We start from the raw sequence: 56,552 nt of genomic DNA on the forward strand, positions 1-56,552 counted from the left end.
CATGAAAGCGTTGAAACCAATGCCGGCCTGCTGATCATCCTCACCCTGGCGGTGATCAGCGTCGGCGGCCTGGTCGAGATCGTGCCGCTGTTCTACATCGACGACACGATCGAGGAAGTGGACGGCGTGCGTCCGTATACGCCTCTGGAACAGCGCGGGCGTGACATCTACGTCCGCGAGGGCTGCTACACCTGCCACTCGCAGATGGTGCGTCCGTTCCGTGACGAGATGCTGCGCTACGGTCACTACTCGCTGGCGGCCGAATCGCAGTACGACCATCCGTTCCAGTGGGGCTCGAAGCGCACCGGTCCGGACCTGGCGCGCGTGGGGGGCAAGTACTCCAACGAGTGGCAGGTCCAGCATCTGATCGACCCGCAGTCGCTGGTGCCGGAGTCGATCATGCCGGGCTACCCCTGGCTGGCGACCACGCCGCTCGATTACTCCGATATCGATCGTCGCATGATCGCGCTGAAGCGCGTGGGCGTGCCGTACTCGCTCACCGACGAGGAATACCAGGCCAACGTCGAGAAGTTCGGGGAGCAACACGCCCGGATGTTCGACATCCGCGACGCCGAGGACAATCTGGTGGCGCAGGCGCAGGCCGAGAACTTCGACGGCAACCCCGGGACGATCACCGAGATGGATGCCCTCGTGGCCTATCTCCAGGTCCTCGGGACCATGGTCGACTTCAGCGAATACGACGACGGGCACTTTGCCGAATTCCGGTAAGGGAGGACGGGCGCCACGATGACGGGACTTTGGGAATGGATCACGGATATGGGCAACAGCAAGATCGTTGCCCTCATCCTCTTCATGAGCACCTTTATCGGGGTCGTGATCTTCCTGTTTTCCAATCGTCGGCGTGCCCGGAAGTTCGAGACGTATCGCTACATTCCTCTGGACGACGATGATTCACATCGGGAGCCCGTGGCCCGGCGTGACAAAACCAAGAGTGACGAGCAATGAGCACACAGGACAACCGTGATAAGGACCCGAACCAGGTCGAGACCACTGGGCACGTCTGGGACGGCAACCTTCAGGAATACAACAATCCGCTCCCGCGTTGGTGGCTGTGGGGCTTCTACGCCACGATCGTGTTCGCGCTGGTGTACTGGCTGATCTACCCGGCCTGGCCGATTGGCGACAGCTTCACCAAGGGCTTCAACACCATCACCTTCGAGCAGGGCGGCGAAGAGCGCACCATGCACTGGAACACCCGTGCGTTGCTCGCGAAGGACATGCAGACCGGCACCTACGCGGTGCGCCAGCGCGAGATGCTGGAACAGGTGGCCGCCCAGGATTACGAAACGATCCTGCAGGACGCTGAAAGCATGAGCTTCGTCAACGCGTACGCCCAGGGCTCCTTCGGTACCTGGTGTGCGGCGTGTCACCAGGTCGGTGGCGCGGGCGTGGTCGGGCAGTACCCGAACCTGCGCAATGACCACTGGAAGTGGGGCGGAACGGTCGAACAGATCGAGGAAACCCTGCACCAGGGCCGCCTGGGCTACATGCCCGGGTACCGCGACACCCTGAGCAGCGACCAGCTGAATCAGGTCGCCGCCTACGTGCTGTCGCTGAACGACTACAGCGTGGATCAGGACGACGCCGATGCCGGCGCCCGGATCTTTACCGGGACCGACGGTGGCTGCTTCCAGTGCCACGGCATGGACGCCCAGGGGCTGACCTCGCAGGGCGCGCCCAACCTGACCAACGATCTGTGGGGTCTGGTCGACGTGCGCGGCGCGGAAAGCGATAGCGAGCGTCAGCGCCTGGTCGCCAATTTCATTCGCGATGGTATCCAGCGTGAGATGCCGGCATTCGGTGATCGACTGTCGGATGCGGAGATCAAGATGCTGACTGCCTACGTGCATTCCCTGGGCGGGGGGCAATAGGCCGGCTCCGTCGACCTGGCGAGCCCCGGGGGTGCGGAGGCCTGCCAGGATGCACGCGTTGACAGGGGTGCCCGCCGGGTGGATTGACGCCCGAGGGTGCCCCTTTTTGTTTTGAACTGTTGCCGCGGCCCGCGTATTGCCGCCGGGCCGCACTGCCGGATACGCTCCGGGAGGATCCGATGTCCCAGTCCCAGCCGCTGTACGAGGCGCGAATCCCGATCCACCCGCGGTCGGTCAAGGGGCGGTTTCGCAACCTGAAGACCGGGATTCTCCTCCTGGCCTACGGGGTGTTCTTCGGTCTGCCGTGGATCCGCTGGGAACGTGAATACGGGCCGGACCAGGCGGTGCTGTTCGACATCCCCGGGCGCCAGTTCCATATCTTCGACCTGGTCGTCTATCCGCAGGATATCTTCTGGCTGGCAGGCTTTCTGGTCCTCGCCGCATTGCTGCTGTTTTTTGTGACCGGTGTGGCCGGGCGCGTGTTCTGCGGCTACTTCTGCTTCCAGACCCTGTGGACCGATGTTTTCATGTGGCTGGAGCGCAAGATTCAGGGGGAGCGGCCCGCGCGCCTCCGGCTCGCCAAACAGCCCTGGAACGCCGAAAAGCTGGCGAAATACGGCCTCACCCATGCGTCCTGGCTGCTGGTGGCGTTCGCCACCGGGCTCGGGTTCGTCCTGTACTGGGGCGATGCGCCTTCCATCGTGGCGGACTTCTTTACCGGCCAGGCAGTGTACGCCGCCTATGTGACCGCGGGGATCCTGACCGCCACCACCTACACGTTTGCCGGGCTGGCCCGCGAGCAGGTCTGCACGTTCATGTGCCCCTACGCGCGTTTCCAGAGCGTGATGTTCGACCGCGACACCATGATCGTGTCGTACGACGAATCACGCGGCGAGGGCACCGCCGGCCGCGCCAAGGTCCAGGCCGGCCTGAAGACCCGCGAGGAGCGCCAGGCCGCCGGCGTCGGGGACTGCATTGACTGCGGCTACTGCGTGCAGGTGTGCCCGACCGGCATCGATATCCGCGATGGGCTGCAGTTCCAGTGCATTCACTGTGCGCTGTGTATCGATGCCTGCGACACGATCATGGACAAGCAGGGCTGGCCGCGCGGGCTGATCGGATATACCTCGGAGCGCGAGCAGGAGGGCGGCAAGACGCGATTCCTGAAGGGCAAGACGCTGGGGTATGGTACGGCGGTGGTCGTCGTCATCGTCGCCCTGGTCGCCAGCATCGTGGGCCGCCCGCCCGTGGACGCCAACGTTAACCAGGTGCGCCAGCCGCTGTATGTGCAGATGTCCGACGGGCGCATCCAGAACGGCTACGAGATTCGCCTGAACAATACTGCGGACCGGGAGCTGGACTTCCAGATCGGACTCGCCGGGCTCGACGGCGCCGAGCTCGACCTCGGGCAGGTGGAGCGGATCCGCCTGGAGCCCGGGGAGCGACTCACCGTGGTCGCGCGCGTGCGCCACGAGGTGCCCGAGGGCGCCCCCTCGCCGCAGCCGTTCCGTTTTGTGATTACGGATCGCGAGGGTCATATTGAACCGCTCGAAGTGACGTCCCAGTTCAGTCATCGCTAACGGTGTTCCGTTGCGCACTGCGCCCGGGCGAGAAACAGTAATCGTGCTGCCGGAAATCGCGCGGCACCCCGCGAGCCCCTAGCTTGCGATCACGCAGGAAACGAAGAAGACATCATGAGCAATCTCGTCATTACCCTCGGCGTCGGTACCGCGGCCCTGGCCATCCTGTTCGCGCTGATCTACCGCTTCACGCGGCTCAAGGCCTACAGCACATCGGCGGTGGTCGTCGCCCTCATGCTGTTTGTGTTCATTCCCTACTCGATCCTGACCTGGCAGGGCGCGGATGTCTTCGCCATCCATCTCGCGCTGTACATCATCGTGCCCTACGGGCTGGGGATCGTCTTCACGCAGAAAGAGGCGGAGGCCGAGAGTGGCGGCAAGGCCAAGATTGGCCGGCTGCACTGGGCTCCGCTGGTTCTCGTGGGGTTTTTCACGATCGTCGCGTCCGTCCAGGCCGTCCTGATCACGCTGGCCCATAACGGGATGCCGCAGCAGTTTATCGGTTCCATCCTGCCGGAGCCGGAGAACCGGGCGGAGCAGGTAACCTCGGCATTCCCGGGCACCGTGGCCGGCATGAAGAGCCGCAAGCAGGCGCTCGCCGTCCATCGCGTCTCGGAGCTGCAGGCCCAGCGCGAGAAGGGCTGGCAGGTTCGTCAGGGCTGGGTCGAGCGCCCCACCGAGGGCGAGGCCGCCACGCTCCAGGTAGAGGTCCGGGATGCCGATGGCGTCCCGATCAACGACGCCAGCATCCGCGGCATCTTCATGTGGCTCGCCGACGAGCGCCGCGACCAGGGCTTCGAGATGCAGCACATGGGCGAAGGCCTGTACCAGGTCGAGGTCGCGCTGCCGGCCCCGGGGCGCTGGGATCTGCGCTTCCAGGTCCAGCGCGATGACCAGCTCCTGGAACAGCAGGCGCGGACCCGCGTGCGCAGCGCCCAGTCCGGCTGACCCCCCGCGCTCCCGCCGTGGCGCTCGCGCCCGACTCGCAGGCCCCGGCAGCGTCCGCGGCCCCGACCCGGTGTTTCCACTGCGGGCTCGCTGTGCCCGCGGGCGCGTACTATCCCGTCACCTTCGAGGGGCGGGAAGAGCCTACCTGCTGCCCCGGCTGCCAGGCCGTGGCCGGGGCGATTATCGAGCGCGGCCTGGGGGCCTATTACCATCACCGCGATGCCCCGCCGGCGGAAAGCGGCAGTCCCCTGATCCCTGACGAGCTGCGCGAGCTGGAACTGTTCGATCATCCCGGCGTGCAGCAGCAGTTCGTCACGCCGGCGGGTGCGGCCGGCGAGCGCCGCGAAGCGGCCCTGATGCTGGAAGGCATCACCTGCGCGGCCTGTGTCTGGCTCAACGAGCGCCATGTCCAGGCCCTCCCGGGTGTGGAGAGCTTTCGCGTCAACTATTCCACCCATCGCGCCCAGGTCGTCTGGGACCCCGAACGGATCGCCCTGTCGGATATCCTCAAGGCGATCCGCGACATCGGCTATCACGCCCACCCCTACGACCCCGGCACCCGCGAGCAGGCCATCGCCCGCGAACGCGGGCTGGCCCTGCGCCGAATCGCGGTGGCCGCCCTTGGCATGATGCAGGTGATGATGCTGGCCGTGGCCCTCTGGCTGGGCGCCGAGGACACCGAGCACGAGGACTTGCTGCAGTTCATGCGCTGGGTCGCCGCCGCGCTCACCACGCCGGTGGTGCTCTACTCCGCGATCCCGTTCTACCAGAGCGCCTGGCGCGACCTGCGCCATCGCCAGCTCGGCATGGACGTACCGGTGAGCCTGGCGATCATCGTCACCTACCTCGCCAGCCTCTACGCGGTGATCCTCGGCACCGGTGAACACGTCTACTTCGAATCCGTGGTCATGTTCGTGTTCTTCCTGCTGACCAGTCGCTACCTGGAGCTGATCGCGCGCCAGCGCGCCAGCCATGCCATCGACCGCCTCGACCGACTGGTGCCGGCGATTGCCAACCGCGAGGGCCCCGACGGGCAGATCGAGGCGGTCCCGGTCGGCGAACTGGCCCCCGGCGACCGGGTGCGGGTCCGCCCCGGCGAGACCATCCCGACCGACGGTGTCGTGCGCGCGGGCGAATCCACGGTCAACCGCGCCCTGCTGACCGGCGAGCCGGAGCCCCACCCGGCGCGCCCCGGCGATGCCGTGACCGGGGGCACCGTCAACGTCGACGGCCCTCTGTCCGTCGAGGTCCAGCGCGTCGGCGCGGAGACCACCCTGGCCGCGATCCAGCGCCTGCTCGACCGCGCGCAGACCGAGAAGCCCCGTATGGCTCGGATCGCCGAGGCCGGTACCGGCTGGTTCGTGGGCGCGGTACTGGTGCTTACGGCACTGGCCGGCCTGGTCTGGTACGCCTGGATCGACCCGGCCCGCGCCCTCTGGGTGATGGTCGCGATGCTGGTCGCGACCTGCCCCTGCGCCCTGGCGCTGGCGACCCCGGTCGCGTTGACGGCCACCACCGGCGCACTGTCGCGCATGGGTCTGCTGGTGACCCGCGGCAGTGCCCTGGAGGCCTTGCCGCGGGTCGACATGGTCTGCCTCGACAAGACCGGCACCCTGACCGTCGGCATGCCGCGCCTGGTCGCCCGCGAGGACCTGCAGCCCGCCCCCGAGGGCGACGACTGGCTGGCGTGGGCGGCGGCGCTGGAGGTCCATTCCGAGCACCCCCTGGCCCGGGCCCTGGCCGGGTCGGCGGGGGCCTCCCGCATCCACGCCACCGGGGTCCGGAACCTGCCGGGCCAGGGCCTCGAGGGCCGCATCGAGGGGCGCCGGGTGTCGATTGGCGGGGCCTCCATGCTGCCCTCCGGCGTCGACGCACCGAGTCCGGCCGCACCCGCGGACTATCCGCTGGCCACGCCGGTTTGGCTGGTCGTCGATGATCAGCCCGTCGCGCTGTTCTGGCTGGCCGACACCCCGCGTCCGGAGGTGCGGGATGTGCTCGGTGACCTGCGGGCGCGCGGCCTGCGGGTGGTCCTGCTGACCGGAGACCGCCCCGAGGCCGCCAAGGCGTTTGCCACGCAGATGGACATCGCCGAGGCCGAGGGGGGGCTGACGCCGGAGGACAAGCTCGCGTACGTGCGGGCGCGCCAGGCCGAGGGCCGGGTGGTGCTCATGGCCGGCGAGGGCATCAACGATGCCCCGGTGCTGGCCGGCGCCGACGTGTCGATGGCGATGGGCGGCGGCACCCAGCTGGCCCAGACCCAGGCCGACCTGGTCCTGCTGTCGGATCGCCTGGACCACCTGCCGCAGGCCCTGGATCAGGCGCGCCACACCCGGCGCGTGATCCGTCAGAACATTGCCTGGGCGATCGGCTATAACGTGGTCGCCCTGCCGGTCGCGGCCGCCGGCGTGCTGACCCCCTGGCTGGCGGCCCTTGGCATGTCGCTCAGCTCTCTGCTGGTGGTCGGGAACGCGCTGCGGCTTCGGCCCACGCGTGACGACGGCGAGCGCGTGGCCGAACCCGGCGGCGAGGCCGCCACGCACCGGCGGCCGTCGGGGGCGCCGCCGGTTTAAGCCAGCCGCGGGGCTGGGTACACTGGGGCCATGACCATCCTCTACCTGCTGATTCCGCTGGCGATGCTGTTTGCCCTGGTTGTGGGGCTGGTGCTCTTCTGGGCGATCCGTTCCGGCCAGTACGACGATCTCCAGGGCCCGGCGCACCGCATCCTGATGGATGACGACGACCCGCGGATCCCCACCCGTTCGGGAGACGACCCGCCCGGGCGGGACCGCGAGGGCCGTCCGGGCCAAAAGTCCGAGCGCTGACGTCGGTCGAACTTGCGCCGAGCCGCGGTGCCGCTTACCCTTCGCCTATTCTGGTTGGAAAATTCCGAGGATTGCGAGATGCGCGACTGGTTTACCTTTGAGAACTTCCCGCTGACCTTTACGGCAGCCCTGATCATCTGGTCCTGGATCAGCTTCTTCTCGGTGATCCTGTTCGGCTGATCCGGCGCGGAAACGGCCGGCGGGGCCATGTCGCCCCGTCCGGTAACCAAAAAGGCCCCGGCTTGTGCCGGGGCCTTTTTGCGTTCGGGGTCGGGATCGCCGGGCCGCAGGCCCGGGTCAGTCGTCGAAGGCGGCGCGGATACGCTTGATCGCGTTGTTCTCGATCTGGCGGATGCGCTCCGCCGAGACGCCATATTCCGCAGCCAGTTCGTGCAGCGTCGCCTTCTGGTCCGCCATGTAGCGGCGCATCAGGATATCGCGGGCGCGCTCGTCCAGTTCGCCCAGGGTCTGGCTCAGTCGCTCCTGGTAGTGACGGTCCCAGTCTTCGTCTTCCGTGACGTGCGCCGGGTCGTCGCTCAGGTCCTCCAGGCTCAGGCGTTCGGACGGGGCCTGATAGCCCTGTTCGTCGTCCGCCTCGGGGCCCGGGTCGAAGCTCGCGTCCTGGCTCGACAGGCGGCGCTCCATCTCCCAGACGTCCTTCTCCGACACGCCCAGATCCTGCGCCACGGCGGAGACCTCGGCGTTCGACAGCCAGCCGAGGCGCTGCTTGGCGCTGCGCAGGTTGAAGAACAGCTTGCGCTGCGCCTTGGTCGTCGCCACCTTCACGATCCGCCAGTTGCGCAAGATGAACTCGTGGATCTCGGCGCGGATCCAGTGCACGGCAAAGGACACCAGGCGCACGCCCTGGTTGGGGTCGAAGCGGCGCACGGCCTTCATCAGGCCCACGTTGCCTTCCTGGATCAGGTCACCCAGCGGCAGGCCGTAGCCCTGGTAGCCGCGCGCGACGTGGATCACGAAGCGCAGGTTGTGCAGGATCAGCTGGCGCGCGGCATCCAGATCCTGGCGCTCGTGCAGCGCCACGGCCAGTTCGCGCTCCTGTTCGGTGTCCAGCACCTCGATGCGGCCAACGGCCTGCATGTAGTGATCGAGGTCGCCCACCGGTACGGGCATGTCGACACGCGGGGTGGTCAGGGCCTGGGTCATGCGTGGTGATTCCTCCCAATTCATGGGTCTAGATTAGCAGTCTGCTGGTAAGAGTGCTAAACCCTGTAAAAGTTCCGGCCACTTTCTGCCAATGGGCGCACCCTATGGGGCATCGCGCAGCGCATGACCGCTGCCCAGTCGGGCCCCCAGCCAGCCCAGGAGCAGCCCGGCCAGCAGCAGGGTGAGCAGATGGCTGCCTCCGGGGAGCGCGAGCTGGAACGGAAGGTCGAATGCCGCGGCCGCCTGTTCCAGGGGTGCCCGGCTGAGGCCGATCCCGACCAGCAGCAGGAGGCCTGCGAAGATCCCGCCCCCCAGCCCGGTGATCAGACCACCGTACAGCGACGGCCGCCGCAGGAAGCGGTGGGTGGCCCCGCTGATGCGCGAGATGGCGATCTCCTCGCGGCGTTCGCGCAGTTCGGAGGCGGTGGCCAGGGCCAGGATCAGCAGGGCCCCCAGACCCAGCAGTGCCCCGACGACCGCCAGGATGCGCAGCCCCAGCTGATGCAGGCTGTTGAGTTGCCGGACCCACTCGTCGTCGCTGACCACGGTGGCGCCCGGTGCCGTGTCGGCGAGCGCCTGGCGCAGGGCCGCGACGGTTTCCGGCTCGGCGGTGGCCGGGAGCACGTCCACGACATCCGGCAGGGGGTTGTCATCCAGCCAGTCCAGCAGGCCCGGGTCGCTCAGGCCCTCGCGGTAGCGTGCCAGGGCCTCGTCGGCGTCGATCCAGGTCCAGCGCTCGATCCGAGCATCGGTCTCCAGGTGGCGCTCGAGCGCCGCCACCGTGTCCGGCTCCACGGCATCGAGATAGAGGGCGATGCGCGGCTCGTGGTCGACGTGGGCGGACAATGCGCGCGCATTGTCCAGCAGGACCCAGAGGTAGGCGGGCAGGGCGAGGATGAACCCCAGCACGGCGATACTGATCAGGCTCAGGACGGGTGCCTGCAGGCGGCGCTGGAGGCTGCGCCGGGCGGCATCCCGGTGCGCCTCCAGCCAGGCCGGGACGGTGTCCAGGAGGCGGCGTCCGGGTTTCACGGCGCGGACTCCGCAGCGCCGCGCGCCTCGATGCGGCCGTCCTCCAGGTGCAGGACCGGCTTGCCCATGCGTTCCACCAGCCCCAGGTCGTGGCTGGCGATCAACGCGGTCATGCCGACCCGGTTGAAGTCGTCGAACAGCTGCAGGATCTCGCGCGACAGCGCCGGGTCAAGGTTCCCGGTGGGCTCGTCCGCCAGCAGCAGGACCGGGCGGTGGACGATGGCCCGGGCAATCCCGACCCGCTGCTGTTCCCCTGCGGACAGGGTGCGCGGGTTCACCGCCTCCTTGTGCAGCAGACCGACCTTGTCGAGGGCCGCGCGTACGCGCTTGCGCATCTCCGGGCGGCGATAGGCGAGGATCTCCAGCGGCAGGGCGACGTTGTCGAACACCGGGCGGTCGAACAGCAGGCGGTGATCCTGGAACACCAGTCCGATACTGCGGCGAAAGCCGGGGATGGCGCGGCTGGAGAGGCGGTCGAGGTCGTGGCCGTTGACGCGGATGCGGCCGCGGGTGGGCCGCTCGAGCCCGGCGATCAGTCGCAGCAGCGTGCTCTTGCCGGCACCGGAGGGCCCGGTGATGAAGGCCATCGCGCCCGCATCCACGCGCAGGCTGACATTGCTGAGCGCCTCTGCCGCGCTGCCGAACCGCTTGGTGACGCGTTGCAGCTGGATCATCCGGAGCGGGTCAGTCGCTGTCGCGGCCGAGCAGGGCGCGGACGAAGGCGTGCGCATCGAAGACCTGCAGGTCCTCGGCCTTCTCCCCGACCCCGATGAAGCGCACCGGCACCCCCAGCTGTTCGGCCAGCGCGAACAGCACGCCGCCCTTGGCGGTCCCGTCCAGCTTGGTCACCACGATCCCGGTCAGGCCCAGCGCCTCGTGGAACTGGCGCGCCTGATTCAGCGCGTTCTGCCCGGTGCCGCCATCCACCACCAGCAGGACCTCGTCCGGGGCGTGTTCGTCCAGTCGCCCCATCACGCGCTTTACCTTGCGCACCTCGTCCATCAGGTTGGTCTGGGTATGCAGGCGCCCGGCGGTGTCCGCGATCATCACATCGATGCCGCGCGCCTGCGCCGCCTGCAGCCCGTCGTAGACCACCGATGCGGAATCGGCCCCGGTGCCCTGGGCGATCACCGGGGCGTTGTTGCGCTCGCCCCAGGTCTGCAGCTGTTCCACCGCCGCGGCGCGGAAGGTGTCGCCGGCCGCCAGCAGCACCGAGCGGCCGTTGGCCTGGAGGTGGTGCGCCAGCTTGCCGATGGTGGTGGTCTTGCCGGCGCCGTTGATGCCGACCACGAGGATCGAGAACGGGCGTTCGGCCTCCGGGATCTCCAGCGGCTGCGAGACCGGCTCGAGGATCTCGATCATGGCCGCCTCGAGGGCGTCCATCAGCGCCTCGGCATCATCCAGCTGGCCGCGTTTTACCTCGCGGGTGATACGATCCATGATCCGCTGGGTCGCATCCAGGCCCACGTCCGCGAGGAGCAGGCGTTCTTCCAGCTCCTCGAACAATTCGTCGTCGATCTTGCGCCGGAACAGCGACCCCAGATCGCCGCCCAGGGCCTGCCCGGTCTTGGCCAGGCCCTGGCGCAGGCGCTGGAACCAGCCCCCGCGGGCAGGCTTTTCCGGCTCGGCGTTCGCCGTCTCCGGCGGGGCGGCCGTGGAGTCTTCGGACTTCTTCTTGCGGAAACCGAACATGCTCGATGTGGTCAAGTAGAGAGTTCGCCAATGCTAGCACGAGGATTCATGAATCATGCGCGGTAAAAAACTGGTCACAGTGCTCATTACAGCGCTGGTGTGCGCCTGGCCGGCGGTCGGGTCGGCCGCGCCGCCGGAGATCGAATCGGACGTGGTCGAGGCCACGCTGGACAACGGGCTGACGGTGCTGGTGCTGGAGGACCGGCGGGCCCCGGTCGTGGCCAATATGGTCTGGTACCGGGTCGGCTCGGCCGACGAGCACAGCGGTGTGACGGGGATCTCGCACATGCTGGAGCACATGATGTTCCGCGGCTCCGAACGCTACGAGCCGGGCGAATTCTCGCGCATCATCTCGCGCCTGGGCGGACGCGAGAACGCCTTTACCGGTCGTGACTACACCGGCTACTTCCAGGTGATCGGGCGCGATCACTGGGAGACGGTGATGGCGATGGAGGCGGAACGCATGCAGAACCTCAAGCTGCAGGAAGACGAGTTCCGCCCGGAACTGAGCGTGGTCCAGGAGGAGCGCCGCCTGCGGGTGGAGGATCAGCCGAACGCCCTGCTGCGCGAGCAGCTGATGGCCACCGCCTTCTTCAACCACCCCTACGGCAACCCGGTGATCGGCTGGATGAGCGACATCGAGGCCTACACCCTGGAGGATAACCAGGCGTGGTACGACCGCTACTACCACCCCAACAACGCGGTCGTCGTAGTGGTGGGCGATGTCGACGCTGAGCGGGTGATCGACGCCGCCCGCGAGCACTTCGGCGACATCCCCGCCGGGGAGCTGCCGGAGGCGAAGCCGCGCAGCGAGACCCCGCAGAAGGGCGAGCGCCGTATCACGGTGGAGGCCCCGGCCGAACTCCCCTATCTGATGATGGGCTGGAAGACTCCGGTGCTGAACACCGTCGAGGATCCGGTGGATGCCTATGCCCTGATGGTGGCGGCCGGGATCCTCGATTCCGGCGAGGCCTCGCGCTTTGCCCGCGAGATCGTGCGCGGCGAGGAGCTGGCCGGCGCGACGTCGGCCCGCTACAGCCCCTTCAGCCGGCTGGATGACCTGTTCCTGATCGCGGCCGTGCCCACGGCGGATACCGACGTCGACACGCTGGAGGCCGCCCTGCTGGAACAGGTGGAGCGCCTGAAGGACGAGCCGGTCAGCGACAGCGAGCTCGAGCGGGTGCAGGCACGGGTGATCGCCTCCGAGGTGTACCAGCGCGATTCGGTGCGCTCGCAGGCCTTCCAGCTGGGCATGCTGCAGACCATCGGGGTCGGCTGGCAGGAAGGCGATCGCTTCGTCGAGCGCGTGCGGGCGGTCACCGCCGAGGATGTACAGCGCGTGGCCCGCGAATACCTGGTGCCGCAGCGCCGCACGGTCGGAATCCTCGACCCGCAGCCCCTGGATGGCGAAGACCCGCCTGATCCGGGTGCGGCGCAACCCTATGGCGAAACCGCGGGGGGCATGTGATGACGGGAGGCAAGATGATGCGTGCGGGATGGCTGACGGCCTTCGTGTGGCTGCTGGCGCTGGCGCTGCCGGCCCAGGCGGTGGAGATCGAGCAGTGGGAGACCGACGAGGGCCTGCGCGTGCTCTATGTGGCCGCGCCGGACCTGCCGATGGTCGACCTGCGTCTTACGTTCGACGGCGGCGCCTCGCGCGACGGTGACCACCACGGCCTGGCCTCGCTGACCAGCAGCGCCCTGCGCCACGGCACGGAGGAGATGGATTCGGACGAACTGGCCGAGCGCTTCGAGTCGGTGGGCGCGCAATTCAGCACCGATTCGCTGCGCGACATGGCCATCGTCAGCCTGCGCAGCCTGACCGAGCCGGACTGGATGAATACCGCGGTGGAGACCCTGACCGCCGTGCTGGCCGCGCCGGCCTTCCCCGAGGCCGACTTCGAGCGGGCCCGGCGCCAGGCCCTGCAGGGGCTGCAGCGCGAGCGCCAGGACCCGGGCAGCGTCGCCAGCCGGCGCTTCTACGAACTGATGTATGGCGACCACCCCTACGCCAACTGGCCGGGCGGCAAGCGCGAGACCCTGGAGGCCCTGGCGCCGGCGGATGCCCGTGCGTTCTATGAGCGCTTCTACACCACCGGCAACGGGGCCCTGGCGATCACTGGTGGCCTGACGCGCGAGGAGGCTGAGGCGGTGGCCGACCGGATCTCCGCGGCGCTGCCGCAGGGCGCGGCGGTGGAGCCGCTGCCGGCCGTGGAGCCGCGCGACGAGCCGGTGGAGGAGCGTATCGAGTTTCCCTCCGAGCAGGCCCATATCCTGATGGGCGCCCCGGCGCTGCGACGTGGCGACGAGGATCATTACGCCCTGACGCTTGCAAATCACGCCTTCGGGGGCGGCGGCTTTACCTCGCGGCTGTTTCGGGAGATCCGCAGCCAGCGTGGTCTGGCCTATTCCGTGAGCAGTCGCCTGCAGCCGATGGCGGCCGAGGGCCCCTTCCGTATCGGTATGCAGACCGGCGTGGACCAGGCGGACGAGGCGGTGACCGCCCTGCGCGAGGCGCTCGTGCGCTGGCACGCCGACGGGGTCGATGCCGAAGAACTCGAGGCCTCGCGCGAGAATGTGGTCAACAGCTTCCCGCTGTCGCTGGCCTCGAACAGCGATATCGTCGGACTGCTGGGGATGATGGCCTTCTACGACCTGCCGCTGGACTACCTGGAGCGCTACATCGAGCGCATGGAGGCGGTGGAGCTGGATGAACTGAATGCCCGGCTGCGCGAGCGCATCAACCCGGATGCGATGGTCACGGTGATCGTGGGTGGGCAGGAGTAGGCGGGCCCCCGCCGGGCGCCCGGCGCGCATCCGCATCATCGGCGGCGCCTGGCGGCGACGCTGGCTGCCGGTCCCTGCGGTGGGCGGCCTGCGGCCGACTGCCGATGCCCTGCGCGAGACGGTGTTCAACTGGCTGCAGCCCCGGTTGCCGGGCGCACGGGTGCTGGACCTGTTCGCCGGAACCGGGGCGCTGGGGCTGGAGGCGGCCTCGCGCGGGGCCGATGCGGTGCTGCTGGTCGAGCGCGATGCGCGCGCCGCGGCCCAGCTCCAGGCCAACTGCGAGACCCTGGGCGCCGGGCAGGTCAGCGTGCGTCGGGATGACGCCCGGCGCCTGCTGGCCGGCCCACCCCCCGAGGGCCTTGCCTACGATCTCGTGCTGGTGGACCCGCCGTTCGGGCAGGGGCATGTCCCACCGGTGCTGGAGGCCCTGCTCGCGCAGGGCTGGCTGCACGCCGACAGCCGGGTTTATGTGGAGATCGAGTCCGAGGCGGATCTCGCCTTTCTCGCTGCGGGGGGCTGGCAGGTCGAGCGCGAGCGCCAGGGCGGGCAGGCTCGGGCCCTGCTGCTGGCCCGGAACTCGACCCGCGCCGAGGCGTGAGGCCGCGCGGGCCGTGACGCCTGTCGCGGTTTTGCAGTGCGGCGAGTCTTTCGCTACGGTGATGCTGTCCCACCTACCGCGACAACGCCCATCGGGCGCCTCCCCGCGCGGCTTCCGGAAAACTCCGGAACCGGACCGCTCGGTCTTGCGCTTGCCACAGGAACAAAAGGGGAAACCGAATGGATGAGCAGTCCACCCCCGGTCTGACGCAAACCCGCCTCGGCGGCTTTGGCGTGATCTGCAGCCCGGTCTTCTATACCGCCAGCCTGATAATCGCAGCCTTCGTGGCTTTCGGGGCCATCTTCCCGGATCGCGCCGAGGCGATCTTCGAGCAGCTCCAAAGTGGCATCGGGGAGTATCTCGGCTGGTATTACATGCTGGTCGTGACGGTATTCCTGGTCTTTTCCCTGTATCTGATGTTCAGCCGCTACGGCGGCGTGCGCCTGGGCGACCAGTTCGAGACCCCGCGTTTCAGCTACGCCGCGTGGTTCGCGATGCTGTTCTCCGCGGGCATGGGGATCGGGCTGCTGTTCTGGAGCATCGCCGAGCCGATGTTCCACTACCTCAGCCCGCCACATGCGGAGGGCGAGAGTGCCGAGGCGGCCACCGAGGCCATGCGCTACACCTTCTTCCACTGGGGCCTGCACGCCTGGGCGATCTACATCGTCGTTGGCCTGTCGCTGGCGTACTACGCCTACCGCCACAACCTCCCGCTGCTGATCCGCTCGTCGCTTTACCCGTTCATCGGTGATCGGATCTATGGTCCGTGGGGACATCTCGTCGACGTAGTGGCGCTGTTCGGCACCATGTTCGGGGTGGCCACCTCGCTGGGCCTTGGCGTCATGCAGATCAACTCGGGCCTGAACTTCGTGTTCGGGATCGAGGAATCCACCTTCATGCAGATCGTCCTGGTCGCGATCATCACCCTGATTGCCGTCGTCTCGGTGGCGCTGGGTGTGGACAAGGGCATCAAGCGCCTGTCCAACTTCAATATTGGCCTGGCGGCGATCCTGATCGCCCTGCTGCTGGTGATGGGGCCGACCCTGTTCATCCTGCGTCTGCTGGTGGAAAGCACCGGCGTCTATGTGCAGTCCCTGCCCGAGATGAGCCTGTGGGCCGACACCATCGAGGACTCCGGCTGGGCCACCTCTTGGACCATCTTCTACTGGGGCTGGTGGATCTCCTGGGCCCCGTACGTCGGTATGTTCATCGCGCGGGTCTCGCGCGGGCGCACCATTCGCGAGTTCGTCGCCGGGGTGCTGCTGGCCCCGACCGCCGCTGCCTTCGTCTGGCTGGCCGTGTTCGGGGGTACCGCGATGAGCTACGAGCTCGACGGCGTTGCGGACCTGGCCGGCGCCGTTTCGGAAAACGTGTCCACGGCGCTGTTCGTCACCCTCCAGGCCCTGCCGCTCTTCGATTGGCTGGCCGTGGCGGTGATGGCGGCGGCGACGCTGCTGATCGTGACGTTCTTCGTGACCTCCTCGGACTCCGGTTCGCTGGTCATCGACACCCTGGCCTCCGGCGACGTGCGTAACCCGACCGTCACCCAGCGCGTGTACTGGGCCATCCTCGAAGGGGTGGTCGCCTCCATCCTGCTGCTGGCGGGGGGGCTGGCCGCGCTGCAGGCGGCCGCGATCAGTGTCGGCCTGCCGTTCTCGGTCATCATGCTGATCATGGTGATCGGCCTGTGGCGAAGCTTGCACCAGACCGAGGCGGTCACGCCGAGCAAGTACCAGAAGGAGGCCCCGCCGCCGCATACCCTGCTCGGGTATACGGACGATCTGGACGACAAGATCAAGTAGGGGGTCAGCATGACTGCGTCCCGAGTGGCGCTGCTGGGATGCGGGCTCATGGGGCAACCCATGGGCCTGCGTCTTTTGCAGGCCGGATTTCCCGTGGTGGCCTACAACCGCACGGTCGCTCGCGCGAGCGATCTGGCGGCCGAGGGGGTCACCGTCCACAACGCCCCCGCCGCGGCCGTCGCGGAGGCCGATGTGCTGGTGCTGATGCTCAGCGATGCCGGCGCCATTGGCGCGGTGCTCGACGAGCTGCCGGACGGGGCGCTGGACGGGCGCTGCGTGATCCAGATGGCGACCATCCTGCCGGCCGAAAGTCGCGCCCTGGCACAGCGGGTGCGGGCCGCCGGGGCATGCTATCTCGAGGCGCCGGTACTGGGCTCCATACCGGAGGCGCGCGACGGCCGGCTGCTGATCATGGCGGGAGCCGACAGCGACACGGACTTTGCTCGGGCGCAGCCGGTGCTGGCGGCTCTGGGCGAGACCCCGCGACATGTCGGCCCAGTGGGCCAGGGCGCGGCCCTGAAGCTCGCCTTCAACCAGCTGATCGCCAGCCTGACCGCCGCGTTTTCCCTGAGTCTGGGGCTGGTGCGCCGCGAGGGCGTGGAGGTGGATACCTTCATGGACATCCTGCGTGACAGCGCCCTGTACGCCCCGACCTTCGACAAGAAGCTGGGCAAGATGGTCTCCGGCGACTTCGGCACGGCCAATTTTCCGGTCAAGCACTTGCTGAAGGATGTGCGCCTGACCGAGCAGGCGGTCGAGGATGCCCATCTGGTGGGTCCATGGTTGCCGTTGCTGGCGGATCTGCTGGATCGGGCGCAGGCCCAGGGCCTGGCGGACGCGGATTACTCTGCCATCTACACGGCGATTGTCCCGGACTCGCCAGGGCGATGAGGGCGGACCGCGGCTTTATGCACAGCCGTCTCCGCAGTCCGAGCGGGTACGCCTGTCTCCGTCACGGACGCCGGGTCGTGGTGGTTTTCGGAGGGTAAAACAATTGAGATCAAGGTGTTGCGTGGGTTTCTTGTCTCATCGGTGGCGGCGCCCCTTGACGTCCCGCGAGCGTCTCGTTCCGGGGGCGACAATTCGCCCACAAAGTTATCCACAGGTTGTTCGGTGGGCAAAACCACGTGGCCATTCAGGGGTTTGCCGCCTGGATTTCAAATGCCCTGCCCAAATGGCACCGTAAACCGGTCTTGCGCTGAAGGCCCGGGGCCGGCTATCCTATTGGACTTTTCGCCAGAACCTGCGTGAGCCGACCATGAAAGCCGACATCCATCCGAACTACCACAACGTCAAGGTTATCTGCAGCTGCGGTACGCAGTTCGAGACCCGCTCCACTCTCGCCTCCGGCGACGAGATGCATGTGGACGTGTGCTCGCAGTGCCACCCGTTCTACACCGGCAAGCAGAAGATCGTTGATACCGCCGGCCAGGTCGACAAGTTCAACCGCCGCTTCGCATTCTGAAGCCGCGGCGCGCCGTCAGGCGCGCAACGCGACCGGGTGCGTGACCGCGATGGCGGGCCGTGTCCGAACCGACGAGGGCGTCCTGCGGGGCGCCCTCGTCTGCGTTGTGGGGGCCGTGCTCCTGCTGCTGGCCGGAATGGCTGCGGCGGAGTGCCGGCTGGCGGATCAGGACCCGCGCGGGTTGCAGGAGGTCGAGGTCGAGCGTGTCGTGGGGTTCGACCGGTTGCACCTGGCCGATGGGCGGACGATCCGCCTGATCGGTCTGGCCCCGGCCGCCCCGTTGCCGGAGGCCTTGACTCCGCTGCGCGATCTGCGCCTGCATGAGGGAATACGTGAAGCCCTTGAAACCCGCCTGGCTGCAGCGGGGCAGCGCCTGAAGCTGCGCCCCGCGGACCCCGCGCGGGACCCGGGAGGTACCCCGCGCATGCATGCCTGGAGTGAAGATGGCGCCTTGCTGGCGGCGGATCTGATCGCGGCGGGCGCGGCGATGCCGCGGCCGGGGCCGCGACCGGTGCCGCTGGATGCCTGCCTGTACGCGGCCGAGGCCGAGGCGCGAGCCGCAGAACGGGGGCTGTGGCTGGAGCGCCCGGCGGCCATGCCCGCCCGGGTGCTGGACCCGCTGGATGGCGCGCTGCGTCAGGGCCGGCTGCGGGTGATGGCCGAGGTGACCGCGGTGCGCGCGACCGGGCGCCACTGGGTGCTGGTGCTGGAGGGCCCCCTGGATTTGCTGATCCGCGGGGATGACCGCGATCATTGGCCCGAGCTGGATCCCGAATCCTTGATCGGTGAGGCGGTGGTCGCGCGCGGTCAGGTGTATCCTTGGAGAGACCGACTCCGGATGCGCATTCGGCATCCGCTCGATCTCGAGGTAGAGGACTAGCGAGGTGCTGGAATAATGCGTGCGTTTCCCAAGTCGTGGCGGCCGGTCCGCGGTCGCCTGGGCTCTCTGCTCCTGGCGGTGCTGGTTGCCGGTGGCCTTGCGGTGGCGATCCCCGGGTGCACCACCAACCCGGTGACCGGTCGCTCGCAGCTGATGCTGGTCTCCGAGAGCCAGGCCATCAGTGCCTCGCGTACCGCCTACGTGGAGATGCTGGCACCGGCACGGGAGGAAGGCCGGATCAATGCCGACCCCGAGATGACCGCGCGAGTGCATGGCATTACCGAAAAGGTCGTCGCCCAGGCCGTGAAGTACCGCTCCGAGACCGCGGACTGGGACTGGGAGATCGTGGTCATCGAGGCCCCCGACACCATCAACGCGTTCGCCATGGCGGGCGGCAAGATGGCGATCTACTCGGGCATCATCGAGCAGCTGGAGCTGACCGACGACGAACTGGCCCAGATCATCGGGCACGAGATCGCCCATGCGCTGTCGGCCCACACCGCGGAGAAGATGTCGGTGGCGCTGGCCAGCAACATGGCGGTTGCCGGCTACGCCATGACGGGGGATCGTTCGCAGATTGCCCTGACCGGGGCGGCGCTGGGCGCGGCACTGGCGGTCCAGCTGCCGCACAGTCGCGCGATGGAGGCCGAGGCCGACGAGATCGGTATGGAGCTGGCGGCCCGCGCGGGTTATAACCCCGACGCCGCGGCGAGCCTGTGGCGCAAGATGGCGGCCCAGTCCAACGGGCGCCACCCGGTCTTCCTCAGTACCCACCCGGCGCCGGAGTCGCGCCAGCGTGACCTCACCCGGATGGCCGATCGCTTCCGGCCACTGTACGAAGAGGCGCGCAACAGCCGCGTCCCCACGCACCCGGTCAACTGAAGGATCTCTCCCGTCGCCCGGACTCGCGCCGGGCGGCACGCCGTTTATTTGTTCCCGATCGAAAAAAGGCCCCGCTACACCATGTCCAAGGATTTCAATCAGCGTGCGCTGGAGTACCACGAGCAGCAGCCGGCCGGAAAACTGGCCATCCAGGTCACCAAGCCCACGGCGACCCAGGACGACCTCTCCCTGGCCTACTCGCCGGGTGTCGCCGCGCCGGTGCGCGCGATCGCCGAGGATCCGGAGCTGGCCTATCGCTATACCGGCAAGGGCAATCTGGTCGCGGTGATCACCGACGGGACCGCCGTGCTGGGGCTGGGTAACGTCGGTGCCCTGGCCTCCAAGCCGGTGATGGAGGGCAAGGGCGTGCTGTTCAAGACCTTCGCCAATATCGACGTCTTCGATATCGAGGTGGACGCCCCGCAGCCGGAGGACTTCATCAACACCGTCGCGCGCATCGCCGGCGGGTTCGGCGGCATCAACCTCGAGGATATCGCGGCGCCGCACTGCTTCGAGATCGAGCGTCGCCTGTCCGAGCGCCTGGACATCCCGGTCTTCCACGATGATCAGCACGGCACTGCGATCATCACCGCGGCCGGCCTGGTCAACGCGCTGGAGATCCAGGGCAAGAAGCTCAGTGAGGCGAAGATCGTCTGCGTCGGCGCGGGCGCCGCCGGGATCGCCTCCATGCAGTTGCTGGTCCGCCTGGGCGCGGCCAAGAAGAACCTGTACATGGTGGATCGCAAGGGCGTGATCCACAGCCAGCGCGACGACCTGAACGAGTACAAGCAGATCTTCGCGGTGGACACCGAGGCGCGCAGTCTGGCGGATGCCTGCCGTGACGCCGATGTCTTCATCGGCCTGTCCGGTCCGGACCTGCTGACCCCGGAGATGCTGCGGTCCATGGCGCCGAAGCCGGTGGTCTTCGCGCTGTCCAACCCGGACCCGGAGATCCGCCCGGAGCTTGCGCACGAGACCCGCGATGACCTGATCATGGCCACCGGGCGTTCGGACTACCCGAATCAGGTGAACAACGTGCTCGGCTTCCCGTTCATCTTCCGCGGCGCGCTGGATGTGCGCGCGCGGACCATCAACGACGAGATGCTGGTCGCGGCGGTCCACGCGCTCGCCGGGCTGGCCCGCGAGCCGGTACCGCAGTCCGTGCTGGATGCCTACGGGCGGGATGCGCTCGAGTTCGGCCCGCACTACATCCTGCCGACCCCGTTCGATCCGCGCCTGATCGATACCGTGCCACAGGCGATCAGTCAGGCTGCCCGCGACAGCGGGGTCGCCCGCTTGTAGCCCGCCCCAACCGCAGAGGAGGAGCAGCGCATGCAGAAGATCGCCATCGTCGGCGCCGGGCGCGTCGGTGAATCCACCGCCCAGTTCCTTGCGCGGCGTGATGTCGCCCGCGAGATCGCGTTGCTGGATGTGCGCGAGGGCGCGGCGGCCGGTGCTGCCCTGGATATCCAGGAGACCGCCCCGCTGCTGCGCTTCGACACCCGGCTGAGCGGCAGCCACGAGCCCTCGGTGATCGCCGGTGCCGAACTGGTGATCATCACGGCCGGGTTGCCGCGCAAGCCCGGCATGTCGCGCTCCGACGTGCTGGACAAGAACGTCGAGATCCTCGACCTGATCCTGCAGGACATCCTGGTCCATGCCCCGCAGAGCCGCATCCTGGTGGTCTCCAACCCGGTGGACGTGCTGACCTACCGCGCCTGGCAGAAGACCGGCTGGAGCCGCGACCGGATATTCGGCCAGGCCGGGGTGCTGGATACTTCGCGCATGGCCGCCTTCATTGCGCTGGAGACCGGGTTGTCCACCCACGACATCCAGGCGCTGGTACTGGGCGGCCATGGCGATGCGATGGTCCCGATGCTGCGCTATTCCTCGGTCAACGGGGTGCCGCTGCATCACTTCATGGATCAGGCCGCGCTGGACAACATCGTCGAGCGCACCCGCCACGGCGGGGCCGAGATCCTCGCCCTGAAACAGACCTCCAGCGCCTACGGCGCCCCGGCCGCGGCCATCGCCGAGATGGTCGAGGCGATCGCCCTGGACCGGCGCCGGGTGCTGCCCACGGTTGCGCTGCTGGACGGCGAGTACGGCGAGCGCGATGTTGCCATGGGCGTGCCCTGCATTCTGGGTCAGGGCGGCATGGAACGGGCGATCGAGCTGGACCTGAATGCCGCGGAGCGCGCCGCCTTCGACCAGTCGATCGCCGGGGTGCGGAAGGACCTTGAACGCCTCGCCTGAATCCGCGCCGGTCCCGGATGTGCCACGGCCGACCCTGACGCTGATCGACAGCAGCATCTTCGTCTTCCGTGCCTGGTTCGCGCGCGGCCTGGATCCCGACCCGCAGGGCCGCCCGGGCGGCGCGCTGCACGGCCTGGTCCATTCGCTCTGTCAGTGGTTGCCGGCCTGCGCGCCGGGGCCCGTGGCGTTCTGCCTCGACACCGGGCTGCGCCGGGGCTTTCGTCACCGCATCGATCCGGCCTACAAGGCCCATCGCCCGCCGGCACCGCCGGAGCTGCGCGAGCAGTTCGAACGGATCCGCGAGCTTCTGGGAAGGCTCGGCTTCACGACTCTGGCCGACCCGGAATACGAGGCCGATGACCTGATCGCCAGTCTGGCCCGCTCCGGCCGCGCGGCCGGGTATCGCATCGACGTGAAGAGTGCGGACAAGGATCTGACCCAGGTCATTCTGGGTGATGCGGACCGGCTGCATGACCCGGAACGCGGCACCGACCTGGATCGCCGCGCGATCGAGAAGCGCTTCCGCATTCGGCCGGAACAGGTCGCGGACATGCTGGCGCTGGCCGGGGACGCCAGCGACAACATTCCGGGGATCGATGGGGTCGGCCCGAAAACCGCCTCGCGCATCCTGCGCCGGCTGCGCGACCTCGACACCGTGCTGGCGGACCCGGCGGCGGTTGCCCGCTGCAATATCCGCCGCGCCCCGGCGGTCGCCGCGGCCATCGCCGCGGCGGCCGACCGCCTGCGCCGTGCGCGCCGGCTGACGGGTCTCGACGACCGGATCCCGGGGCTGCCGGCGGTCGGCCAGATGCTGCCCCGGGGCCCCGACCCGGATGCAGCGGTCTGGCTCCGGGATCTGGGGGTGGCCCCGACCTATCATGCACCGCTACTGGCCGCCACCACTGCCTGGGCCGGCGCCGAAACGAGACAGACCGCATGACCGCAAGCCGGATAGTCCCCGCGATCCTGATCCTGATGGCGTTGTTGCTGCCGGCCGCTGCGCAGGCCCACCCGCATGCGTGGATCGACCTGCGCGTCAGCTTCGAGCGCGACGCCACGGGGCAGATCACCCACATGCTCCACCACTGGCGCTTCGATCCGACCTACGGGCAATATCTCTACGACGATGCCCAGGAGCATCAGCCGGGGGATACCCCGGAGGCGCGCCTGCAGGGGCTGGCCCGCGAGATCCTGGACAACCTCGCCGAGTACCGCTGGTACAGCCATCTGCAGGTGGCGGACGACGCGATCGGCATCGCCGCCGCCGCGGAACCGCGCATGGCGATGGAGGACGGGCTGCTGCACTTCCGCTTCCGGCTGGAGCTGGAGACCCCCGTGGATCCCGCCGTCGCGCCGCTGGAGTACAAGGTCTACGACCCGACGTATTTCATCGAGATCCTGCACCAGGAGCCGCACGGCACGCGCATTGTCGATGCCTCCGGCCTGGTGGATGCGACCTGCCAGGCGCAGCTCGAGCGTCCGCGCCCGGATCCGGCCATGGTGGCGCGCGCGATGGCGCTGGACTACGGCGCCAGCGTCGATTACGACCTCGGTCGCTACTTCGCCGAGCGCGTCACCCTGCGCTGCGACTGACGCGCCGTTCATGGCCCGGATTGTCCTGTTCCACAAGCCCTGGGGTGTGCTGCCGCAGTTCACCGACCCCGAGGGGCGGCCGACGCTGGCCGACTACATCGAAATCCCCGGCGTCTACCCGGCCGGACGCCTGGATCGCGACAGCGAGGGCCTGATGGTCCTGACCGACGACGGCCGCCTGAATGCCCGCCTGACTCAGCCACGCCACAAGACCAGCAAGACCTACTGGGTCCAGGTCGAGGGCGAGCCCGACGATGCCGCGCTCGCTGCCCTGCGCGAGGGCGTCGAGCTGAAGGATGGCCTCACGCGCCCGGCGAAGGTGGAGCGCATGGATCCACCGGATCTTCCGGAGCGGGATCCGCCGGTGCGTTTCCGCCGCCATATCCCGACCCGCTGGCTGGCCATCACCCTGCGCGAGGGGCGCAATCGCCAGGTGCGCCGGATGACCGCAGCAGTGGGTCACCCGACCCTGCGTCTGGTGCGCTACCGGGTCGGATCGTGGACCCTCGACGGCCTGGCGCGCGGCGAGGTTCGCGTGCTGGATTCCTGATCCAGAGCCGCTTCTTGCCGGATCTGCCGACATGCCCCCGCGAAACCGCCCGGAAGCCGTTGCAAGCGCCCCGGGGCTGGCCGATGATGAACAACCATTGAAGCGAGGGCAGGGCATGCGCCTTTCCAGGAACGTAATCGTCGGGCTCGCCGGCCTGTTGCTGGCTTTGGCCGCGTCGCTGCCGGCGGCGGCCGCGGAGGACGACCGCTACGTCTTCGAGCGCAGTCTGTTCCTGCTGGCGGAGCGGGCGCTGAACCGGGGCGACATGACCGCCTACCGCGCCGCGCGCAGCACCCTGACCGGCTATCCGCTGACCCCCTATCTGGATTACCGCGAACTCGCGCGCAATCTCGGTCGCGCCGAAGCGGACGCCGTGCGCGACTTCGTGCGCGAACATGACGACACCCCGCTGGCCGCGCGGCTGCGCAGTAGTTACCTGACGCACCTCGCGCGCGAGGAGCAGTGGGAGGACTACCTTGAGTTTGTCGCGGCCACCGGGGCGAAGCCGTCGCTGTCGGTCGAGCAGGACTGCTATCGGCGCCAGGCGCTCTTGAAGGCCGGCGACCGCGATGCCGCGCTGGAAGACATGGAGTCCATCTGGTTGCACGGACAATCCCGTCCGTCCGCCTGCGACCCCGTGCTGGCCGCCTGGCGCGACGCCGACGGTCTGACCGGCGAGCTTGCCTGGGAGCGTTTCGAGCTTGCCGTAAAGGCTGGCCAGACCGGTCTTGCCCGTTATCTGCGGCGCTATCTGGCGGATGCCGATCGCCGCTGGGCGGAACGCTGGCTGGACCTGGCCAGCCGCCCCGCGCGGGTGGTGGAGGTCGACTTCCAGGCCGACGATCACCGCTCGGCCGAGGCGCTGCTGGAGCGGGCCTTTACCCGCTGGGTCCGGCAGGATCTGGACGCCGCGCTGGAGGGGTGGGAGGCGTCCGGAGACGCGCTCGGGCTGTCGACCGAGGCCGCCGGGCGCGTGCAGCACGCACTTGCCCTGCGTCTGGCCCTGCGCTATCGCCCCGAGGCCCTGGACTTCATGGCCCGCCTGGAACCCGAGGTGTTCGATACCCAGTTGCGCCAGTGGCAGGTGCGGGCGGCCCTGTACGAGCGCGACTGGGCGACGGTGATGGATGCGATCCGGGCTATGGATCGCGACGTGCGTGACGAGGCGGCGTGGCAGTACTGGTACGCCCGGGCGCTGGAGCAGACCGAGTCGCTGGAGGCTGCCCGGCGCTTCTACGAGCGCGCCGCCCGCGAGCGGAACTTCCACGGCTTCCTGGCCGCTGACCGGCTGGGCCAGCCCTACCGCATCGGGCATGAGCCCCTGGTGCTGGACGACGGGCGCCGGGCGGCCATGCGTGAGCATGCCGGCATGCAGCGCATGCGCGAGCTGGTTCGCCTGGATCGCTACGCCGAGGCCCGCCGCGAGTGGACCCATGCCATCGCGGGCTGGGATACGCCGGAACTGGAGTCGGCGGCGCGCACCTTCGCCGACTGGGGCTGGCATGACCGTGCCATCTTCACCGCCGCGCGGGCGCGTAACTGGGACGATATCGAGCTGCGTTTCCCGCTGGCCTTTGACGACCTCATCGTGACCGGGGCCCGCGAACAGGCCATCGACCCGGCCTGGGCCATGGCCATCGCGCGCCAGGAGAGCGCGTTCCTGCATGACGTGCGTTCCGGGGCCGGCGCGCTGGGGATCATGCAGGTGATGCCGGCGACCGGCCGCTCGATCGCCTCGGCGGCCGGGGTACGGGTGAACTCCGACTGGGACATCCTCGACCCGGCGACCAACGCCCGGCTCGGGACCTACTACCTGCGGCGCAACCTCGACCGCTTTGGCGGTCACAGCCTGCTGTCCACCGCGGCCTACAACGCCGGGGCCCACCGCGTGCGTTCCTGGCTGCCGGAGGATCGGGCGATGGACCCGGATATCTGGGCCGAACTGATCCCGTTCTCCGAGACCCGCGATTACATTCGCCGGGTGTTTGCCTACCGTATCCTGTACGCGGTGCGCCTGGGGCAGGAGCCGCCGTCGCTGTCCACGCTGCTGTATCCAGTCACGCCGCAGGACCGCCTGGCCGCCAGCCGCGAACGCCACCTGGCCGCCCTGCCGGGCGATGCGGGCATCACCCTCAGCCGCGCCTTCTGCGACGCCCCGGGCTACACCGACAACGCTTGCTAGGGCGTTTGTTCACCACGAAGCCCACGAAGGCACGAAGAAGGGCCAGGTCAAAAGCGATTCACAGGAAGGTTGGAAGATCGGAAGTAGGGAAATGGGTTGAGGGGCTGGGGCCGCCGCTGGGTGCTGGCGTCAGCCGCGACCGCAAAGGCAACAGCGCGGGGCCGCCCCCGCAGCCGCCCCACAAGACCTCTTCCTGACTTCCCTTCTTCCTGTAAAACTGCCCTTGACCTTCTTCGTGTCTTCGTGCGCTTCGTGGTGAAGAACAGGGTGCTGGAACTAGCCGCGGATGATGTCCTCGCGCATGCGGCTGGCGATGCCGTCGGCCAGTTGCTGCCATTCGGCCGCCAGCGGGGCCTCCAGGTGTTCTTCGGTGGTGGCCTTGAAGTGGCGCATCCAGATGGCCAGGTCGGCCTCGGTCAGGTTCAGCGGCGCGTGCTTGCCGACCATGTCGATGGTCGGCGGCTGTTCCAGGCGCCCGCCCAGGTTCTGGTACCAGAAATCGGCGATCCGGTTCACGTGATCCGGGAAGTCCTGAATGCGCTCGAAGTGATGACCGATCTCGGGGTCGGCCGAGAGGCGGCGGTAGAAGTCGTCGATCACCGCGCGGATGCGCTCGGCGCCGATCTTGTCGCACAGGGGTTCGAGCTTGCGAAAGGCCATGGGGGTCTCCTGACGAATCCTGCGTCAGCCGGTACCCTGCATGTTGCAGAGCAACCCGGATGCCGAGGATGAACCGATTCGATTCAGCGGGCCCCGATGCCGTGACGGCGGCGGTGGCCCAGTGCATTGCCGACCATACCGGAACGCCGTTCGAGCCGACAGGAAGCCAGGCCTGTTCCGGGGGCTCCATCAACCAGGCGCAGCGCCTGACCGGGACCGACGGGCGTCGCTTCTTCGTCAAGCTGAGCGGGGGCGATGGCGCCGCGATGTTCGCCGCCGAGGCGCGCGGCCTGGAAGAACTCGCGCGCTGCGAACGGCTGAAGATCCCCGAGGTGGTGGGGACTGGCTCCGCCGGCAGTACCCACTTCCTGGTGATGGAGGATCTCGCGCTGGGCGGGCGTCGCGACGGTGTGGCCCTGGGGCACGGGATCGCCGACATGCACCGGAAGACCCGGACGCGCTTCGGGCTGGATCACGACAACTTCATCGGCAGCACCCCGCAGTCGAATACCGAGCACGACGACTGGGTCTCGTTCTATCGCGACGAGCGCCTGGGCTTCCAGCGCCGGCTGGCGCGCGAGCGCGGGGCCTCGCTCTCGTTGCTGGGAGCGCTGGAGGAGCTGGAGGCCTCCCTGGACGGCTTCTTCGTCGACTACCGGCCCGAGCCATCGCTGCTGCACGGCGACCTGTGGAGCGGCAACTGGGGATTCCTGGCGGACGGGCGCGCGACGATCTTTGATCCGGCGGTGTACTACGGCGACCGCGAGGCCGATCTGGCAATGATGGAGCTGTTCGGCCACCCCGGCCAGGACTTCGTGGCCGCGTACGAGGAGATCCTGCCCATCGACCCGGGCTATGGCGTGCGCCGTACGCTCTACAACCTCTACCACATCCTCAATCACGACCACTTGTTCGGCGGCGGCTACGGCGCCCAGGCCGAGCGCATGATCCGCCAGCTCCTCGCCGAACTGCGCTGACGGCCCACGTCGAGACTTTGAAAGGCAAGGGCGGTTTTACCACGAAGCTCACGAAGGCACGAAGAAGGTCAAGGGCGGGTTTACAGGAAGAAGGGAAGTCAGGAAGAGGTCTTGTGGGGCGGCTGCGGGGCGCGGCCCCGCGCTTTTGCCTTTGCGGTCGCGGCTGGCGCCGGCCTCAGCCCCCAACCCATTTTCCTCCTTCCGAACTTCCTGTGAATCGCTCTTGACCTGGCCCTTCTTCGTGCCTTCGTGCGCTCCGTGGTGAACTAGGGAGACGCTGACTTAATCGCACGTCCGCGTTGGTGCCCCCCCAGTTGTTCGAGACAATCGTTCCGAGACAAGGCGTGTCGTGCAGCGGGTAGTGGTTCTACCCGCAAGCGGCGCAACGCAGGATCGGGCCATATTCATTCAGAATCGGGGGGCACCAACCCCACAAGCTATTGAAAGCAGGGGATCGGCCGCCCGTTGTTGATCAAAAACGGGCGCGCGCACGGCGTTGCGGTTCCCTTGTGCAGAATGGCTGCACGGCAGTCACCGCGCCTTGTTCGCACCCAAAAGCGACTCGAGCGCGGACGTGCGATTAAATCAGCGTCTCCCTGGGGTTTCAGCGGCCGAGTTCGCGGGAGCGGTCGGCGGCCGCGGTCATTGCGCGGCGCATCAGGTCGCGCAGGTCGCCGTCCTCCAGTACCTGCAGGGCGCGTTCAGTGGTGCCCCCGGGGGAGGTCACGCGGTGGCGCAGTTCGGCAGCGCTCTCGTCGCTCTCGGTGGCCAGGCGGGTGGCGCCGGCGAGGGTCCCCAGGGTCAGCTCCAGTGCGGTATCGGCCGGCAGGCCCAGCGACTGCGCCGCCTCCTGCATGGCCTCGATCATCAGGAACACGTAGGCAGGCCCGCTGCCGGAGGTGGCGGTCACCGCGTGCATCTGCTCCTCGTCCTCGACCCAGATCGCGCGTCCGACCGCTTCCAGTAGCCGGGTCGCGGTGGTGTGGTCCGCGGGGCCGGCGGTGGGGGCGGCGTACAGCCCGGTGACCCCGGCGCCCACCAAGGCCGGGGTGTTCGGCATCGCCCGGACCAGGCGCGTGGCGTCGCCCAGCCAGCCGGCCAGCTGGGCCGTGGTGATGCCGGCGGCCACGGAGATCACCAGGGGCTCGCCGCGGGACACCGCCTCGCGCAGGGTCGGGGCCAGATCCGGCAGGGTCTGCGGCTTGACGGCGAGGACCAGGGTGGCGGCTTCGGCGGCCAGTTCCGTGGCCTCGGCGCTGGCCAGACCCGGGTAGCGGGCCTGCAGGTCGCGCACGCGCTCGGCGCTCTTGTCTGCGATCGCGATGCGTTCGGCGGCGTGGCCGGACTGGACCAGCCCCTGGATCAGGGCCTCGCCCATGTTGCCGGCCCCGATGAAGCCGACCTCGAAGCGGTGTTCCGTCATGCAGACTCCTTATTTGGGTGGACGCGGGCCGAACAGGGCGGTGCCGACCCGCACCAGGGTGGCGCCTTCGAGGATCGCGGCCTCGAGATCGCCGGACATGCCCATGGACAGGGTGTCGAGGGTATGCCCCTGGCTGTTCAGGGTATCGCGCAGGGCGCGCAGGCGCGCAAAGGGTTCCCGCTGGCGCCGCGGGTCGTCCTCGGCGGCGGGGATGGCCATCAGGCCGCGCAGTTCCAGGCCCGGCAGGTCACGCACGGCATCGGCCAGGGTGGCGGCCTCGGCGGGCGCCACGCCGGCCTTCTGCGGTTCCTCGCTGATGTTGACCTGCAGACAGACCTGCAGCGGCGGCAGGCCCGCGGGGCGCTGGTCCGACAGGCGCCGCGCGATGCGTTCGCGATCGACGGTATGCACCCAGGCCGCCCGCTCGGCCACCGCGCGGGTCTTGTTGCCCTGCAGTGCGCCGATGAAGTGCCATTCGAGTCCGAGCGGCGCGGGGGGTGCCTCCAGGGCGTCGTACTTGTCCACCAGTTCGGGCACGTAGTTCTCGCCGAACGCAGACTGGCCGCAGGCGTGCAGGGCGCGGATCTCGTCCGCGTCGCGCGTCTTGCTGACGGCCAGCAGCCGGACCGTATCCGGGTCGCGTCCGGCCTCGCGGCAGGCGGCCTCGATACGGGTCCGAACGGCGCTCAGGGCATGGTCTGGTGTGGTCATTTCCCTATGATATAGTCCGGAAGAACACAAGGTCACCGCGGATTTTTACGCGGCCCTTCATCAAGCGACAGGGCGTGGTGGTTGCGGCTGCCACCCGGGTGCTGGCGCGCCTTGGCGTGGCGCCCGACAACAGGGGGATGCATGGATATCACGCAGTTGCTGGCCTTCGCGGTCAAGAACGGGGCCTCGGACCTGCACATCTCCGCCGGCATGCCGCCGATGGTGCGCATCGACGGCGACATGCGCCGGGTGAATGTGCCGGTCATGGACCACAAAGAGGTCCAGGGCCTGATCTACGACATCATGAACGACCGTCAGCGCAAGGACTACGAGGAGTTCCTGGAGACGGACTTCTCGTTCGAGGTCTCCGGGCTGGCGCGCTTCCGTGTCAATGCCTTCAACCAGGACCGCGGCGCGGCCGCGGTGTTCCGGACCATCCCCTCCAAGGTCCTGACCCTCGAAGAGCTGGGCGCCCCGCGCATCTTCGAGGAGATCTCGAACTACCCGCGCGGCATCGTGCTGGTCACCGGCCCCACCGGCTCGGGCAAGTCCACCACGCTGGCGGGCATGGTCAACCACCGCAACGAGAACGACTACGGGCATATCCTCACCATCGAGGACCCGATCGAGTTCGTGCACGAATCGAAGAAGTCGCTGGTCAACCAGCGCGAGGTGCACCGCGATACCCACGGTTTCAGCGAGGCCCTGCGTTCGGCGCTGCGCGAGGACCCGGACACGATTCTGGTGGGCGAGCTGCGTGACCTCGAGACGATCCGCCTGGCGCTGACCGCGGCCGAGACCGGGCACCTGGTGTTCGGCACCCTGCATACAAGCTCCGCGGCCAAGACCATCGACCGTATCGTCGACGTGTTCCCGGCGGCGGAGAAGGACATGGTCCGCGCGATGCTGTCGGAGTCGCTGCGCGCGGTCATCGCGCAGACCCTGATGAAGAAGATCGGTGGCGGCCGGATCGCGGCGCACGAGATCATGCTCGGCACGCCGGCGATCCGGAACCTGATCCGCGAGAACAAGATCGCGCAGATGTACTCGACCATCCAGACCAGCGCCGGCACCGGCATGCAGACGCTCGACCAGTGCCTGAAGGACATGCTCGCGCAGGGCGTGATCAGCCGCGAGGACGCGCGGCGCAAGGCCGCCAATCCGGATTCCATTTGATCAGCACGGCCCGCTTGGCGTGAACGCCGCACCGGGTATCAGGGGAGAACGCCATGGATCGTGACAAGGCGATCAAGTACATGCATGACCTGCTGCGGGCCCTGGTGGACCGGGGCGGGTCGGACCTGTTCATTACCGTGGGGATGCCGCCGGCGGCCAAGATCGACGGCCGCGTGGTGCCGATGACCGAGCAGAAGCTGACGCCCTCGCACACCCAGGCGCTGGTGCGTTCGCTGATGAACGACAAGCAGTCGGCCGAGTTCGAGCGCCACCAGGAATGCAACTTCGCGATCGGCCTTCAGGGCGTGTCGCGTTTCCGCGTGAATGTCTTCACCCAGCGCGGCAGCCCGGGCATGGTGCTGCGCACGATCAACTCGGTGATCCCGAAATTCGAGGACATCCAGATGCCGCCGCAGCTGGAGAAGATCACCCAGGAGCGGCGCGGGCTGGTGATCTTCGTGGGCGGTACCGGGTCGGGCAAGTCCACCTCGCTGGCGGCGATGATCGGCTACCGCAATCGCACCACGGCCGACCACATCGTCACCATCGAGGATCCGATCGAGTTCGTGCACGAGCACGACAAGAGCATCATCACCCAGCGCGAGGTCGGGGTGGACACCGAGAACTACGAGATCGCGCTGAAGAACACCCTGCGCCAGGCGCCGGACGTGATCCTGATCGGCGAGATCCGCGACCGCGAGACCATGGACTACGGCATCGCCTTCGCCGAGACCGGTCACCTGTGCCTGTCGACGCTGCATGCCAACAGCACCAACCAGGCGCTGGACCGGATCATCAACTTCTTCCCCGAGGACCGGCGCGAGCAGCTGCTGATGGACCTGTCGCTGAACCTGAAGGCAGTGATTTCGCAGCGCCTGGTGCGCAAGGAGAGTGGCGAGGGCCGGGTGCCGGCGGTGGAGATCATGATCAACACCCCGCTGATGTCGGACCTGATCCTGAAGGGCGAAGTACACGAGATGAAGGAGCTGATGTCGCGTTCGCGCGAGCAGGGCATGCAGACCTTCGACCAGGCCCTGTTCGATCTCTACGAAAATCGCCAGATCAGTTACGACGAGGCTCTGCGCAACGCCGACTCGGTGAACGATCTGCGCCTGCGCATCAAGCTCGACAGCCAGCGTGCCCAGGATGACGGCGCGCCCGCGGTGAAGGATGAAGGCGAGGGTCTGGCGGTCGACGAGCGCGCCGAGGACTTCAACCTGCGCTAGCGCGTCGGGTCAGGGAAACAGACTATGAGCCAGTTGCAGATCGAGCCCTACCTGAAACTGATGGCGCAGAAGGCCGCGTCGGACCTGTTCTTCCTGACCGGCGCGCCGGCCAGCATCAAGGTCGACGGCCAGCTCCAGCCCATCTCGCGCAAGGCGCTGGCCCCGGGCCAGGCCGAGAGTATCGCCCGCGAGATGATGAACGAGCACCAGGCGGAGATCTTCGAGCGCGAGACCGCGGTCAACTTTGGCCTGTCGCGCGAGGGACTGGGACGCTTTCGCGTGAACGTCTATCGCCAGCGCGGCGAGGTCGCGATGGTCATCCGTTTCATCCGCGTAGCGATCCCGACCATCGAGCAACTGGGCCTGCCCCCCGTGCTGAAGGAGTTTGTCTCGCACAACGACGGGCTGGTGCTGATCGTGGGGGCAACGGGCACCGGGAAATCGACCACCCTGGCATCGATGATCGACTACCGCAGCACGAACAAGAGCGGGCATATCCTCACGGTCGAGGACCCGATCGAGTTCCTGTTCAGCCACAAGCGTTCGATCGTGGGCCAGCGCGAGGTGGGGATTGATACCCCCAGCTACGACCATGCCCTGCAGGAGGGCATGCGCGAGGCGCCGGACGTGATCATGGTCGGCGAGGTGCGTTCACGCGAGACCATGCGCGCGGCCCTGACCTACGCCGATACCGGCCACCTGGTGCTGACGACCCTGCACGCAACCAACGCCACCCAGGCGCTGGATCGGGTGATCAACCTGTTCCCCGAGGACAACCGCCCGCAGATCCTGTCGGACCTGTCACTGAACCTGCGTGCGATCGTGGCCCAGCGCCTGCTGCAGACCAAGGATGGGCGGCGTGTCGCCGCGCTGGAAATCCTGATCAATACGTCCTACATCGCGGAGCTGATCCGGGACGAGAAGATCAGCGAGATCAAGGAGGTGATGGCGAAGGGCGCGTCCGTGGGCATGCAGACCTTCGATCAGGCCATCGTGAAGTTGTTCAAGACCGGGGATGTGATGCTGGACGAGGCCCTGAACAAGGCCGACTCGCGCGCCGATCTCGAATGGCGCCTGAACTTCGGCGGCGGTGTATCCTCCGCCGACGAAACCGAGGAGGAGCTCAAGCTCCCTGACAAGTAGGAGCCGGCTCGCCGGCGAAGCCCCTGCCAAAGTCAGGCCAGGGTCTTTCCCTCAGGCCCGCTCCGGCTCCGGAAAGACATCCGCCGCCGCGAACACCGGGCCATCCACGCAGACCCGCTTCATCGCCACCCCCTCCGGGGTACGCACCGGGACCGTGCAGCCGGCGCAGCCGCCCACCGCGCAGGCCATGAACTCCTCCAGCGAGACCTGGCAGGGCAGGTCGAACTCCGCCGCCAGTTCCGCGCAGGCCTCGAGCATGGGGTGCGGGCCGCAGGCGAAGATCTCCACCTGGTCGCGTTCCGCCGGCGACAGCCCGGCCAGCCAGGCGCGCCCGAGATCGGTCACGAAGCCGTCAAAGGCGCCCGGCAGCCCGGCCTTCGAGGTCAGGCGACAGGCCACGCCCCAGTCCTCCAGCAGCGGCAGGGTCGCGATCGCGCCGTCCGGCAGCCCCGGCCACAGGATCTCGGAGGGGCGCGCGTGAAACGGGAACGGGACCTCGGAGCCCAGCACCGCGTGGGTCTGTCCGGCCTCGCCCTGCAGGTGCAGGCGATGGGCCAGGAAGATCATTGGCGGGATGCCGACCCCGCCGCCCAGCAGCAGCCGCTTCGGCCGCTCCGGGTGCAGGCGGAAGGGCTGGCCGATCGGGCCCAGCACGCTCAGGGTGTCGCCCTTGACCTGTTGCGACAGCGCGCGGGTGCCGTCTCCCACGACCTTGTAGAGAAACTCCACCCAGCCGGCCTCGCGGTCCACGCGCTGGATCGACAGCGGCCGGCGCATCAGCAGTCGCGGCGCGCACTGCAGGTGGGCGAACTGCCCCGGCTGGGCCGCGCGGGCACATTCGGGGGCGAAGACCCGCAGGATCCATTGGTCCGCCCCGGCATCGTGGTGGTCCAGGATGCGCCCCTCTTCCTGGAAGATCGTGCCCCGGTGGGGGCGGGCGGCGGTCTCGCGCGCAGTCATGCGGTGTCCTCGGGGTTTCCCTCGGTGGGCAGGGTCCAGACCGGGCGTCCGGCGACCCAGGTCTCGCGGACCTGACCGGAGAAGGTCCAGTTGAAGAAGGGGGTGTTGTGGCCGGCGCTCAGCCAGTCCTCGCGCCGCACCTCCTGCATCGCGGTCGGGTCCCACAGCACGAAGTCGGCGCGTGCCCCTGGTGTCAGGCGGCCCTGGGCAAAGTCGAGGATCTCCGCCGGCCCGGTGGTCACCCGGGCCAGCGCCTCGTGCAGGCTCATCAGCCCGTCCTCGACCAGGCGCAGCGTCAGCGGCAGCAGGGTCTCCAGCGCCGAGATGCCGGGCTCGGTGCCGGCGAAGGGCCCCAGTTTGCTGTCGGGCTCGTGCGGCTGGTGGTCGGAGCAGATGGCGCTGATGTCGCCGCGCGCGACCGCCGCGCGCAGCCCGTCGCGGTCGCGCTGGCCCCGCAGGGGCGGGATCACATGGCAGTTCGGGTCGTATTCCGCGACGTCCACCTCGGTCAGGAACAGCTGGTGGGCGGCCACGTCCGCGCTGACCGGCAGGCCCTCGGCGCGCGCCTTGGTGATCATCTCCGCACCGCGCCGAGTGGACAGGCGGGCCACATGGACCCGCGCCCCGGTCTGTTCGACCAGTGCCAGGATGGCGCCCAGCGCGGCGGTCTCCGCCGCCTCGGGGATGCTGGCCAGACCGAGGCGGGTGGAGACCGCGCCCTCGTGCATGCAGCCGGAGCCGGTCAGGGCCGGGTCCTGGGCGGACAGCACGATGGTCAGGCCGAAGGTGGTCGCGTATTCCAGTGCGCGGCGCAGGACCAGCAGGCTGGCCAGCGGCTTGCTGGCGTTGCTGACCCCGCGGGCGCCGGCCTGCATCAGGGCCGCCATCTCGGCGAGCTGCTGGCCCTCCAGTTGATGGGTCAGCGCGCCCAGCACGTACACCCGCACGCCGCAGGCCTGGCGGGCGCGGCGGTTGATCAGCTCCACCTCGGCGGGCGAGTCGATCGGAGGTTCGGTGTCCGGCGGCACCACCAGGCTGGTGATTCCGCCGCGGGCTGCCGCCAGGGTCTCGCTGGCGACGGTGGCCTTGTGCTCCTGCCCGGGCTCGCGCAGGCGCGCCGCGAGGTCGATCAGGCCGGGGATGAGCCACAGCCCGCTGGCGTCGATCCGCCGGCGGGGCTCGAAACCGTCCGGGGCCTGGCCGCGGGCGAGGATCTCGCTGCCCTGCACGCACAGCGAGCCGACGGCATCGAAGCCGTCCACCGGATCGAGGATGCGGGCGTTCTCGATCAGCACGCTCATGCCTGGTGGGCCCCCATCACCATGGACATCACCGCCATGCGCACGGAGATGCCGTAGGTGACCTGTTCCAGGATCACCGAGTGCGGGCCGTCGGCCACTGCGGACTCGATCTCCACCCCGCGGTTGGCGGGCCCGGGGTGCATGACCAGGCAGGTCGGATGGGCCAGCTGCAGGCGCCGAGAGGTCAGGCCGAACAGCTGGTAGTACTCGTGTTCGGAGGGCAGGTGGGCGTGTTCCATGCGCTCGCGCTGCAGGCGCAGCATGATGATCACGTCGACATCCTGCAGCCCGGCGTCGAGGTCGTTGTAGACGTGCACGCCGAGCTGGTCGACATCCGCCGGCAGCAGCGAGCAGGGTGCGACCACGCGCACCTCGCCGGTCTGCAGGATGTTCAGCGCGTGGATCTGCGAGCGCGCCACGCGCGAGTGCAGGATGTCGCCGACGATCGCGACCTTCAGCTTGGTGAAGTCGCCCTTGTGGCGGCGGATGGTGAACATGTCCAGCAGCGCCTGGGTCGGATGCGCGTGGCGGCCGTCGCCGGCATTCAGCACGCTGATGCCCGGGGCCACGTGGCGGGCGATGAAGTGCGCGGTGCCGCTCTCCTCGTGGCGCACGACGAACATGTCGACGTTCATCGCCTCGATGTTGCGCAGGGTGTCCAGCAGGCTCTCGCCCTTCACCGCGGAGGACGTGTTGATGTTCACGTTCAGCACATCCGCGGACAGGCGCTTGGCGGCCAGCTCGAAGGTGGTGCGGGTGCGCGTGCTGGCCTCGAAGAACAGGTTGACGATGGTCTTGCCGCGCAGCAGCGGGACCTTCTTCACCGCCTTCTCGTTCATGTTGGCGAACGACTCGGCGGTATCCAGGATCTCGGTGAGGAGTTCCCGGTTCAGGCCTTCGATGGTCAGCATGTGGCGCAGCTGACCGTCGTCGGTCAGCTGCAGGCGGTTGGGCAGCGGGCCCGGTTCGGGCAGGCGCGCGCCGGGGTGGGCGATCAGGGTCTCGGTCATCCGTCGTGCTTCCGCTGGCTCAGGCCTTCAGGTCCTCGGGGTCGATGGCGACCCGCTCCAGGCGCAGCGGCTCGGGCCCGCGCAGTTTGATCTGTTCGGTCTTGCCGAGCTCCATGTGGGCCCCGACGATCGCGGCCTCCATGGGCAGTTCGCGTCCGTCGCGCTCGACCAGCACCGCCAGGGTTACCGAGGCGGGGCGGCCGTAGTCGAACAGCTCGTTCAGCGCCGCGCGGATGGTGCGCCCGGTGAACAGGACGTCGTCGACCAGCAGCACGTGCTCTCCGTCCAGATCCTCCGGCAACTCGGAGGGACGTACCTGCGGGTGCATGCCGATGCGCGAGAAGTCGTCGCGGTAGAAGCTGATGTCGAGCTTGCCCAGGGGGCGCTCCACCCCCAGGCGTTCGCGCAGGTGCTCCGCGATCCAGACGCCACCGGAATGGATGCCGACGACGATCGGCTGGTCGATCCCGTGGGTCTTGAGATGGTGGCGGGCCTGTTCGGCCATGTCGTCGAGCAAGGTCGGGACGTCCGGCGTCATGATGCGTTCTCCAGAAACCAGCCTTCGAGGATGACCGCGGCGGCATGGGCGTCCAGCCCCGGGTCGTGGCGTCCCGGCCGGCGGCGCTCGCGGGCCAGGTGGGATGTCAGGTGCTCGTCGCTCCAGTATACCGGTTGCCCGTAGCGTTCTTCGAGGGTGCGGGCGAAGCCCCGGATGCGCCGCGCCAGTGGCGTGGGCTTGCCGTCCGCCTGGGTCGGCCAGCCGACCACGAAACCCTCCGGGGCCCATTCCGCCACCAGCGTGTCGATGCCGGACCACAGGTCGGGCGCGTCGCTGGCGAACGTGCGCAGGCCGCGGGCCGAGCCGGTCAGCTCTTCGCCGACCGCGACCCCGATTCGGCGTCGCCCGTAGTCGAACGCCAGCAGCCCCACGATCAGGCGTGGCCGGAGGCCGAGCTGATCAGATTGACGTCGATGCCGATCAGTTCGGCGGCGGCGCGCCAGCGCTCGGCGCTGGGGCGGTCAAAGAGGATGTCGGCGTCGGCGCGGGCGGTGAGCCAGGCATTCTCGGCCAGCTCGCTCTCCAGCTGGCCAGGGCCCCAACCGGCGTGGCCCAGCGCGATCAGGACTCGGCGCGGGCCCTGCCCGGCGTTGATTGCCTCGAGGATGTCGCGCGAGGTGGTCAACATGATGGAGTCGGTGATGGGCTGGCTGCCGCGCCAGGTCTGCTCGGCGGAATGCAGCACGAAGCCGTGTTCCGGCTGCACCGGGCCGCCGCGGTAGACCGGCATCTCCGGCAGGTCCTCGCCGGGCTCCAGTTCCACGTGCTCCAGCAGTTCGCGCAGCGAGAACTCGGTAGGCTGATTGATGACCAGCCCCAGCGCGCCCTCTTCGTCGTGGTCACAGATATAGGTGACCGCATGGCTGAAGTAGCCATCGTTCAGGCTCGGCATCGCGATCAGGAAGTGATCGCGCAGGCTGTCGGGCTCGTGGCGGGCGGTCGTCGGATTCATGGCTCCAGTATCGATGCTGACCCGGCCGGTCGCAAGGCAGCCGGCGGGGCCGGGCCGATCCGTCAGCGGATCTGCTGCATCTGGTCGCGGCGGAAGGCCCAGGTGCGGGTGATCACCAGTTCGTCGTATTCCTCGCGCATGGCGTCCGTGAACGGGGCATAGGGGGCCGCCAGCTCCACGATGCGGATCGCCGCCTGGTCCAGGACCGGTTCCCCGGAGCTGCGGGCGACCTGGATATCGAGCAGTTCGCCCGCCGGGTTGATGCGCACCGACAGGACCAGGGTCCCGGACAGGCCGCGCCGCCGCGCCTCGTCCGGATAGTTCAGGTTGCCCAGGCGTTCGACCTTGTTGATCCAGGCCTGCAGGTAGGCGGCCTCGGGGGCGCTGCGCGCGGCGAGGCTGTCGAGGTAGCGGGTGCGGCTGGCCCGGGTCGAGAATGCCTGGCGCTCCTCCGCGGGCGCCGCGCGGGCGCTCTCCAGGCCACGGTTCATCAGGGTCGCTGCAGAGGGCCGGTCTTCGGCGTCGGGGGACTCCAGTGGCTCGGGGTCGGCGACCTCGGGAGCCGCGGCGTGTGCGTCCGGCGTGTCGGCGGCGACCGCGTCGGGTTCCGGTTCGGGTTCCGGCTGTGCCGGGTCCATGACCAGCGGGCCGGCCTCCGGCAATGGTGCATCGAGGCCCTCCGGCTCGGGCTCGCCGATCCCGGCATCCTCTGCCTCCGGCGCCTGTGCCTCCTGGATCTCCTCGCCCTCGCCGCTGGCGGCCTGGTCCCGGGTGGCGATGTGCTCGACCGCTTCGTCCGGCTCCGGCGGCGGGGCGTCGGGATCGGTGACCCAGGTGATGTCCAGCGGTTCGCGGGTCGGGCTTTCGATCGGGTCGACCGCGAAGCCGATCCCCAGGATGATCAGCGCGTGGGCGACCACCGCGAGGAAGATCATGGTCCCCAGGTGGTCCTGCACGCGCGGCGTCTCCGGCGGGGGCGTGCCCGGACTGGCGTGGGGCGTCATGCCGCCTCCGGCCCGGCGGGGCGGCCACGCACGGCCCCGACGCCCGCTTGCGCGCGGGTTCGACGGGGGCTACTGGCTGGGCTGGGGAGTGTGGACATGACGCTGGATTCGCGGATCGGCGAGGACCTGGGCGGTCAGTATACCGGTCAGGCTGCCGGTGATCAGGGCGGCGAGCAACAGCGGGGGCAGCACCAGGGGCAGATTGGGATGCGGGATGATCACCGCCCAGGCGAGCAGGAACTGGCCCGCGACGTGCGCCATCGCCGCCGCGATGCCCAGACCGACCGGTCCGACATGGCGGGGGGCGAAGGGGCGCAGGACCGCCAGCAGGGCGAGGCTCGCGACGGCCCCGGCCAGCGACAGCCAGAAGGCGGGACTCAGTAGTGTCCCCAGCAGCAGGCTGCTTCCGACCACGCGGAGCAGCGTGACCGCCACGGCCGCGCGCCAGCCCAGGGCCAGCAGCGTGATCAGGGTGACGATATTCGCCAGCCCCGGCTTGATGCCCGGGATCGGGCTGGGGATCGCGGCCTCGAGGATCTGGATGCCGATCGCGATGGCGGCCAGCGCGGCGATGGCCCGGTCATGGGCGTCGCTGCCGGCCTGCGGATGCCCGGGCGCCACGGGATTCAATAATGCATGCTGTCGAAGCCGGGGTCGGTGCCGAGCACCTGCAGCGTCAGCCGGTTGGGCAGGCTGACGGCAACGTCGCCGTGGGCCTGCAGCCAGCCGCTGGACTCGCAGATGTCCTGGCGCCCGGGGGAGTCGGCACAGCGTGCCCGGCCCGGTTCGATCTCGATACGGGTGATGCCGGCCGGGCCCTGGACCTCGAGGACCCGGGCGCGATCCAGGGGTTCGTGCTGCGGCGCGACCCCGGCCTGGCTGATGACCAGCACCCGGGCATCGCCCGCAGGGGTGTAGGCCAGCACGAAGGCCGCCACCACGATCCCGGCGGCCAGGCTGCCGATCAGCGCGTCCCCCCAGCGCAGCCGGCCGGCGTTCACGGCAGTTCGCGCACCACGAATGGCTCGCGGTCGCGGCCGGGTTGTACCCGGTCGGCCAGTGCCGGCGTGGCCTCGATGCGGTCTTCCAGTACCACCAGTGCGTGGTCGATGCCCATCTTGCGGGCGTATTCCGGCCAGGCCTCCGGGCCGGCGATCATCAGCGTGGTGGCGGCGGCGTCGGCCAGGGCGGGGTCGTGGTGGAGCACGGTGGCGCTGTCGATGCCTTGGCTCGGACGGCCGGTGCGCGGGTCGATCACGTGGTGGATGCGCGTGCCGTCCCAGTCATAGCCGCGTTCGTAGTCGCCGGAGGTGAACAGGGCTTCGCCGCCGTCCAGTTCGATGCTGCCGAGCACGCCGCCGTGCGGGTGGCGGATGCCCACGCGCCACGGGCGTGTCTCGGGGCGGCCCAGGGTCATCAGGTCGCCGCCGGCGTTGAAGATCGCGGCTTCCACCCCGAGTTCCGCGAGCAGGTCCAGCACCCGCTCTACCGCCAGCCCCTTGGCCAGCCCGCCGAAATCGAGCTGCAGGTCCGGGTGGGTGCCCCGCAGGCGCACGCCATTGCGTTCGATATCCTGCATGCTCGGGGGGGCGTCCAGCAGTTCCGCCAGGGTTGCCTCGTCCGGCGGCGGGCCCTGGGGGTCGTCCTGATGGAAGCCCCAGGCCGCCACCAGTCTGCCCAGGGCGGGGTTGAACAGCCCCTCGCTGAGGGCCTCCATCTCGCGGCCGCGCTCGATCAGCGGCAGGACCGAGGGCGGGGCGCTGAATTCGCCCTGCAGGGCCAGCAGTTCGTTGGTCCGGCCAAGGGATCCGGGTTCCCAGGCATGCCAGGAGGTGTGCAGGATCTCCAGTTCCTCCTGAACCGCGGTCCCGATGGCCTCCACGTCATACTGGCCCGCGGGGTACAGGCTGAGGTCCACCAGAGTCCCGAAGGCGTAGAAGCCCAGCTGTTCGGTATCCGGTTCCTCGCGGCCGCAGGCGGCCAGCAGGAGGGTGGCGAGCAGCAGGAGCAGGGTGAGGGTCGTCGCGCGGCGCATGCCGGTCATCCTTCGATCGGGCGGGTGAGATAGTCGATGTACTGGCCGGCGAGGTCGTGACCGGTGGCGTCCAGCTCGCGCACGCCGGTGGGGCTGGTGACGTTGATCTCGGTCAGGTAGTCGCCGATGACGTCGATGCCGACAAAATCCAGGCCGCGGGCCTTGAGTTCCGGGGCGATCTCGCGGCAGATCCAGCGGTCGCGCTCGGTCAGCGGGCGGGCCTCGCCGCGGCCGCCCGCGGCGAGGTTGGCCCGGCTCTCGCCCGCGGCGGGGATGCGCGCCAGGGCATCGGGGCAGGGCTCGCCGCCGATCAGGATGATGCGCTTGTCACCCTCGGTGAACTCCGGCAGGAAGCGCTGGGCGACCACGCTGCGCTGGTCGAATTCGGTGATGGTCTCGAGGATGACCGAGGTGTTCGGGTCGCCCTGGCGGATGCGGAACACCGACGCCCCGCCCATCCCGTCCAGCGGCTTGACCACGATATCGCCCTGCACCTCGAGGAAGGCGCGGATGCGGCTTCGGTCGCGGGTGATCAGCGTGGGCGGGCAGCACTGCGGGAAGTGCGCGGTAAAGGCCTTCTCGTTGACGTCGCGCAGGGCCTGCGGCCGGTTCGACACCCGCACGCCCTCGCGTTCGGCGAGGTCGAGGGCGTAGGTCGCATAGATGTATTCGAGATCGAACGGTGGATCCTTGCGCATTAGCAGCACATCGAAACGGGCCGCCGGGCCCGTCTCCGGATCGCCCAGGCGGAAGAAGTCGTCGCGCTGGTCACGCACCTCGATGGGGCGGCTGCGCGCGCTCGCGCGGCCCTCCTCGATCCACAGATCGGCCGGCTCGAGATAGTGCAGGCGGTGCCCGCGGGCCTGCGCGGCCAGCATCATCGCGAAGCTGGTGTCCTTCCAGGGTTTGATGTCCGCCACCGGGTCCATCAGGATGGCAATGTTCGTGGTCACGTTGCCTCGATCGTGCGGGGTGTCCGGGCAGTATGCCACGCTGATCGAAGCTCGCGCGGCACCCGGAGGGTGGTGGCGGTGTTCGATGCATTGCGCTGCGCGCGATGCAATATCATGGTGTGCTGTTTGTCACACGGCCCCGCTTCCGCTAGATTCGGGGCGAAATGGCCAGGGGGGGGAGAAGGTGTCTAACGCGCTTGCCGAAGCGGACTCGGCCACCGAGTTTCAGGGACTCAAGGTCATGGTGATCGACGACAGCAAGACCATTCGGCGCACCGCCGAATCCTTGCTGCAAAAGCACGGGGCCGAGGTCATTACCGCCGTGGACGGCTTCGAGGCGCTGTCCAAGGTCGCCGAGTCGCGTCCGGACATTATCTTCATCGACGTCATGATGCCGCGCCTGGATGGCTACCAGACCTGCGCGCTGATCAAGAACAACAAGCAGTTCCGCGCCACGCCGATCATCATGCTGTCCAGCAAGGACAGTGTGTTCGACAAGGCGAAAGGCCGCGTCGTGGGGTCGGAGGATTACCTCACCAAGCCATTCACCAGGGACGACCTCCTGGGTGCCATGCGTCAGTACGCCAGCCCCTCGGCATGACGCGTTCCGCCACACCAACCAAGGAAAGACGAACCCCATGGCCCGTATTCTGATCGTTGACGATTCCCCGACCGAGATCCACGTGCTGCGTACCATGCTCGAGAAGCACGGGCATTCGGTGACCACCGCCGAGAGCGGCGAGGACGGGGTCGCGGCCGCGAAGTCGCAGGTCCCGGATCTGGTGCTGATGGATGTCGTGATGCCCGGGCTGAACGGCTTCCAGGCGACCCGCCAGCTGTCCCAGGCCGAGGAGACGGCGCATGTGCCGGTCGTCGTGGTCAGCACCAAGGATCAGGCGACCGACCGGGTCTGGGCGATGCGCCAGGGGGCCCGGGACTACATCACCAAGCCGGTGGTCGAGAAGAACCTGCTGGAAACCATCGGGAAGTACCTCTCCGCATGAAGACCGACCTGTCCTCGCCGTTTGCGCTGATCGCGAGCCTTGATCGCGAAGGGCGCCGCGTCAATCGCGAGTTGCGGCGGGACATTGGTACGGGCTGGCGCGGGGTCTTGCTGCGTGTTGGCGATTTCCGCTTTCTGGTCGACATGGACGCGATCGCCGAAGTGGCCGATCCGATGACGCTCACCCGCGTACCGCTGGCGGATGCCGCCGTGCTGGGGGTGGGCAACCTGCGCGGGCTGGTGCTGCCGGTGTTCGATATGGGCAAGCTGTTGCTGGACCGGCCATTGCCGGACGACGCGACCGGGCAGCGGATCGTGGTGGCGCCGCAGGGCCAGGGCATGGCCGGGCTGCTGGTCAGTCAGGTCGAGGGGATGCGCCGCTGCATCCCGTCCCAGCGCCGTCTGGAAGTCTCGGTCCCCGAGGCTGTCCGACCCTTTATTACCGGCGGATTCGATCTCGGGCACCGGCTGCATCCGGTGCTGGATCTGGATCTGCTGCTGAATGACAACAATCGCTTTACCGGCACGGGCTTGGCCGGTACATCCAGTAGCGAACAGTCCGCAGCCGCAGTCGGATGACGCGGGGCGCGGGGCTGCGACAGGGGGTATGAACTGATGGGATCGAGTCGTCGCGCACGTAATTTTGTCCTCGGGGGGCTGCTGGTGCTGGCCCTGATCGCGACCGGCGGGGCCTTTACCTACCACGAGTACGAGCAGAGCCAGTATCGTGACCGGATCGCGCTGGCCAACGACCTGCGCCTGCTGTCGCAGCGGCTGGCCACCAGCTCGCTGGAGGCCGCCGCGGGTTCCGAGCAGGCATTCTCCGACCTGCAGTCGCTGCGGGATGACTTCGAGGCACGTCTGGAACGGATCCGCACCGGGGGCGAAGGGCTGCAGCCGCTGCCCGAACCCCTGCAGGAGGACATCGCCACCGTGGACCGCGAGTGGTCCGCCTATCGGGACCACATCAACACGGTCATCCTCGGGCGTTCGGATATCCAGTTGATCACCGAGTTCTCCGACGCGGTGGCGGCCTTCTCTCCGGAACTGTCGCGGCTGTCCGATGATGTCGTGCGGCGGATGACCCAGATCGGCGAGCCGCCCGAGCAGGTCTATGTGGCGGCACGCCAGACCATGCTGATCCAGCGGATCGCCAACAACCTCGGCCGGGTGCTGCAGGGTGGCGCCGAGGCGGCCGCCGCCATCGAACGCTTCGAGCGTGACGCGACGCTGTACGGGCGGGTGCTGGACGGGCTGATCGAGGGCTTCGCCCCGCTGGGTGTGGAGCCGGTTGACGACCCGCAGGCACGGGCCCTGCTGCAGGAGATCGCCACGTTGTTCGTGGCCTTCAGCGAGGCGGTGGAAGGGGTTCTGGATACCTCCACCCAGGTGTTCGAGGTCAATGCCGCGGCCTCCAGTGTCGAGGCCAGCAGTGGCGCGATGCTCGAGACGACCGGCGCGTTCGAGACCGCCATCACGCGGGAGGCCGAACGGGCGGGCGTGACCGCCCTGATCGGCTTCGGCTTTGGTGGCCTGGCGCTGCTGCTGCTGATCGCGATGGGGCTGTTCCTCTACCGCGACACCAAGCGCGAACTGGCCGAGACCGAGGCCCAGAACGAGCGCAACCAGCAGGCGATCCTGCGCCTGCTTGACGAGATGATGAACCTCGCCGATGGCGACCTCACCGTGAACGCGACGGTGACCGAGGACTTCACCGGCGCCATCGCGGACTCGATGAACTACGCGATCGAGAACCTGCGTACCCTGGTCGCGACCATCAACACGGTGGCGGCCGACATCAGTGAGTCCTCGGCGTCCACCCGTTCGCAGGTGCTGGGGCTGGCCGAGAAGTCGGAAGAACAGGCCCGCGAGATCCAGCGCGCGGATGACGCGATCGACGAGGTCTCGCGTTCGGTGGACAAGGTGGCCCAGGATGCCGAGCAGTCGGCCTCCGTGGCACGTAACTCGGTGGAGATCGCGTCCCGCGGGGCCGGCACCGTGCGCCGCTCCATCGAGGGCATGGACAGTATCCGCGAGCAGATCCAGGAGACCGCGAAGCGGATCAAGCGACTGGGCGAATCCTCGCAGGAGATCGGCGACATCATCGGGCTGATCAACGACATCGCCGAACAGACCAACGTGCTGGCACTGAACGCGGCGATCCAGGCCTCCGCGGCGGGCGAGGCCGGCCGCGGCTTCGCGGTGGTGGCCGACGAAGTCCAGCGCCTCGCGGAACGTTCGTCCTCCGCGACCCGTCAGGTCGAAGGCCTGGTCAAGGCCATCCAGGCGGATACCAGCGAGGCCGTGAGCTCCATGGAGCAAAGTACCGCCAACGTGGTCCAGGGGGCCGAACTGGCCCAGGCCGCGGGCGAGGCGCTGTCCGAGATCGAACAGGTCTCCGCCGATCTCGCGGACCTGATCGACGGTATCTCCTCCTCGGCCCGCAAGCAGTCCGAGATGGCGCAGGACGTGACCTCCATCATGGCGCAGATCCGCGAAATTACCTCCGAGACCACGCAGGGGACGCAGTCCACCGCGGCGGCGATCGGGGATCTGGCCCAGCTCTCGGCCCAGCTGCAGTCCTCGGTATCGGACTTCAAGCTGCCCGAGCCGGGCAGCGCTACCGAGGCCGTTGGCGAGGACCCCGATGCGGTGGATCCCGATCCCGACGCCGATACGACGTCCTCCGACGAACAACGGGCCTGACGGCGGACCCGGCCGATGGCATCCAGCGCACTGAACTGGGTCCGCGACGAGCTCGACAAGCTGTTTGTCGAGGTCCAGGACGCATTGCGGCGGTATTCCGACGACCCGACCTGCGGTGACTGTCTGGCCGAGGCGCGCAGTCGGGTCGAGCAGATCCGCAATACCCTGGTCATGGTCCAGGTCGAGAGTGTGGTCCTGATCCTCGACGAGATGCTCCAGGTCCTGGACGAACTGCAGCAGGCCGACGAGCCCAACGTGGCGGCCACCGAGCCCTTGCTGCGGGCGTCCCTGCAGCTTCCGGACTATCTCGAGAACGAGGGCGATGGCGAACTGCCCTCGCCGATGATCCTGGTCCCGCTGTTGAACGAGCTGCGCAGCAGCCGGGGGGCATCGCTGTTGCTGGACGTCGCGGCGCTGATGCCGGACCCGCAGGCCGTCGACGATGACCGCGTGGGTTCCGGTGGCGAGGTGCTGGACCCGGCAGCGCGGCTCCCGGTCCTGCAGCAGGCGCGCCGCCGCTTTCAGCGGGACCTCCTGGAACTGGTGCGCGGCGAGGATGCCACGGCGCCGGCCGCGCGCCTCCAGGCAACTGCCCGCACGGTCGAGGAGGTTGTTCCGGCGGGCGAGGCCCGCCGCCTGTTCTGGGTCGCCGGTGCGGTGCTGGAGGCGGTCGCCGCCGGGGGTGTCGAGGCCGATACCGACGTGCGGCGCCTGGTCGGGCGGGTCGACCGTGAACTCGGGCGCTACCTGAACGCGCTCTCGGCCCACCTGGAGAGCGGCGATGCGGGCTCGGAGCCCGAATACGCGGCGCCTTCGGACCTGACCAAGACCCTGCTGTTCCACGTGGCCTGCGCCACTTCGGAAGGGGAGCAGACCCTTGCGGTGCGCGAGGTGTTCGGCCTCGACGGCCTCGGCCTCGAGGACGACGCCGGCAGCGTCGGTCGTTCGGTCTACGACAACCTGCGCCAGGCGCTGGAAGACGACCTCGCCGAGGTACGCGAGCGGCTGGACGTACTCATGCGCTCCGCGGTGCGGGGCGCCGAGGACCTCGCTCATCTGCGCGAACAGGTCGAGCGGATCGGTTCCACGCTCAGCCTGCTGGGTCTGGAATCCGGGCAGGAGCATACCGATGCCCTGGCGGCGTCGCTGACCCCCGAGCGTGCGGGCGAGGCCGACGAACAGGTCGACATGGTACTGGCGGAACATCTGCTCGCCCTCGAATCCCTGCTCGAATCCGGTCTGCGGCGCAAGAGCCACAGTCCCACGCCACAGGCGGAGTTCGATCGCGCGCTGGCGGCCGCGGTCTACAAGGAGGCCCTGGTCGATGTTCGCCGGGTGCGCGACATCTTCCTCGGTTTTCTCGACGCCGGGGCGGAGGCTGGCGAAAGCGGCCTCGACGAGGCCCGCGAGGGCCTGCGGCGCATCGAGGGGGCCATGTCGATGTCGGGCTTCGAGGCACTGCATGCCCTCCTCGGGCCGCTGATCCGGCATCTGGATGCCCGCGCCGGCAGGGCGGCCACGGAGCTGGAGGAAGGCGAGGTCGAGGCCCTGGCCGAGGTCCTCAGCAGCATCGAGGTGGCCCTCGAATCGTCCGGCCAGCCCTGGCGCGAACTGGACAGCGTGCACGAGCGCGGCATCGCGGCCTTGCAGCGCATCGGCGCGATCTCCGGTGGCGATGGCGCGGATGCGCCGCTGGCCGCGGTTCCCGAGACCGGGGAAGCCCCGGAGGCGGAGCCGGAGCACGACTCGGCCGAGCCGGTGGCTGACAACGAGGTGGCGTTCGACTCCGGCGCGCTCGATGATCGGCCGGCGGAGGATGCCCCGGAGTCGGGGGCCGAGGCCGGGATCCCCGCGGCCGACGTCGCGCCCGCTGCACCCCCGGCGAGCTCGGTGCCCGCGGGGGGGCGTGATTCGCTGCCATTTGACGATGCGGTGCTGGCGGATCAGGTGCGCGGCCCGGACGTCGATCCGGAGATCCTCGAGATCTTCCTCGAGGAGGCGGACGAGGAGGTGGCCAGCCTGCGCCAGCACTTCCCGCTGTGGCAGTCCAACCCGGCGGACCTCGACACCCTGTCGGTGATCCGCCGCTCCTTCCATACCCTGAAGGGTTCGGGGCGGCTGGCCGGGGCCCTGCGTCTGGGCGAGTTCGCCTGGGCGGTGGAGTCCTTCCTCAATCGCCTGCTGGATTCCGGGCATGAGGCGGACCACGCCACCCTGCAGGTTATCGAGGACGCCATCGGGGTCCTGCCGGGCCTGGTGAGCGAGGTCCGGGATGATACCGGACCGGATACCCCGGTCCTCGACATCGCCCTGCGCCTGCGGGCCCTGGCCGGTGGCGAGCCGGAAACCGAGGCCGAGGCGGACGAAGAGGCCATGGCCCCCGCCGCTCCGTCGGGTGCGGAAGCCGAATTCGAGGCACTGGCGCGCACCCTGGATGATCTGGACGCCCCGGCCGCTGCGGCATCCAGCGAGACCCTGGAGCCTGTGGAGCCAGACCAGGATGAGGCTGCCGACGAGCTCCTCCAGGAATCCGGTGCGTTCGTGCCGGACCTCCCGCCGGATGCGCTGGAGCCATCCGTCCCCGAGTCGGACGCGTCTGTTGCCGACGCAGAGCCGGAAGGGGAGTCAGCCCCGATGGCGGGCAGCGACGACTTGCAGGCTTCCGCGCCGGATGTCGAGCCGCTGGATCTGGACGATCTCGAGCTCCCGGCCGATGCCTTCGAGGTGACGGAAGAGATCCTGGAGGGGGGCGACTCGCTGCCCGTGGAGGGCGCGCTCGAGCCGGAGGCCGATACCCCGGAACTGGAGGGGGTTGCGCCCGGAGAGCCGGGGATCGAGGAACCGGCACCGGACGAGGTGGACCTCGCGGAGGCCTCGGCGGGAGACTCGGCCGCGCGCATGGAGACCGACCCACAGCTGTGGCAGGTCTTTGCCGCCGAGGCCCAGGTACACCTGCTCACCCTGCGGGGCTGGCTGGATGAAGCGCAATGGCGCCCGGACCGGATCCCGAATCATGATCTGGAGCGCGCGCTGCACACCCTGAACGGCAGCGCGCGCACGGCCGACATCCGCGGTATCTACTCGGTCTGCGGCCCGTTCGAGCGCCTGATTCGCATCCACCGGGATATGGAATGGGCCCTGTCGGGCGAGGCCGTCGAGCTGCTGCGCCGGCTGGAGACCTACGTCGCCGAGGCGGTGGCCGACGAGGAACCCGATCCGGCCAAGGTGCTGGATCCGCCGTCCTGGGCCCCCGAGGTCTACGCCCTGCTGGATCATGCGACCGCCGAGCAACTGCTGCGTGCCGAGGAGCAGTCCAGCGAGGAGGAATCGCCGGAATTCGACGAACCCGAAGCCGCCGAAGCGGCGCTCGAGGTGTCCCCGGAGCCGGAAGCGGGCGCCGAGCCCGAGCCCGAGCTGGAGATCGACTGGGAGTTTGCCGAGGTCTTCATCGAGGAGGCCCGGGATATCCTGGAGGCCGCGTTCGCCGCCCTCCATGGCTGGCGCGAGGCCGGGGGGCGGCCCGGTCCGGACCAGAACGCCTTCCAGCGCGAGGTGCATACCCTGAAGGGCAGTGCCCGCATGGCCGGTTTCACTGTGGTCGGCGCCATCGCGCACGCGCTCGAGAGCGCGCTGAGCGTGGAGACCGAGACCGGTCTCGAGCCGCGCGATGGCTTCTTCCAGCTCACCGAGCGCGCCCTGACGGATGTTCAGCACCTGGTGGAGCGCGGGGTCGGGGCCTGGCAGATGGACGAGTCGGCCAGCGAATCGCTGCCGGCGCTGCGGAGCTGGGCCGCCGGCGAGGCCGGCGAATCGCCCGAGCCCGAGCCTGAGGCGGGCGCACCAGCGGAGACCGAGGCCGATGCGGGCGACGCGGAGACCGACGCACCGGCTGCCGAGGCGGCAATGCCGGCCGCAGCGGGGGACCAGCGCAGCCACGAGCCGCCGGAATCCGAGGGGCGCCGTATTCAGGACCAGGTCCGCATGGACGCCGAGGTCCTCGACAGCCTGGTGAACAACGCCGGCGAGCTGGCAACCTTCCATCGTCGATTCGAGCAGACGGTCGGGCGGGTCGAGGGCCAGGTCGACGAACTCGAGCGCACCATCGCGCGTCTGCGCGACCAGCTGCGCAAGCTCGAGATCGAGACCGAGGCGCAGATCCTGTTCCGGGTGGAGGAGGAGAGTGGCGAGGAGGCCCTGGACTTCGATCCGCTGGAGATGGACCGCTACTCCGGGATCCAGCAGCTGTCGCGGGCCCTGGCCGAAAGTGTCAGTGACCTCGAGGCCCTCAAGCAGGAAGTCGGCGACGAACTCCAGAATGCCGGCGGCATCCTGCTGCAGCAGCGTCGCGTCGGGACGGACCTGCAGGATCAGCTGATGCGCCAGCGTATGGTGCGTTTCGCCCGCATGGCGCCCCGTCTGCGCCGCGTGGTACGCCAGGCGGGCGAGGATCTCGGCAAGCCGGTGCGGGTGGAGTTCACCGGCCAGGGGGCCGAACTCGACCGCGCCCTGCTGGAACGACTGGTGTCGCCCCTGGAACACCTGCTGCGCAATGCCATCGCCCATGGTATCGAGGCACCGGCCGAGCGCGAACAGGCACGCAAGCCGGCCCAGGGTCAGATCGATGTCAGCCTGGAGCAGTCGGGCAGCGAGATCCGTCTGCAGGTGACCGACGATGGTCGCGGCATCGACGCCGAGGCCATCCGCGCCCGCGCGCTCGAGCGCGGGTTGATCGCCCCCGATGCTGAAGTCTCGGACGCCCAGGCCCTGCAGCTGATCCTGCAGTCCGGCTTCTCCACCGCTGCCGAGGTCTCTCAGGTGGCCGGTCGCGGGGTCGGTCTGGACGTGGTGAACAGCGATGTGAAGCAGCTCGGCGGCACGCTGGAGATCCAGTCGACGCCCGGCAAGGGCTCGCGCTTCACCATGCGCCTGCCGTTCACGCTGGCCATCTCCCAGGCCCTGCTGGTCCAGGTGGGCGAGGAGACCTTCGCAGTCCCGATGGCCTCGGTCGAGGGCGTGGTCCGCGCCCGCGCCGAAGAGATCGACTCGCAGGACGCCAAGGCGACCTACAACTACATCGGGCAGGACTACGAGGTGCGTGGCTTGGGCGACCTGATGGGCGTGGAGAGCCAGGCCGGGGTCGAGCACTTCCCGGATCATCCCTTCCCGCTGTTGCTGGTGCGGGCGGATGACCGGCGCGTGGCCCTGCGCATCGACGGCCTGCTGGGCAGTCAGGAGGTCGTGGTGAAGTCGGTGGGCCCGGTGCTGAGTCGCATCCCGGGGGTGGCGGGTGCCACCCTGCAGGGCGACGGCTCGGTGATGCTGATTCTGGACCTCAGTATGCTGGTGCGCTTTGCCGAGGCCACCGCGTCGCTGCCGGAAGCCCCGCAGGCAGTATCCGAGGCCTCGAGCTCGAAGCGGATTATGGTGGTCGACGACTCGATCACGATCCGCAAGGTCACGGCCCGTCTGCTGACCCGCCACGGCTACGACGTGGTGACCGCGCGCGATGGTCTGGACGCCGTGGGTCTGCTCGACGAGCGCCGGCCGCAACTGATCCTGCTGGATGTCGAGATGCCGCGCATGGATGGCTTCGAGTTTGCCGCCCATGTGCGGGACCACCCGGACTTCGGGCAGGTGCCGATCATCATGATCACCTCGCGCAGCGGCACCAAGCACCGGGAGCGGGCCGACCGCCTCGGGGTGAATGGTTATCTGGGCAAGCCGTATCTGGAGAATGATCTGCTGAATGCCATCCGCGAGCAGCTGCAGGAGGTGCCGGCATGAGCGACGACGCACAGACCCAGGCGGTCGAGGCCGTGATCGTGCAGCTGGACACAGGCTCCATCCTGCTGCCGCGCAGCGCCTTTCTCGAGGTCACCACCCGCGCGGGTGCCGTGGAGCAGGACGCCGAACACCCGGAGATCCCCTGGCTGGAGCCCAGCCTGGTCTGGCAGGACGTGCAGGTGCCGGTGATCAACGTGAATCAGCTGCTGGACCCTGGCCGCGACAGCGGCGAGGACCGTCGCCGCTTTACCCGCCTGCTGGTGATGCAGGCGGTCATGCAGCCGGAGCACCTGCCGTTCTACGCGCTCGAGGTGCGCGGGACGCCGCACCCTGTGCAGATCACCCCGCAGAACATCTACGCGCTGGAAGATTCCGACGCCACCCCCTGGTCCTGGCGGGTGAAGGCCTCCGGTGTGACCACGCACCTGCTGCGCCTCGACACCCTCGAACAGCGCCTGCTGGAGATTGCCGAGGCCCAGCCGGCCTGAGGCCGCATTGGTCTCCGGGCGGGACGGGCGTTATCCCTGCAGGTCGCCCAGGCGGGCCTGGACCAGGGTCAGCAGGGCCATCGCGGCGGTTTCGGTGCGCAGGGTGCGCGGGCCCATCCCGACCCCCAGGAATCCCCGGTCCTGTGCCAGCGCGATCTCCGCGGGCGTGAGGCCGCCTTCCGGCCCGACGAACAGCGCGACCGCCGCTGGTCGGCTGCGGCCGTCCAGGCGCGCATCCAGTCCCGGCGCCCCTTCCTCGGCAAGCAAGGCCAGGGTGTCATGCCAGCCCGAGAGGACCGTGTCCGGTGGAGCGGGTTCCTGCAACTGGGGGAGCTCGTTGCGCCCGCACTGTTCCGCCGCGGCGCGCAGGATCCCGTGCCAGTGACGCTGGCGCTTGTCCAGGCCCTTGTGGGCGGCGGCCGAACGTGAGCGTTCGCAGAGCACCGGACGGATGGACTGCACCCCAAGTTCCACGGCCTTCTGGATCGCCAGGTCCATGTGATCGCCGCGGGCAATGCCCTGGAGCAGGTGGATCGGAAAGGCAGGGTGGGTCGGCGGCGCGGCACGCTCGCCCAGGTGGAAGGTGCCGTCGCGGCGACCGTTCAGTTCGAGAGTGGCCTCGAATTCGTTGCCAAGGCCGTCAAAGACGCGGCAGGGGGCGCCGCTCTTCAGGCGCAGGACCGTGGTGGCGTAGTGCAGGCGGTCCTGCGGGGCGGGAAGCGACCGCCCCGCGGCCAGTGCCTCGGATTCGAGCAGCAGCCGGGGGCAGCGCACGGGGGCTACTTCCGGTTGTCGAGGTCCAGGGCCTTCCAGATCTGTTCGGTCGGCCCGGCCTGGTTCATCGAATAGAAGTGGATCCCGGGGGCACCCTTGTTCAGTACGTCATCGGTCAGGCGCGTGGCGACCTCGATACCGAATTTGCGGATCGACTCCTTGTCGTCGCCGTAGGCCTCCATCCGCTTGCGGATGTAGCGCGGGATCTCGGCACCGCACATCTCGGAGAAGCGCACGATCTGGGTGTAGTTGGTGATCGGCATGATCCCGACAATGATCGGGATGGTGATGCCCATCTTCTCCACCCGTTCCATGAAGGCCTCGTAGGCATCCACGTTGTAGAAGTACTGGGTGATCGCGGCGTCCGCGCCGGCGTCCACCTTGGTCTTGAAGTTCTCCAGGTCCTTCTCGGCGTTCGGGGCCTGCGGATGGAACTCCGGATAGGCCGCGACCTCGATCTTGAACTGGTCATCGAACTCGGAGCGCACAAACTCCACCAGCTCGGAGGCATAGCGGAAGTCGCCGCCGGAGTTCTTGGTGCCGGACGGCAGGTCGCCGCGCAGCGCGACGATGCGGTTCACCCCGATGTCGCGGTAGCTCGACAGCAGCTCGTGCAGCTCGCCCCTGGTCGAGGAGATACAGGAGACATGCGGGGCGGCGGGGATGCCGTCGTTGGTGATGATGTCCTTGACCGTCTCCAGGGTGCGGTCGCGGGTGGAACCCCCGGCGCCGAAGGTGACGGAATAGAACTCGGGATTCAGGGCGCCCAGACGCTTGCGGGCCTTGGCCAGTCGCTCGGCTCCGGCCTCGTCCTTGGGCGGAAAAAACTCAACGCTGTAGACGCGTTCTTGTGCAGACATGTTTGTCCTCCAGACAAAAAGAAGGCGGACCGCACGAACATGCGGCCCGCCCCGGCGTTCACATTAACAACGAATTGAAATGTGAGGCTGGCCGATCAGTAGCGGTAGTGTTCCGGCTTGAACGGGCCATCCACCGGCAGACCCAGGTACTTGGCCTGTTCGTCGGTCAGACGGGTCAGGTTGGCACCCAGCTTCTTCAGGTGCAGCTGCGCGACCTTCTCGTCCAGGTGCTTCGGCAGCACGTAGACGTTCTTGTCGTACTGGTCACCCTTGGTCCACAGCTCGATCTGAGCCAGGGTCTGGTTGGTGAAGGAGTTGGACATCACGAAGCTCGGATGACCGGTGCCGCAGCCCAGGTTCACCAGGCGGCCTTCGGCCAGCATGATGATCCGGTTGCCGTTCGGCAGGATGATGTGGTCAACCTGCGGCTTGATGTTCTCCCACTCGTACTTGCGCATCGCAGCCACGGCGATCTCGGAGTCGAAGTGACCGATGTTGCAGACGATGGCCTGATCCTTCATGCGGGTCATGTGATCTTCGGTGATCACGTCCTTGTTACCGGTGGCGGTAACGAAGATCTCGGCCTTGTCGGCCGCTTCTTCCATCGTGACCACGCGGAAGCCTTCCATCGAGGCCTGCAGGGCGCAGATCGGGTCGATCTCGGTGATCCACACGGTGGCACCGAGGCCGGCCAGCGACTGGGCGGCACCCTTGCCGACGTCACCGTAACCGGCAACCACGGCGATCTTGCCCGCGATCATCACGTCGGTGGCGCGCTTGATGGAGTCCACGGTGGACTCGCGGCAGCCGTAGAGGTTGTCGAACTTGGACTTGGTGACCGAGTCGTTGACGTTGATCGCCGGGAAGGCCAGCTCGCCGTCCTTCGCCATCTGGTACAGGCGATGGACACCGGTGGTGGTCTCTTCGGTCACGCCCTGGATCTTGGCGAGCATGTCGGAGTACCAGGTCGGCTGTTCGGCCAGGCGTTCCTTGATCTTGGCGAACAGGGCTTCTTCTTCCTCGTTCTCCGGCTTGGCGATGACCGACTGGTCCTTCTCGGCCTTGGCGCCCAGGTGCAGCAGCAGCGTGGCGTCACCACCGTCGTCCAGGATCATGTTGGCGCCGCCGTCGAATTCGAAGATGCGGTGGCAGTAGTCCCAGTACTCTTCCAGGGTTTCGCCCTTCACGGCGAAGACCGGGGTGCCGTTGTCGGCGATCGCGGCCGCGGCGTGGTCCTGGGTGGAGTAGATGTTGCAGGAGGCCCAGCGCACGTCGGCACCCAGGGCTTCCAGGGTCTGGATCAGCACCGCGGTCTGGATGGTCATGTGCAGGGAGCCGGCGATCTTCGCGCCCTTCAGCGGCTTGGAGGCCGCGAACTCTTCGCGCGTCTGAATCAGACCGGGCATCTCGGTTTCGGCGATCGCGATTTCCTTGCGGCCGAATTCGGCAAGGTTGATGTCCTTGACGACGTAATCGGTCGTTTTCTTGTCGTTCATCACAGCATTCATGGATTAACTTCTCCGTCTATCTGGATGAGCGCCGTGTTCACGTTTCAGGGGAGCATCCGGCTGAGCCTGACGGTTAAACCGCTGCAGCGCTCCTCAGCCGGATGGGTATTTCGCTTACAAAATGTCGGGTGCTCTTAGAGGCCCGCCATCTTCTTAAGTTCCTCGGCCTTGTCGGTGCGCTCCCAGGGGAGGTCGACGTCTTCGCGGCCGAAGTGACCGTAGGCGGCAGTCGGCTTGTAGATCGGGCGCAGCAGATCCATCATCTGGACCAGGCCCCACGGACGCAGGTCAAACGCTTCGCGGACGAAGCCTTCGATCTTGCGGTCATCCAGCTTGCCGGTGCCGAAGGTGTCGACGGTGATCGAGGTCGGTTCGGCCACGCCGATGGCGTAGGAGACCTGGATCTCGCACTTGTCGGCCAGGCCGGCGGCGACGATGTTCTTGGCCACGTAGCGGCCGGCGTAGGCAGCGGAACGGTCCACCTTGGACGGGTCCTTGCCGGAGAACGCGCCACCACCGTGACGGGCCATGCCGCCGTAGGTGTCGACGATGATCTTGCGGCCGGTCAGGCCGGCATCGCCCACGGGACCACCGATCTCGAACTTGCCGGTCGGGTTGATGTGGATCTGGTCGTCGGAGACCTGGCTCAGCCACTCGGCCGGCAGGACCTTCTTGAAGATCTCTTCGTAGACCGCTTCCTTCAGATCCTTCTGCGAGATGTCCGGGCTGTGCTGGGTGGACAGGACCACCGCGTCCAGGCCGGCCGGCTTGCCGTCTTCATAGCGCAGGGAGACCTGGCTCTTGGCGTCCGGACGCAGCCACGGCAGCTTGCCGCTCTTCATCAGTTCGGACTGGATGCGCACCATCTTGTGGGCGTAGAAGATCGGGGCGGGCATCAGGGTGTCGGTTTCGCGCGCAGCGTAGCCGAACATCAGGCCCTGGTCGCCGGCGCCCTGGGTGGCGCGGTCGGAGACGTCGCGGTCCACACCCATGGCGATGTCCTGGGACTGTTCGCCCAGCACGTTCAGCACGGCGCAGGTCTTGCCGTCGAAGCCCTTGTCGGAGTCGTCGTAGCCGATCTCGCAGACCGTTTCGCGCACCAGCTTCTCGTAGTCGATCTGGGCACCGGTGGTGATCTCGCCCAGCAGCATGACCATGCCGGTCTTGGTGGCGGTTTCGCAGGCGATACGGGCGTGCGGATCCTGCTCGATGAT

General features: G+C 68.4%; 53 protein-coding genes and 1 riboswitch (2 of these 54 cut by a window edge). Of the genes, 31 read left to right on the forward strand and 22 right to left on the reverse strand.

Annotation, left to right across the window (positions count from 1 at the left end; genetic code table 11):
* From ccoO to ccoS, 7 genes are all read left to right on the forward strand, one after another.
* Nucleotides 1-729, forward strand: partial view of a cytochrome-c oxidase, cbb3-type subunit II gene (gene ccoO, locus F614_RS0105000; protein ID WP_018877206.1) — the 3' portion only. It extends 6 nt beyond the left edge of the window; only the last 729 of its 735 coding nucleotides appear in the window; its start codon lies off the left edge, out of view; it ends in the stop codon at nt 727-729.
* Between the two features lie 18 nt (nt 730-747).
* Complete coding sequence (locus tag F614_RS0105005) at nt 748-966, forward strand: cbb3-type cytochrome c oxidase subunit 3 (protein ID WP_026279315.1); 219 nt, start codon at nt 748-750, stop codon at nt 964-966.
* Nucleotides 963-1,892 (forward strand): cytochrome-c oxidase, cbb3-type subunit III, encoded by a 930-nt coding sequence (gene ccoP, locus F614_RS0105010; protein WP_018867754.1) that lies wholly within the window; start codon nt 963-965, stop codon nt 1,890-1,892. Before F614_RS0105005 ends, ccoP begins: the two co-directional genes overlap by 4 nt.
* 179 nt (nt 1,893-2,071) lie before the next feature.
* Nucleotides 2,072-3,472: a cytochrome c oxidase accessory protein CcoG gene (ccoG, locus tag F614_RS0105015; protein ID WP_019558398.1), complete on the forward strand. Its 1,401-nt coding sequence runs from the start codon at nt 2,072-2,074 to the stop codon at nt 3,470-3,472.
* Between the two features lie 114 nt (nt 3,473-3,586).
* Nucleotides 3,587-4,420 carry a FixH family protein gene (locus tag F614_RS0105020; RefSeq protein ID WP_019558399.1) on the forward strand — a complete coding sequence of 278 codons (834 nt, stop codon included), beginning with the start codon at nt 3,587-3,589 and terminating at the stop codon, nt 4,418-4,420.
* 17 nt (nt 4,421-4,437) lie between these two features.
* Entirely contained in the window at nt 4,438-6,990 is a 2,553-nt protein-coding gene (locus F614_RS0105025; protein WP_026329807.1) for a heavy metal translocating P-type ATPase, read from the forward strand.
* Nucleotides 6,991-7,020: 30 nt separating this feature from the next.
* Nucleotides 7,021-7,242, forward strand: coding sequence for a cbb3-type cytochrome oxidase assembly protein CcoS (ccoS, locus tag F614_RS0105030; protein ID WP_018867758.1), 222 nt, complete (start codon nt 7,021-7,023; stop codon nt 7,240-7,242).
* A gap of 297 nt (nt 7,243-7,539) precedes the next feature.
* On the opposite strand, the gene rpoH is transcribed toward ccoS, so the two are convergent.
* The 4 genes from rpoH to ftsY form a co-directional block, all read right to left on the reverse strand.
* Nucleotides 7,540-8,406: an RNA polymerase sigma factor RpoH gene (rpoH, locus tag F614_RS0105040; protein WP_019558401.1), complete on the reverse strand. Its 867-nt coding sequence runs from the start codon at nt 8,404-8,406 to the stop codon at nt 7,540-7,542.
* Nucleotides 8,407-8,508: 102 nt separating this feature from the next.
* The gene (locus tag F614_RS0105045; RefSeq protein ID WP_018880891.1) at nt 8,509-9,438 is read right to left on the reverse strand and encodes an ABC transporter permease; all 930 of its coding nucleotides are present in this window, start codon (nt 9,436-9,438) and stop codon (nt 8,509-8,511) included.
* On the reverse strand, nt 9,435-10,112 hold the full coding sequence (gene ftsE / locus F614_RS0105050; protein ID WP_019558402.1) for a cell division ATP-binding protein FtsE: 678 nt from the start codon (nt 10,110-10,112) through the stop codon (nt 9,435-9,437). The genes F614_RS0105045 and ftsE overlap by 4 nt, the downstream gene beginning before the upstream one ends.
* Nucleotides 10,113-10,122: 10 nt before the next feature.
* On the reverse strand, nt 10,123-11,130 hold the full coding sequence (gene ftsY / locus F614_RS0105055) for a signal recognition particle-docking protein FtsY (protein ID WP_019558403.1): 1,008 nt from the start codon (nt 11,128-11,130) through the stop codon (nt 10,123-10,125).
* A gap of 55 nt (nt 11,131-11,185) precedes the next feature.
* On the opposite strand from ftsY, the gene F614_RS0105060 reads away from it, so the two are divergent.
* From F614_RS0105060 to F614_RS0105125, 14 genes are all read left to right on the forward strand, one after another.
* Nucleotides 11,186-12,598, forward strand: coding sequence for a pitrilysin family protein (locus F614_RS0105060; protein WP_026280266.1), 1,413 nt, complete (start codon nt 11,186-11,188; stop codon nt 12,596-12,598).
* 14 nt (nt 12,599-12,612) lie between these two features.
* Nucleotides 12,613-13,917, forward strand: coding sequence for a pitrilysin family protein (locus tag F614_RS0105065; protein ID WP_018877211.1), 1,305 nt, complete (start codon nt 12,613-12,615; stop codon nt 13,915-13,917).
* Nucleotides 13,904-14,515: a 16S rRNA (guanine(966)-N(2))-methyltransferase RsmD gene (gene rsmD, locus F614_RS0105070; protein ID WP_019558404.1), complete on the forward strand. Its 612-nt coding sequence runs from the start codon at nt 13,904-13,906 to the stop codon at nt 14,513-14,515. The genes F614_RS0105065 and rsmD overlap by 14 nt, the downstream gene beginning before the upstream one ends.
* A gap of 179 nt (nt 14,516-14,694) precedes the next feature.
* Nucleotides 14,695-16,317, forward strand: a complete 1,623-nt coding sequence (locus F614_RS0105075) for a BCCT family transporter (RefSeq protein WP_018867767.1) — start codon at nt 14,695-14,697, stop codon at nt 16,315-16,317.
* A gap of 9 nt (nt 16,318-16,326) precedes the next feature.
* Complete coding sequence (locus F614_RS0105080) at nt 16,327-17,208, forward strand: NAD(P)-dependent oxidoreductase (RefSeq protein ID WP_081619681.1); 882 nt, start codon at nt 16,327-16,329, stop codon at nt 17,206-17,208.
* Nucleotides 17,209-17,575: 367 nt separating this feature from the next.
* Nucleotides 17,576-17,782 carry a 50S ribosomal protein L31 gene (rpmE, locus tag F614_RS0105085; protein ID WP_018867769.1) on the forward strand — a complete coding sequence of 69 codons (207 nt, stop codon included), beginning with the start codon at nt 17,576-17,578 and terminating at the stop codon, nt 17,780-17,782.
* A 49-nt stretch (nt 17,783-17,831) separates the two neighbouring features.
* Nucleotides 17,832-18,662 carry a hypothetical protein gene (locus F614_RS0105090; RefSeq protein ID WP_019558405.1) on the forward strand — a complete coding sequence of 277 codons (831 nt, stop codon included), beginning with the start codon at nt 17,832-17,834 and terminating at the stop codon, nt 18,660-18,662.
* Between the two features lie 15 nt (nt 18,663-18,677).
* Nucleotides 18,678-19,544: a M48 family metallopeptidase gene (locus F614_RS0105095; protein WP_018867771.1), complete on the forward strand. Its 867-nt coding sequence runs from the start codon at nt 18,678-18,680 to the stop codon at nt 19,542-19,544.
* Nucleotides 19,545-19,625: 81 nt separating this feature from the next.
* On the forward strand, nt 19,626-20,846 hold the full coding sequence (locus F614_RS0105100) for a malic enzyme-like NAD(P)-binding protein (RefSeq protein WP_018867772.1): 1,221 nt from the start codon (nt 19,626-19,628) through the stop codon (nt 20,844-20,846).
* Nucleotides 20,847-20,876: 30 nt separating this feature from the next.
* Nucleotides 20,877-21,800, forward strand: coding sequence for a malate dehydrogenase (gene mdh / locus F614_RS0105105; protein WP_018867773.1), 924 nt, complete (start codon nt 20,877-20,879; stop codon nt 21,798-21,800).
* The gene (locus tag F614_RS0105110) at nt 21,784-22,740 is read left to right on the forward strand and encodes a 5'-3' exonuclease H3TH domain-containing protein (RefSeq protein ID WP_019558406.1); all 957 of its coding nucleotides are present in this window, start codon (nt 21,784-21,786) and stop codon (nt 22,738-22,740) included. The genes mdh and F614_RS0105110 overlap by 17 nt, the downstream gene beginning before the upstream one ends.
* Nucleotides 22,737-23,393: a DUF1007 family protein gene (locus F614_RS0105115; protein WP_019558407.1), complete on the forward strand. Its 657-nt coding sequence runs from the start codon at nt 22,737-22,739 to the stop codon at nt 23,391-23,393. The genes F614_RS0105110 and F614_RS0105115 overlap by 4 nt, the downstream gene beginning before the upstream one ends.
* Before the next feature lie 10 nt (nt 23,394-23,403).
* Nucleotides 23,404-23,943, forward strand: a complete 540-nt coding sequence (locus F614_RS0105120; RefSeq protein WP_018867776.1) for a pseudouridine synthase — start codon at nt 23,404-23,406, stop codon at nt 23,941-23,943.
* Between the two features lie 115 nt (nt 23,944-24,058).
* Nucleotides 24,059-26,125: a transglycosylase SLT domain-containing protein gene (locus tag F614_RS0105125; RefSeq protein WP_038037215.1), complete on the forward strand. Its 2,067-nt coding sequence runs from the start codon at nt 24,059-24,061 to the stop codon at nt 26,123-26,125.
* Nucleotides 26,126-26,401: 276 nt separating this feature from the next.
* Here the strand turns inward: F614_RS0105125 and F614_RS0105130 are convergent, their stop codons facing one another.
* Nucleotides 26,402-26,785 (reverse strand): group III truncated hemoglobin, encoded by a 384-nt coding sequence (locus F614_RS0105130; RefSeq protein ID WP_018879352.1) that lies wholly within the window; start codon nt 26,783-26,785, stop codon nt 26,402-26,404.
* Between the two features lie 68 nt (nt 26,786-26,853).
* Here F614_RS0105130 and F614_RS0105135 point away from each other — a divergent pair, with 68 nt between their 5' ends.
* Entirely contained in the window at nt 26,854-27,762 is a 909-nt protein-coding gene (locus tag F614_RS0105135; protein ID WP_019558409.1) for a fructosamine kinase family protein, read from the forward strand.
* Nucleotides 27,763-28,366: 604 nt separating this feature from the next.
* Here F614_RS0105135 and proC read toward each other — a convergent pair.
* Together proC and F614_RS0105145 are read right to left on the reverse strand one after the other, a co-directional pair.
* Complete coding sequence (gene proC / locus F614_RS0105140) at nt 28,367-29,185, reverse strand: pyrroline-5-carboxylate reductase (protein WP_019558410.1); 819 nt, start codon at nt 29,183-29,185, stop codon at nt 28,367-28,369.
* 9 nt (nt 29,186-29,194) lie between these two features.
* Nucleotides 29,195-29,896 (reverse strand): YggS family pyridoxal phosphate-dependent enzyme, encoded by a 702-nt coding sequence (locus tag F614_RS0105145; RefSeq protein WP_019558411.1) that lies wholly within the window; start codon nt 29,894-29,896, stop codon nt 29,195-29,197.
* A 141-nt stretch (nt 29,897-30,037) separates the two neighbouring features.
* Between F614_RS0105145 and F614_RS0105150 the strand changes: the two genes are divergently transcribed.
* Genes F614_RS0105150 through F614_RS0105160 form a run of 3 tightly spaced genes read left to right on the forward strand, consistent with a single transcriptional unit; the run spans nt 30,038 to nt 33,441 of the window.
* On the forward strand, nt 30,038-31,072 hold the full coding sequence (locus tag F614_RS0105150; protein ID WP_018865967.1) for a type IV pilus twitching motility protein PilT: 1,035 nt from the start codon (nt 30,038-30,040) through the stop codon (nt 31,070-31,072).
* A 53-nt stretch (nt 31,073-31,125) separates the two neighbouring features.
* On the forward strand, nt 31,126-32,298 hold the full coding sequence (locus F614_RS0105155; RefSeq protein ID WP_018865966.1) for a PilT/PilU family type 4a pilus ATPase: 1,173 nt from the start codon (nt 31,126-31,128) through the stop codon (nt 32,296-32,298).
* A gap of 24 nt (nt 32,299-32,322) precedes the next feature.
* Entirely contained in the window at nt 32,323-33,441 is a 1,119-nt protein-coding gene (locus F614_RS0105160) for a PilT/PilU family type 4a pilus ATPase (RefSeq protein ID WP_018865965.1), read from the forward strand.
* 51 nt (nt 33,442-33,492) lie between these two features.
* Here F614_RS0105160 and F614_RS0105165 read toward each other — a convergent pair whose 3' ends face one another.
* From F614_RS0105165 to gshB, 11 genes are all read right to left on the reverse strand, one after another.
* Nucleotides 33,493-34,401 (reverse strand): dihydroorotate dehydrogenase electron transfer subunit, encoded by a 909-nt coding sequence (locus tag F614_RS0105165; RefSeq protein WP_018875957.1) that lies wholly within the window; start codon nt 34,399-34,401, stop codon nt 33,493-33,495.
* On the reverse strand, nt 34,398-35,702 hold the full coding sequence (locus F614_RS0105170; protein ID WP_018875958.1) for a dihydroorotase: 1,305 nt from the start codon (nt 35,700-35,702) through the stop codon (nt 34,398-34,400). Before F614_RS0105170 ends, F614_RS0105165 begins: the two co-directional genes overlap by 4 nt.
* Complete coding sequence (locus F614_RS0105175; RefSeq protein ID WP_018865962.1) at nt 35,699-36,712, reverse strand: aspartate carbamoyltransferase catalytic subunit; 1,014 nt, start codon at nt 36,710-36,712, stop codon at nt 35,699-35,701. The genes F614_RS0105170 and F614_RS0105175 overlap by 4 nt, the downstream gene beginning before the upstream one ends.
* A gap of 19 nt (nt 36,713-36,731) precedes the next feature.
* Complete coding sequence (pyrR, locus tag F614_RS0105180; protein WP_018865961.1) at nt 36,732-37,250, reverse strand: bifunctional pyr operon transcriptional regulator/uracil phosphoribosyltransferase PyrR; 519 nt, start codon at nt 37,248-37,250, stop codon at nt 36,732-36,734.
* The gene (gene ruvX, locus F614_RS0105185) at nt 37,247-37,642 is read right to left on the reverse strand and encodes a Holliday junction resolvase RuvX (RefSeq protein ID WP_018865960.1); all 396 of its coding nucleotides are present in this window, start codon (nt 37,640-37,642) and stop codon (nt 37,247-37,249) included. The genes pyrR and ruvX overlap by 4 nt, the downstream gene beginning before the upstream one ends.
* Before the next feature lie 2 nt (nt 37,643-37,644).
* Complete coding sequence (locus F614_RS0105190; protein ID WP_018877220.1) at nt 37,645-38,223, reverse strand: YqgE/AlgH family protein; 579 nt, start codon at nt 38,221-38,223, stop codon at nt 37,645-37,647.
* A 62-nt stretch (nt 38,224-38,285) separates the two neighbouring features.
* Nucleotides 38,286-39,227 (reverse strand): energy transducer TonB, encoded by a 942-nt coding sequence (locus F614_RS0105195; RefSeq protein WP_018877221.1) that lies wholly within the window; start codon nt 39,225-39,227, stop codon nt 38,286-38,288.
* Between the two features lie 69 nt (nt 39,228-39,296).
* Nucleotides 39,297-39,848: a Gx transporter family protein gene (locus F614_RS0105200; RefSeq protein ID WP_018865957.1), complete on the reverse strand. Its 552-nt coding sequence runs from the start codon at nt 39,846-39,848 to the stop codon at nt 39,297-39,299.
* 5 nt (nt 39,849-39,853) lie between these two features.
* Nucleotides 39,854-40,228, reverse strand: coding sequence for a NusG domain II-containing protein (locus tag F614_RS0105205; RefSeq protein ID WP_018865956.1), 375 nt, complete (start codon nt 40,226-40,228; stop codon nt 39,854-39,856).
* Nucleotides 40,225-41,262 (reverse strand): FAD:protein FMN transferase, encoded by a 1,038-nt coding sequence (locus F614_RS0105210; protein ID WP_018865955.1) that lies wholly within the window; start codon nt 41,260-41,262, stop codon nt 40,225-40,227. Before F614_RS0105210 ends, F614_RS0105205 begins: the two co-directional genes overlap by 4 nt.
* A gap of 5 nt (nt 41,263-41,267) precedes the next feature.
* Nucleotides 41,268-42,215 (reverse strand): glutathione synthase, encoded by a 948-nt coding sequence (gshB, locus tag F614_RS0105215; protein ID WP_018865954.1) that lies wholly within the window; start codon nt 42,213-42,215, stop codon nt 41,268-41,270.
* 184 nt (nt 42,216-42,399) lie between these two features.
* Between gshB and F614_RS0105220 the strand changes: the two genes are divergently transcribed.
* From F614_RS0105220 to F614_RS0105245, 6 genes are read left to right on the forward strand one after another with little or no spacing between them, the layout of a single operon-like run.
* A complete protein-coding gene (locus F614_RS0105220; protein WP_026279175.1) occupies nt 42,400-42,816 on the forward strand; it encodes a PleD family two-component system response regulator in 417 nt (138 codons plus the stop codon).
* A 37-nt stretch (nt 42,817-42,853) separates the two neighbouring features.
* Nucleotides 42,854-43,219, forward strand: coding sequence for a PleD family two-component system response regulator (locus F614_RS0105225; protein ID WP_018865952.1), 366 nt, complete (start codon nt 42,854-42,856; stop codon nt 43,217-43,219).
* Nucleotides 43,216-43,797 (forward strand): chemotaxis protein CheW, encoded by a 582-nt coding sequence (locus F614_RS0105230; protein ID WP_018865951.1) that lies wholly within the window; start codon nt 43,216-43,218, stop codon nt 43,795-43,797. The genes F614_RS0105225 and F614_RS0105230 overlap by 4 nt, the downstream gene beginning before the upstream one ends.
* A 36-nt stretch (nt 43,798-43,833) precedes the next feature.
* Complete coding sequence (locus F614_RS0105235) at nt 43,834-45,924, forward strand: methyl-accepting chemotaxis protein (protein WP_019558412.1); 2,091 nt, start codon at nt 43,834-43,836, stop codon at nt 45,922-45,924.
* Between the two features lie 15 nt (nt 45,925-45,939).
* Entirely contained in the window at nt 45,940-51,708 is a 5,769-nt protein-coding gene (locus F614_RS0105240) for an Hpt domain-containing protein (protein ID WP_019558413.1), read from the forward strand.
* Nucleotides 51,705-52,196 carry a hypothetical protein gene (locus tag F614_RS0105245; RefSeq protein ID WP_018865948.1) on the forward strand — a complete coding sequence of 164 codons (492 nt, stop codon included), beginning with the start codon at nt 51,705-51,707 and terminating at the stop codon, nt 52,194-52,196. Before F614_RS0105240 ends, F614_RS0105245 begins: the two co-directional genes overlap by 4 nt.
* Before the next feature lie 30 nt (nt 52,197-52,226).
* Here F614_RS0105245 and F614_RS0105250 read toward each other — a convergent pair whose 3' ends face one another.
* From F614_RS0105250 to metK, 4 genes are all read right to left on the reverse strand, one after another.
* Nucleotides 52,227-52,970, reverse strand: a complete 744-nt coding sequence (locus F614_RS0105250; protein ID WP_018865947.1) for a 16S rRNA (uracil(1498)-N(3))-methyltransferase — start codon at nt 52,968-52,970, stop codon at nt 52,227-52,229.
* A gap of 5 nt (nt 52,971-52,975) precedes the next feature.
* Nucleotides 52,976-53,830: a methylenetetrahydrofolate reductase [NAD(P)H] gene (metF, locus tag F614_RS0105255; RefSeq protein ID WP_018865946.1), complete on the reverse strand. Its 855-nt coding sequence runs from the start codon at nt 53,828-53,830 to the stop codon at nt 52,976-52,978.
* 95 nt (nt 53,831-53,925) lie between these two features.
* Entirely contained in the window at nt 53,926-55,338 is a 1,413-nt protein-coding gene (gene ahcY / locus F614_RS0105260) for an adenosylhomocysteinase (RefSeq protein WP_018875962.1), read from the reverse strand.
* Nucleotides 55,339-55,357: 19 nt separating this feature from the next.
* Nucleotides 55,358-55,439, reverse strand: a riboswitch (S-adenosyl-L-homocysteine riboswitch).
* Between the two features lie 33 nt (nt 55,440-55,472).
* Nucleotides 55,473-56,552 carry the 3' portion of a methionine adenosyltransferase gene (gene metK / locus F614_RS0105265; RefSeq protein WP_018865944.1) on the reverse strand. It continues 93 nt past the right edge of the window, so the window shows 1,080 of its 1,173 coding nt (coding positions 94-1,173); its start codon lies beyond the right edge, outside the window; its stop codon occupies nt 55,473-55,475.

It is taken from the genome of Thioalkalivibrio sp. ALE12, from assembly GCF_000381105.1.
In the GTDB taxonomy this organism is placed as follows: Bacteria; Pseudomonadota; Gammaproteobacteria; order Ectothiorhodospirales; family Ectothiorhodospiraceae; genus Thioalkalivibrio.

Excerpts from the sequence above, each read along its gene's own strand:
- F614_RS0105005 (WP_026279315.1), top strand. The coding sequence starts at position 748 with ATGACGGGACTTTGGGAATGGATCACGGATATGGGCAACAGCAAGATC.
- ccoP (WP_018867754.1), top strand. The coding sequence starts at position 963 with ATGAGCACACAGGACAACCGTGATAAGGACCCGAACCAGGTCGAGACC.
- ccoG (WP_019558398.1), top strand. The coding sequence starts at position 2,072 with ATGTCCCAGTCCCAGCCGCTGTACGAGGCGCGAATCCCGATCCACCCG.
- F614_RS0105020 (WP_019558399.1), top strand. The coding sequence starts at position 3,587 with ATGAGCAATCTCGTCATTACCCTCGGCGTCGGTACCGCGGCCCTGGCC.
- ccoS (WP_018867758.1), top strand. The coding sequence starts at position 7,021 with ATGACCATCCTCTACCTGCTGATTCCGCTGGCGATGCTGTTTGCCCTG.
- rpoH (WP_019558401.1), bottom strand. The coding sequence starts at position 8,406 with ATGACCCAGGCCCTGACCACCCCGCGTGTCGACATGCCCGTACCGGTG.
- ftsE (WP_019558402.1), bottom strand. The coding sequence starts at position 10,112 with ATGATCCAGCTGCAACGCGTCACCAAGCGGTTCGGCAGCGCGGCAGAG.
- ftsY (WP_019558403.1), bottom strand. The coding sequence starts at position 11,130 with ATGTTCGGTTTCCGCAAGAAGAAGTCCGAAGACTCCACGGCCGCCCCG.
- F614_RS0105060 (WP_026280266.1), top strand. The coding sequence starts at position 11,186 with ATGCGCGGTAAAAAACTGGTCACAGTGCTCATTACAGCGCTGGTGTGC.
- F614_RS0105065 (WP_018877211.1), top strand. The coding sequence starts at position 12,613 with ATGATGCGTGCGGGATGGCTGACGGCCTTCGTGTGGCTGCTGGCGCTG.
- F614_RS0105075 (WP_018867767.1), top strand. The coding sequence starts at position 14,695 with ATGGATGAGCAGTCCACCCCCGGTCTGACGCAAACCCGCCTCGGCGGC.
- F614_RS0105080 (WP_081619681.1), top strand. The coding sequence starts at position 16,327 with ATGACTGCGTCCCGAGTGGCGCTGCTGGGATGCGGGCTCATGGGGCAA.
- rpmE (WP_018867769.1), top strand. The coding sequence starts at position 17,576 with ATGAAAGCCGACATCCATCCGAACTACCACAACGTCAAGGTTATCTGC.
- F614_RS0105090 (WP_019558405.1), top strand. The coding sequence starts at position 17,832 with ATGGCGGGCCGTGTCCGAACCGACGAGGGCGTCCTGCGGGGCGCCCTC.
- F614_RS0105095 (WP_018867771.1), top strand. The coding sequence starts at position 18,678 with ATGCGTGCGTTTCCCAAGTCGTGGCGGCCGGTCCGCGGTCGCCTGGGC.
- F614_RS0105100 (WP_018867772.1), top strand. The coding sequence starts at position 19,626 with ATGTCCAAGGATTTCAATCAGCGTGCGCTGGAGTACCACGAGCAGCAG.
- mdh (WP_018867773.1), top strand. The coding sequence starts at position 20,877 with ATGCAGAAGATCGCCATCGTCGGCGCCGGGCGCGTCGGTGAATCCACC.
- F614_RS0105115 (WP_019558407.1), top strand. The coding sequence starts at position 22,737 with ATGACCGCAAGCCGGATAGTCCCCGCGATCCTGATCCTGATGGCGTTG.
- F614_RS0105120 (WP_018867776.1), top strand. The coding sequence starts at position 23,404 with ATGGCCCGGATTGTCCTGTTCCACAAGCCCTGGGGTGTGCTGCCGCAG.
- F614_RS0105125 (WP_038037215.1), top strand. The coding sequence starts at position 24,059 with ATGCGCCTTTCCAGGAACGTAATCGTCGGGCTCGCCGGCCTGTTGCTG.
- F614_RS0105130 (WP_018879352.1), bottom strand. The coding sequence starts at position 26,785 with ATGGCCTTTCGCAAGCTCGAACCCCTGTGCGACAAGATCGGCGCCGAG.
- F614_RS0105135 (WP_019558409.1), top strand. The coding sequence starts at position 26,854 with ATGAACCGATTCGATTCAGCGGGCCCCGATGCCGTGACGGCGGCGGTG.
- proC (WP_019558410.1), bottom strand. The coding sequence starts at position 29,185 with ATGACGGAACACCGCTTCGAGGTCGGCTTCATCGGGGCCGGCAACATG.
- F614_RS0105145 (WP_019558411.1), bottom strand. The coding sequence starts at position 29,896 with ATGACCACACCAGACCATGCCCTGAGCGCCGTTCGGACCCGTATCGAG.
- F614_RS0105150 (WP_018865967.1), top strand. The coding sequence starts at position 30,038 with ATGGATATCACGCAGTTGCTGGCCTTCGCGGTCAAGAACGGGGCCTCG.
- F614_RS0105155 (WP_018865966.1), top strand. The coding sequence starts at position 31,126 with ATGGATCGTGACAAGGCGATCAAGTACATGCATGACCTGCTGCGGGCC.
- F614_RS0105160 (WP_018865965.1), top strand. The coding sequence starts at position 32,323 with ATGAGCCAGTTGCAGATCGAGCCCTACCTGAAACTGATGGCGCAGAAG.
- F614_RS0105165 (WP_018875957.1), bottom strand. The coding sequence starts at position 34,401 with ATGACTGCGCGCGAGACCGCCGCCCGCCCCCACCGGGGCACGATCTTC.
- F614_RS0105170 (WP_018875958.1), bottom strand. The coding sequence starts at position 35,702 with ATGAGCGTGCTGATCGAGAACGCCCGCATCCTCGATCCGGTGGACGGC.
- F614_RS0105175 (WP_018865962.1), bottom strand. The coding sequence starts at position 36,712 with ATGACCGAGACCCTGATCGCCCACCCCGGCGCGCGCCTGCCCGAACCG.
- pyrR (WP_018865961.1), bottom strand. The coding sequence starts at position 37,250 with ATGACGCCGGACGTCCCGACCTTGCTCGACGACATGGCCGAACAGGCC.
- F614_RS0105190 (WP_018877220.1), bottom strand. The coding sequence starts at position 38,223 with ATGAATCCGACGACCGCCCGCCACGAGCCCGACAGCCTGCGCGATCAC.
- F614_RS0105195 (WP_018877221.1), bottom strand. The coding sequence starts at position 39,227 with ATGACGCCCCACGCCAGTCCGGGCACGCCCCCGCCGGAGACGCCGCGC.
- F614_RS0105210 (WP_018865955.1), bottom strand. The coding sequence starts at position 41,262 with ATGCGCCGCGCGACGACCCTCACCCTGCTCCTGCTGCTCGCCACCCTC.
- F614_RS0105225 (WP_018865952.1), top strand. The coding sequence starts at position 42,854 with ATGGCCCGTATTCTGATCGTTGACGATTCCCCGACCGAGATCCACGTG.
- F614_RS0105230 (WP_018865951.1), top strand. The coding sequence starts at position 43,216 with ATGAAGACCGACCTGTCCTCGCCGTTTGCGCTGATCGCGAGCCTTGAT.
- F614_RS0105235 (WP_019558412.1), top strand. The coding sequence starts at position 43,834 with ATGGGATCGAGTCGTCGCGCACGTAATTTTGTCCTCGGGGGGCTGCTG.
- F614_RS0105240 (WP_019558413.1), top strand. The coding sequence starts at position 45,940 with ATGGCATCCAGCGCACTGAACTGGGTCCGCGACGAGCTCGACAAGCTG.
- F614_RS0105245 (WP_018865948.1), top strand. The coding sequence starts at position 51,705 with ATGAGCGACGACGCACAGACCCAGGCGGTCGAGGCCGTGATCGTGCAG.
- metF (WP_018865946.1), bottom strand. The coding sequence starts at position 53,830 with ATGTCTGCACAAGAACGCGTCTACAGCGTTGAGTTTTTTCCGCCCAAG.
- ahcY (WP_018875962.1), bottom strand. The coding sequence starts at position 55,338 with ATGAATGCTGTGATGAACGACAAGAAAACGACCGATTACGTCGTCAAG.